A 57,671-nucleotide genomic window follows, 5' to 3' on the forward strand; every position below is an offset into this window, starting at 1 on the left:
GGTATGGGCGAGTTACGCGTGTAACACGGAGAAATGGGCTGACAAGCCCGGTAAGGCGGTGCGCACGGGACGTTTCGCGAGAATATAGCGCCGAACGCCACGATATTTTCAACTTGCCGCGCGGTTGCTGCAAGTTGATCGGAGCTTCCTTAGCTGCTGATGAATTTTCTATAGATTTCGGTGATGACGACAGCATCCTTGCTGCACTAGGACTGAGCAATGAACCTGAAATATTTGACGGAGGATTTGACGTCCTGCCGAAGTGGGTAGCGATGATCCAACCGCATTTCAATCATCAGATAGACACTAACCTTTTCGACTATCAAATATCTTTTCGGTACCGCAATCACTGGTGATTTACGAATTGGGAACGAAGCCCTCCCCGCGAATAAAAAGCGCAACGTCAAAAAATTCATGTGAGATCAGTATGGGTTTTAAATTGAAGTTGCACTGGTTCAGCAAAACTACCGAGTTATGTGAAGAAGAAATTTACTCACAGGACTTCGGGGACGACGGTGCAATCATCGAATCGTTGGGCCTGTTGCCTGAAAACACAGTCAATCAAGGGGTTTTCAATGTACTGCCTGAGTGGGTAGCACTCATTCAACCTTACTTTAACCACACCATTGATCTGAGCGCTTACGACTATCAATTGGGATTCGCCTACAGGGATCAATGGTGAAAACCGGATGGAAGGGAACCTCGTACACATGGTCATGGGCGTTCGGCGTGGTGAAGACTTCCCATGCTTTGAAACAACGCTCCCTACTATGACAAACGATCTTATGCCGATGATGGGTTAGCAAAACAACAATGATCGCGTCTTTGACTATCGACTCACCGAGCAACACATCTGCGATATCGAGCAAGCCTGCTCAACAAGGCTACCCAGAGATCTGGAGCTTTTTTTAACCAGCTTCGCTTGAGCTGAATGAACCTAATAGAAAGAAAATCCCCCATGCGCCGAATTGCATTCTCAAACAAAAAAGTCCGCAACATCCCACGCCGCCTCCGCGCTCTTGCTGCCTGGGCGGCCAGCTATGAAGGTTACTTTCCGGACGAGCTTCCCGTGGAACAAGGCTACGCAAACCGAAAAATTCCGGTCCTGGAAACCTTGGTTGAAGGGAAACAAACCACCTTCGCCATTCAAAAGGAATGCGCGCAACAACTCATCAATGCAGCCCATCACCTGCTTCAGGCCAGACCCGAAGACACCATCAACTGCCGAATCGTCGCGTCAATCCTCACGCCCGACATGTTCTCCAGCGGAATTTGCATTTACACCGACATGAGCCGTTATCGCGGTCATGTATTGCCATTCGACTACGAGCATTTCTGCCAGACCCGGATCACCGACAAAAGCCTCGCCGCCGAATGGGGTTTAATCGTCCCTGCTGGAATGAATGAAGTGGGGTTCCACTTTGTTCACGAGGATGAAGACGGGCAAAAATTTGAATCCGAGCATTGGTACTTCGGAGAAGTCGATGAAGCGGATGATGGCTCCGAGAACGAGCGCTGGAGATACAAAACCTTTAAATCCTTCCGCACTGAAAACCCTGAACTCTTCGGCTAGGACATTTCATTTTTAGGCGAATACCAGGTCGCCATCGCGGGCAGCCTTGCTCCTACGAGAATGCTACAGCGATCGCAGGAGCATGGTTTGCCCGCAATCCCCTTCCGCCGCTCAACAAAACCTCATAAAAACAAAAATCCGCCCCCCACTCTTGTGCGCGCCCCCTCCTGCCGACAAGCTATGACCCATACGCTTAACTGTTCGACGGAAAAGGCTACTCCACATGCGCATTCTCATCACCGGCGGTGCCGGCTTCATCGGCTCGGCGCTGGTTCGCCACCTGATCCGCCACACTGAACATGAAGTGCTCAATCTGGACAAGCTGACCTACGCCGGCAACCTCGAGTCGTTGAGCAGCATCGCCACCAACACCCGTTATGAGTTCGTGCAGGCCGATATCGTTGATCAGGCCACTGTCAGCGCGATACTGGCGCGGTTCCAGCCGCAGGCGATCATGCACCTGGCGGCCGAGTCCCATGTCGACCGCTCCATCGACGGCCCATCGGACTTCATCCAGACCAACATTGTCGGCACCTACAGCCTGCTGGAAGCCACCCGTGCCTACTGGAACAGCCTGGCCGAGCCTGAGAAAAGCGCCTTTCGCTTTCACCACATTTCGACCGACGAGGTGTATGGCGACCTGCATGGCGTCGACGACCTGTTCACCGAAACCACACCCTATGCGCCGAGCTCGCCGTACTCCGCCAGCAAGGCAGCGTCCGACCATCTGGTCCGCGCCTGGCAGCGTACCTACGGTTTGCCGGTGCTACTGACCAACTGCTCGAACAATTACGGTCCGTTCCACTTCCCCGAGAAACTCATTCCACTGGTGATCCTCAACGCTCTCGCCGGGAAGCCTCTGCCGGTGTACGGCAATGGCCTGCAAGTGCGTGACTGGCTGTTCGTCGAGGATCATGCTCGCGCACTGCTCACCGTGGTGACCAACGGGGTAGTCGGTGAGACCTACAACATCGGCGGCCACAACGAACAGAAGAACATCGACGTGGTCCGCAGCATCTGCAATCTGCTGGAAGAGTTGGCGCCACAAAAACCTGAAGGCGTCGCGCACTTCGCCGACCTGATCACGTTCGTCACAGACCGTCCCGGCCATGACCAGCGCTACGCCATCGATGCCAGCAAAATCGAACGCGAGCTGGGCTGGGCACCCGAAGAAACTTTCGCCAGTGGCCTGCGTAAAACCGTGCAGTGGTACCTCGATAACCTAGACTGGTGCCAACGAGTCCAAGACGGTAGTTATCAAGGTGAACGCCTGGGCAACAGCGACTTCAAAGACCTGATCGCCTGAACGCGGCATCTCTCGCGCCGACCGCTGCTTTGAGTAAGAATGTCGTCCATCACCACAAATTCACGATTGCTGGAGAAACCCCATGAATGTAGTCACCACCGACCTGCCCGGTGTTCTGATCATCGAACCGAAGGTATTTGGTGACGAGCGCGGCTTCTTTTACGAAAGCTTCAACGCCAAGGCTTTCGAAGCCGCGACTGGTCTGAATACAACATTCGTACAGGACAACCATTCCCGCTCGCAAAAAGGTGTGTTGCGTGGCTTGCATTACCAACTGGAAAATACCCAGGGAAAGCTGGTCCGTGTCATTGCCGGTGAAGTGCTCGACGTAGCAGTGGATATCCGTCGCAGTTCGCCTCACTTTGGACAGTCAGTCGCCGTACGCCTGTCGGCTGAAAACAACCGTCAACTCTGGGTACCGGAAGGTTTCGCCCACGGTTTTGTAGTGCTGAGTGACTACGCCGAGTTCCTCTACAAGACCACCGACTACTACACCCCATCGGCCGAGCGCTGCATTCGCTGGGATGACCCGGCATTGGGTATCGACTGGCAACTCAGCGAAACACCGCAGCTGTCGGCCAAGGATCAGGCTGGCAAACTGCTCAAGGATGCCGACGTTTTCGCCTGAGCCAATCAGCGGCTGATGCCTCGCGTTGCGCGAGTGTCTTGCCGAACAAGCCTAGGCATAATGCGCCTGTACCTTCAGGCGCCCGATGCTTATGACTCCACCACTCCCCCGCAGACCCCGCTGGCGTAGCCTGGCGCTGCTCGCTCTGTGCCTGGCGCCGTTGTTGTGGCCACTGCAGCACCTGGCCGAGCGTTATTACCGCAGCGAGCTGGTCGGGCAAAACCGCCAGACGCTGGACCTCTACGTCGCCAACCTGCTGGGGACGCTGCACCGCTATGAAGTCTTGCCGCAGATCCTCGGTGATCTGCCGGCCCTGCGTGCCGTTCTTGCCGCACCACATGAGCCGCTGGCCACCGACAACGCCAATCGCCTGCTCAAGGACATCCGCGCCCAGACTGGCGCCGAAGTCATGTACCTGATGGACACTCACGGCAAGACCCTGGCAGCCTCCAACTGGGACAAGCACGACAGTTTTGTCGGGCGTAACTTTGCCTTCCGGCCGTATTTCAGCGAAGCCATGCAAGGCCGCCTCGGGCGCTTTTTCGGCCTAGGCACGACGTCGGCCAAACGCGGTTATTTCTTTGCAGGCGCCGTACGCGATGGCGAGCAGATCATCGGTGTGCTGGTGGTCAAGGTCGACCTCGACCACACCGAAAGCCTCTGGGGCAAAACCCCGGAACAACTGCTGCTGACCGATCACAACGGGGTGGTCATCATCACTTCACGCCCGGAATGGCGCTTCAGGGCGACCCGACCGCTGACTGACGAAGAACGCCAGGCCATCACCGCCGTCCAGCCCTACCCGACCCGTAATCCGCAACCGCTGAACCTTAATCCAGACGCCTGGCTGATCCAGACCCAGCAGATCGAAGAGACCGGCTGGAGCGTCAGTATCCTCGCACCCAGAACCCTGATCGACCGCCCGGTGCGCACGGTGGTAGCCATCGGCGGGGCGACGCTGCTGGTATTGATGTTGCTGCTGGGGCTGATGATGCAACGCCGTCGACACTACTTGCAGCGCATCGCGTTCGAGGCCAAGACCCGTCGTGAACTGGAAGCACGCGTCGCCGAAAGAACCAGCGACCTCGAAGGACTCAACCGCCGGCTCAAACAGGAAGTGCTGGAACGCGAACAGGCGCAACAGGAGCTGGTGCGCGCCCAGGATGATCTGGTCCAGGCCGGCAAACTCTCGGCACTCGGCACCATGTCGGCAAGCATCAGCCACGAGCTCAATCAACCGCTGGCAGCCATTCGCAGCTACGCGGAAAATGCCGAAGTGCTGCTCGACCACCAGCGCACCGACGACGCCCGCGGCAACCTGAAACTGATCAGCGAGCTGACTGGGCGCATGGCCTCGATCATCGCCCACCTGCGCGCCTTCGCCCGCCGCGACCGTCACGCCCCGGAAAGCGTTGCGTTGCAACCGGCGCTGGACGATGCACTGGCGTTGCTGGCCAAGCGCAGGCGGGCAATGGAAGTCGAACTGATCCGTGACCTGCCGGCGGCCACGCTGTGGGTCGAGGCCGGCGAAACCCGTCTGCGCCAGGTACTCGGTAACCTGTTGGCCAACGCCCTCGATGCCCTGACCGAAAAAGGCCCGCCCCGTAAACTCTGGTTGAGTGCCGAATCCACCGCCGACGGCGTCAACCTGTACATTCGCGATAACGGCCCGGGGTTCTGCATGGAGGCCCTCGGTCGCGCCGGTGAACCGTTCTACACCACCAAGACCCGCACTCAGGGCCTTGGGCTGGGGTTGGCCATTTGCGACACGTTGATGCGCGCCTTCGGCGGTGAACTGTCGTTCGCCAACCACAAGGAAGGCGGCGCCCTGATCACCCTGCGGCTGCGGGCGGGCGCACCCGGTGTAAGTCTGCAACCGTCCGAGGACCGCAGTGAATGAGCAACCTCATAGACAACCGTATCCAGGTCGTGCTGATCGACGATGATCCGCATCTGCGTCAGGCCCTGAGCCAGACGCTGGATCTCGCCGGTCTGAAAATCCTCCCATTGGCCGAAGCCAAGGGCCTGGCTTCGCGCCTTGAACGTGACTGGCCGGGCGTGGTGGTCAGTGACATTCGCATGCCGGGCATGGACGGTCTCGAACTGTTGAGCGAATTGCACGCCCAGGACCCGGAGCTGCCGGTGTTGCTGATCACCGGCCACGGCGATGTCCCCCTGGCGGTGCAGGCAATGCGCGCTGGCGCTTATGACTTCCTCGAAAAACCGTTCGCCAGTGACGCATTGCTCGACAGCGTGCGCCGTGCCTTGGCCCTGCGCCAACTGGTGCTGGACAACCGCAGCCTGCGGTTGGCCTTGAGCGATCGCAATGAACTGAGCACGCGCCTGGTCGGGCAATCGGCGCCAATGCAGCGCCTGCGCGAACAGATCGGCGCATTGGCACCGACCAAGGCCGACGTGCTGATCCTCGGTGAAACCGGTGCCGGCAAGGAGGTAGTGGCCCGTGCCCTGCACGACCTGTCGAATCGCCGTAATGGCCCGTTCGTAGCAATCAATGCCGGGGCACTGGCCGAATCGGTGGTCGAAAGCGAGCTGTTCGGCCACGAACCCGGCGCCTTCACTGGCGCGCAAAAGCGCCGTATCGGCAAATTCGAATTCGCCAACGGCGGCACGCTGTTCCTCGATGAAATCGAAAGCATGAGCCTGGACGTGCAGGTGAAACTGCTGCGTTTGCTACAAGAGCGGGTGGTCGAGCGTTTGGGTGGCAATCAGCTGATCCCGCTGGATATCCGGATCATCGCCGCGACCAAGGAAGACCTGCGCCAATCAGCGGATCAAGGGCGTTTTCGTGCGGACTTGTACTACCGCCTGAACGTCGCACCCCTGCGCATTCCACCACTGCGCGAACGGGGCGAAGACGCGCTGATGCTGTTCCAGCATTTCGCCAACGAAGCCAGTGAGCGCCATGGCTTGCCACCCCACGAACTGCAACCCGGACAACGAGCCCTGCTGTTGCGCCATACCTGGCCCGGCAACGTCCGTGAACTGCAAAACGCCGCCGAGCGTTTCGCCCTGGGCCTGGAACTGGCGCTGGATAACGGTGCTCCGGACGGCAGTGCTGCGCCGCACAGCGCAGTGCTCGGCGGTAATCTGAGCGAGCAGGTGGAAAGCTTTGAAAAGAACCTGATCGCCGCGGAACTGGCGCGCTCTCACAGCTCACTGCGCAGTGTCGCCGAAGCGCTGGGTATTCCACGCAAAACCCTGCATGACAAACTGCGCAAACATGGCTTGAACTTCGCCGATGGTGCTGGCGCCAACAGCAATGCCGACGAGCTTGATTGAGCCACGCCGACTAACCTTCACCCAAACATCCCACACTGCGAGGCCCGCGCATGAACCGCGACAGTCGTCACCTGGAATCCGTCCTCCATCGCGACATTCCCCTCACACGGGATATGGGCCTCAAGGTGCTCGACTGGCAATCACAACAACTGCGCTTGCAGTTACCGCTGGCGGCCAATTTCAATCACAAAAGCACCATGTTCGGCGGCAGCCTGTATTGCGGCGCGGTGTTGGCAGGTTGGGGCTGGCTGCATTTGCGCCTGCGCGAAGAAGGCATCGAGGACGGGCACATCGTGATTCAGGAAGGCCGGATCAGCTATCCGCTGCCGGTCACCCGTGACGGCATCGCAATCTGCGCTGCACCAAGTGCAGCGGTGTGGAAGAAGTTTTTGGCGATGTACCAACGCTATGGCCGGGCACGGTTGACGTTGCATACGCGGGTCGTCAACGTCGATAGCGATGAGGATGCGGTGACGTTTACCGGGCAGTATGTGTTGCATCGGTAAGGTTGGTAGTGAACTGAAGGGCCACCCCTCACCCTAACCCTCTCCCGGGGGGAGAGGAACTGACCGAGCTGTTTGGACGAATTACTGCAACCTGAAATATCGAGTCGAGCTCAGGATTTGAGAAGCCCCCGATCGGCTCCCTTTCCCCTCTCCCCCGTGGGGAGAGGGGTGGATTTTGGATCTGACCAGTTAAGTCTGAGCCAACGCCAGCAGCTTCTCGCGCCACGCGGCTTTGGCCGGCAACGCCAGGAAGAAACTGTTCAGCAACGACGCTCGCGCCGGATAACTGAACGGCTCACCGCTCAATTCCAGCACCTCGCCACCCGCCCCTTCGAGCACGCCTTGCGCGGCAGCCGTGTCCCACTGAGAGGTCGGTGCCAGCCGTGGATAACAATCCGCCGCGCCCTCCGCCAGCAGGCAAAACTTCAGCGAACTGCCGATATTGGCCAGTTGCAGCTCACCCAGACTGGCACTCAAGCCAGCGAGCAAGCGCTCCTGCTCAGGGCTTGAATGTCGACGGCTGGCAACCACGGTGAACGCTTCGCCAGCAGGCGGTACGTCACGGACCTGAATCGGCAGCGGCGCGGCATCCTTGTCGGCACGCCAGGCCCCGAGCCCGGCGCCACCGAAGTAGCAGCGGCCGTTGGTCGGCATCGACACTACGCCAAACACTACGCGCCCCTGTTCGATCAGCGCGATGTTGACAGTGAATTCTTCACTGCCGGAAATGAACTCCTTGGTGCCATCCAGCGGGTCGACCAACCACCAGCGCTGCCAACCGGCGCGCACCGATTGCGCAATGTTGGCGTCTTCTTCCGAGAGCACCGGGATGCTCGGATCAAGCGCTGTCAGCCCTGCCAGAATCAGATGATGGGCGGCGAGATCGGCGGCGGTGACCGGAGAATCGTCAGCCTTGGCAGTCACCGCCGTACCGGTGCGCCAGAATGGCAGAATGACCTCGCCGGCCTTCAACGCCAACTCGACCACGGGGGCCAGCAAAGGATGAACCTGGGGGAAATCACTCACGGTTGAAACACTCCACGCTGGGTCAATAGATCACGGGCCAGGTATAACGCCGCCAAGGCGCGGCCTTCGGTGAATTGCGGGTTCTGCGCCAGCGCCGCGAGCTCTCGCAGATTGACCCGGTCCACGCGCATCGGCTCCGGCTCATCACCTTCAAGGCTTTCTTCGTACAAATCAGTCGCCAACACCACCTGAATCTTCTGGCTCATGTAACCGGGCGACAGCGACAGCTCGGTCAGATGCTCCAGTTGCCGGGCGCCAAAACCGGCCTCTTCCTTGAGCTCACGCTCGGCCGCTGCCAACACATCCTCGCCAGGTTCGATCAAGCCCTTGGGCAGCGACAGTTCATAGGCATCAGTTCCGCCGCAGTATTCCTCAACCAGCACCGCGTGGTCGGAATCGAGCATCGCCACGATCATCACTGCGCCATACCCGGCGCCCTTGCCGACCAATCGCTCATAAGTGCGCTCGACGCCATTGGAAAAGCGCAGCTGCACCTCTTCAACGCAGAACAAGCGGGTGGTGGCGACGATCTCGCGGGCTAATACTTCGGGTTTCTGGCGCATGGCGGCTCCTTGGCGTGAACGCGGTACTATAACGCGGCTTTCTTGATTGTTTATGTCGGATATCTTTTTACCGCTGAAGGAGTTTTCAATGCCATCACTGCCCTGGCGCGACATTGATACCGTTCTGCTGGACATGGACGGCACGCTGCTGGACCTGCACTACGACAACCATTTCTGGATGGAACACCTGCCCAGGCGTTATGCCGAACTGCATGGTGTCAGTCGGGCCATGGCCGAGCTTGAATTGCAGCCGTTGTTCGAGCGTAACGCCGGTCAGTTGCAGTGGTACTGCCTGGACTTCTGGAGCGCTGAGCTGAAACTGCCGGTGCGCGAGTTGAAGCTCGAGACCGCCCATCTGATCGCATTGCGGCCGGACGCCGATACCTTTCTGGCAGCGATCAAACAGGCCGGAAAGCGCGTGATATTGATCACCAATGCCCACCGTGACTCATTGTCGCTGAAGCTGGAAAGAGTCGAACTGGCGCCCTACTTCGAGCGGTTGATCAGCTCCCACGATTACGGTTTCGCCAAGGAAAACCCGCAATTCTGGGATGCCTTGCGTGCAGACATCGACTTCGACCCACACCGCAGCCTGTTTATCGACGATACGTTGCCGATCCTGCGCAGTGCTCGGGATTTTGGGGTGGCGCATCTGTTGGCCGTGAGCCAGCCGGACAGCCGAAAAGAACCGAAAGACACCGCGGAATTCACAGCGGTTAGAGACTATCGCGAGCTCATAGCAGGGCTCTGAGATCGAGTCGCCTGCTCGCGATAGCGGTCTCAACCCACCAATGACTCAAGTTCGGCACAAGCGCTAGAATCACGCCCTTTGCCTGCGCCATGGAGCGACGATGGACATCAAACAGTTGAAATTCCTCATCGCCCTCGACGAAACCCGGCACTTCGGCCAGGCCGCTGCGCGCTGCCACATCACTCAGCCCACCCTGTCGATGCGCTTGCGCAGCCTTGAAGAAGAACTCGATCTGCCGTTGGTCAATCGTGGCCAGCGCTTCGAAGGTTTCACCGCACCGGGCGAACGGGTGCTGGCCTGGGCGCGCACCGTGCTGGCCGCCTGTGACGGTTTGCAGGCCGAGGCCGCAGCCTGTCGCGGCAACCTGGTCGGCACCTTGCGCCTGGGCGTAGTGCCGCTGTCGAGTTTTGATCCGCTGCCACTGATGCAAAAACTGCACGCCGAACACCCGAACCTGCGCTTCGAACTCTCGGCCTTGAGCTCCGAGCAGATCCTCGAACACTTGGGTAACAATCGCCTGGACCTCGGCGTGTCGTATCTCGAGCGCCTCGACAGCGAGCGCTTCGACTCACTGGCCTTCAGCGAAACCCACATGGGCCTGCTCTACGACCAGCGCTTTTTCAGCTTCGGTGAAAAGCCCTTGAGCTGGGAGGCACTGATCGAGCTGCCCTTGGGCATGCTCACTAGCGGCATGCACTTTCGCCAGTCCATCGACCACAACTTCCACAGCCGCGGTCTCAGCCCGCAGCCGTTGTTACAAACCGACGCGGTGCATCAATTGTTGCAAGCTGTGCACGGTGGCTTGTGTTGCGCAGTGATGCCACTGCAAGGCGGGCTCGAAACACTGACCGAGCATTTGCGCCTGCAACCGATTGAAAATGCGCAAACCCTTGGCCGACTGGGGCTGATCATGCGCCGCGGTGCACCGCGCTCGGCACTGGCTGAAGCGTGTTTTGCGCACTATCAACAATCACTGACGAACTCTTGATCGACGCCATCTATCGGTAGATCAGTAATAGCGATTAGACGTGACACATTGACGCGCCTAGGCTTAAGGCTGGATAAACCGCAGGTATTGCCCCATGAAAGCCAAGCGTCCGGTTTGCGGGGCGCCCGCCGTCGAAATGCCCACGCCAGCCGCCAGTCAGAACTATCAGTATTGCAACCTCGACCACAGCGAATCAGCCAGCACCGCGCTCGCTGAGGAAGTGGCGTTGGCAATCGCCTACAACGGCATCAGCCAGGCGGTGATGCTGGTGACACCAAGTGACCTGGAAGACTTCATCGTCGGTTTCAGCCTGGGCAGCGGGATCATCAGTGACGTGTCCGACCTCTATGACCTGCAACTCAGCGGGTCCGGTTCGGCACAGTACGCGCAGGTCAGCATTTCCAGCCGCGCGTTCTGGAACCTCAAGCAGCAACGTCGGCAACTGGCCGGTACCAGCGGTTGTGGACTCTGTGGCGTCGAAGCGGTGGAGCAAGCCTTGCCGCAACTCGACATATTGCCCGGCGCACCTTTGCCTCCCGCACAATGGCTTGAAGGCCTGCGTCAGCGCATCGGTGCATTCCAGCCATTGGGCCAATACAGCGGCGCAGTTCACGCCGCTGTGTTCATGAACAACCAGGGCGAATTGCTGCTGGGCCGTGAAGACATCGGCCGGCACAACGCGCTCGACAAGCTGATTGGTGCGCTGATCCGCCAGGACATCCCGATGGCGGGTGGACTGGTGATAGTCACCAGCCGTTGCAGCCTCGAACTGATCCAGAAAGTGTTGCGCGCCGGCATCCAGACACTGGTCAGCCTGTCGTCGCCCACCGGCCTGGCCGTGCAATGGGCACGCCGGCACAACCTCAATCTTATCCACCTGCCGCAAAAAAGTGCGCCGAGGGTCTATAGCCCTGCGACGGAGAACCAAGTGTGAGTCAACATCGTCAAGCCGACCAGAAACCCGTCCCCCGCTACAAGCCCTACAAAGGCCCAGCCGGAGGCTGGGGCGCGCTGATCAGCGTCGCCCAGGCCTGGTTGACCAGCGATAACGCGCTGAAAAACCTCCGCATAATGCTCAAGACCAACCAGAACGGCGGCTTCGACTGCCCCGGTTGCGCCTGGGGCGATTCTCCGGAAAAGGGCATGGTGATGTTCTGCGAGAACGGCGCCAAAGCGGTCAACTGGGAAGCCACCAAGCGCCGGGTCGATGCCGCGTTCTTCGCCAAGCACAGCGTCAGCTCGTTGCTGGAGCAGAGCGACTACTGGCTCGAGTATCAAGGCCGGCTGACCGAGCCGATGAGCTACGACGCCGAAACCGACCGTTACACCCCCATCAGTTGGGAAGCCGCCTTCGCACTGATCGGTAAACACCTGCAGAACCTGTCGAGTCCGAATCAGGCCGAGTTCTACACTTCAGGCCGCGCCAGCAACGAAGCGGCGTATCTCTATCAACTGTTCGTCCGCGCTTTCGGCACCAACAACTTCCCTGACTGCTCGAACATGTGCCACGAGGCCAGCGGTGTGGCCATGGCGCAGAGTGTCGGTGTCGGCAAAGGCACGGTGACCTTCGACGACTTCGAACACGCGGACGCGATTTTCGTCTGGGGCCAGAACCCCGGCACCAACCATCCACGGATGCTCGAACCCCTGCGCGAAGCAGTAAAGCGCGGCGCTCAGGTGGTGTGCATCAACCCGCTCAAAGAGCGTGGCCTGGAGCGTTTCCAGCACCCGCAGCACCCGATCGAAATGCTCACCAACGGTGACAAGCCGACCAACACCGCATACTTCCGCCCAGCGTTGGGCGGCGACATGGCGCTGCTGCGCGGCATGGCCAAGTTCCTGCTGCAATGGGAACGCGAGGCGCAACAGACCGACGCGCCCTCGTTGTTCGACCACGACTTCCTCAACGAACACACCGCCAGCGTGCTCGACTACCTGGGCGAGATCGACGACACCTCGTGGGAGCAGATTGTCGAGCAGTCCGGGCTGACCCTGGAAGAGATCGAGCAAGCGGCGCGCATGTACGCCAAAGGCAAGAATGTGATCATGTGCTGGGCCATGGGCATTACCCAGCACCGGCACTCGGTGGCGACCATCCAGGAAATCGCCAACCTGATGCTGCTGCGCGGCAACATCGGTCGGCCGGGCGCGGGCCTGTGCCCGGTGCGCGGGCACAGCAACGTGCAAGGCGACCGGACCATGGGCATCAACGAACGCCCGCCGGCGTTCTTCCTCGATGCACTGGAGCGCCGCTTCCGGTTCAAGGTGCCGCGCGAGAACGGTCACAACGTGGTCGAGGCCATCCACGCGATGCTCGACGGTCGTTCGAAAGTCTTCATCGGCCTGGGCGGCAACTTTGCCCAGGCCACGCCGGACAGCCCACGAACCTTCCAGGCCCTGAGCAATTGCGACCTCACCGTGCAAATCAGCACCAAACTCAACCGCAGCCATCTGGCGCACGGTAAAGAAGCGTTGATCCTGCCGTGCCTGGGCCGCACCGACATCGACTTGCAAACCGAAGGGGCACAAGCGGTGACGGTCGAAGATTCGTTCAGCATGGTTCACGCCTCCAACGGCCAACTGCAGCCGCTGTCGAAGCAGATGCGTTCGGAGCCGTCGATCATCGCCGGCATCGCTGCCGCGACCTTGGGCGCCGCGCCTGTCGACTGGAATTGGCTGGTGGCCGATTACCGCCGTATCCGCGAACTGATTGCCGACACTATTCCGGGCTTCAAGGACTTCAACCAGAAGCTCGAGAACCCGGGCGGTTTCTACCTGGGCAACAGCGCACGTGTCCGGCGCTGGAACACTTCGTCGGGTCGCGCCAATTTCCGGCCGAACATCCTGCCGGCCGATCTGGTACACGAGCGCACCCGCGCCACCGGGCAGTTGCCGGACCTGATCATGCAGTCGATGCGCTCTCATGATCAGTACAACACCACCATTTACGGTCTCGACGACCGTTATCGCGGGGTCAAGGGTCAGCGTAACGTGCTGTTCGTCAACGAAGCCGACATCATTCGCCTGGGTTTCAAACCGGGGCAGAAAGCCGATATCGTGTCGATCTGGGATGATGGCCGTGAGCGGCGCGTCAAAGGCTTCACCTTGCTGGCGTTCGATATTCCCGCCGGACAAGCCGCCGCCTACTACCCGGAAGTGAACCCGTTGGTGCCGCTGGAAAGCATCGGTGACGGCAGCCACACGCCGACCTCGAAGTTCGTGGCGATCTGCTTGGAAGCAGCGAGCGAGACCGGGTTGATCATGGCGAAGTCTGCCTGACACACCGCCATCGCGAGCAAGCTCGCTCCCACCGTTGAAACTCAATGAACGCAGATGTTGTGTTCGACGAAGGCTCATTGTGGGAGCGAGCCTGCTCGCGATGGCGTCCGCAGGCAAACACTGTTCCGTACTTTCCAAACGCCCACAAAAAAGGCCGCTTTTGTATCAAAGCGGCCTGTCGCAAGTAGCTAAAGACCTGCGAAAATCCATTAAGTTCCGTCTATAAAACAATAACTTAGCAAATTGTGCACAAGTCGTGTTACTCGTCGGATTTCGATTGTAACTAACACGACACAGCCTCAGGATCGCGCCGTCATCCCTTTGAGGCTCCTCTCATGAAGTTCTCCTCGATTCTCTTGTTGTCCCTTGGCCTGATCAGTGGCGCCGCGTCTGCTGGTGGCACCGCCGAGGCAGGTGTTGGCGGCGCATTGGGCGGGGTACTTGGCTCAGTGGTTGGTCAATCGCTGGGTGGCAGCACCGGTTCGACCATTGGTGCAGCCCTGGGCGGCGCCGGTGGTAGTGCGGTAGGTGCCAACAGACATAGCCGTGGCGAAGCGGCCATCGGTGGTGCGCTCGGCGCAGCCGGCGGTAACGTGGTCGGCCGCAGCATGGGCGGCACCACAGGCAGCCTGATCGGCGCAGCCGCCGGCGGTGGCGTGGGCGGTGCGCTGGGTAACCATATGGGCAACACCAGCTATGACGAAGACCGTGGCGGTCGTGACCGTGGTGGCCGCCGTTACTACCGCGATGATGATGACCACCGCGGTCGCGGCCATGCTTACGGCCATCGCAAGCATCACCACCGGTACTATCGCGACTGATACTCGAGTAGTGTCACGCAACGGATTCAAAAAAATCGCAGCCCTCGGGCTGCGATTTTTCGTTTCACACCAGCAACTGCTCCAATGCCCCGCGTAACCCGGCAGGAATCGCCACCGGCTGATTCGAGGTGCGATTCACAAACACATGCACAAAGCGCCCTGCCGCGCAGGCGTCCGCTTCCCCGGCCTTGAACACCGCCAGTTCGTATTGCACCGAACTGCTGCCCAACTTGCCCACCCGCAAACCGATTTCAATGCGCTCGGGAAAAGCGATCGAGGCGAAGTAATCGCACGCCGAACTCACCACAAACCCCACCACTTCACCGTCATGAATATCCAGACCACCGACTTCGATCAAGTAGGTATTCACCGCCGTATCGAAGAAGCTGTAATAGGTCACGTTATTCACATGGCCATAGACATCGTTGTCGTGCCAGCGGGTGATGATCGGCTGGAAGTGACGGTAGTCGGAGCGCTGGGGTATCGGGTTGGACATCAGTGTCGGTTCCTGGAATTGAATAGCCAGTCTAAGGCGAAAACCGCCCGGCCCGCCCCTACATGAGTGACAGTTCAGTCAGATTCGCCCCGGCCCACTCGCGTACCTCGGCATATGGATAATCCTCCAGCGCTGCAAACCCTGGAATCGCTCGCGCCTTGAGCTTGGTAAACAGCGGCACGCTGATGCCGCACAAGAACCGGGTCAGCCGTTCCGCACCCGGCACATGGCCGCTGTACGCTTCGTGCCTGTGGATAAAGTCGCCACACAGCGACTCGAAGTTTTTATCCACAAGCGCCGGCAACTCAGGCGGCTCCGGCAGACGGGCAACCTGCCCATGACATACCGAACAATGCCCGCACTGCTGCGGTGCATTTTCGTCGCCGAAGTACTGCGCCAATCGATAACCCAGGCAGTGCTCGGTGGCGAACAGATCGAGCATCGCGTGGATACGCGCGATTTCGGTACGTTCATGTTGCGTGAAATAGCCATGCAACTCGGCACTCAACGCCTGGGCATCGAAGTCCGTCAGCAGCAGGCTGTAGACCTCGGTCATCTGCTTGCTTTCCAGCTCGACCCAGCCCTTCTCCTGAAAGTAATCCAGTGCCTTGACCACCCGGCTGCGCTCGGCCCGATGCTGTTGGTACAGCGCCTCGAAATTCACCGTGGCCCAGGTTCGCGCACGGCTGGAGGTCTGGATGATCGCCGCGACGAAGTCCCGTCGCTCGCCCTCGAAACGCGCCAGCAAGGCGTCGGGCTCCAGCAGGAACTTGAAACGGTACTCGGCAAAGTAGGCGTAACGCGGGGCGATCAAACCTTTGAGTTCAAGCTGCACCAGCAAGGTCTTGAGCGGCAGTTGGCGAATATTGCTCTGGTCGGTCAGCGGCCCCAGCAAAAACTCCCATTGCCCATCCGGCGTAGCGGCTTGCAGTTCGTCGAGCACACAACGGATGCCATCCAGCTCCGGCGTGTCGCCGTACACAAAGTTTTCCAACACATTGAGGCTGTCGCGGTTGGCCAGCACCAGGCAGTCGGAAGGCTGCCCGTCGCGGCCGGCGCGGCCGATTTCCTGACTGTAGTTTTCGATGGATTTCGGCAGGTCGAAATGCACCACGTTGCGGATATCGCTCTTGTCGATGCCCATGCCGAACGCGATGGTAGCGACGATGCAATTGGACTGCCCGCCCATGAACCGACGCTGAATGGCTTCCCGTTGTTCGTGGGGCAAACCGGCGTGATAGGCCTCGGCCTGAAGACCGCTTTGGCTCAGGTGCTGGGCAATCTGTTCGGCGGTTTTCTGCAAGGTTACGTAGACGATGCTCGGCTGCCCGGCACGCTGGCCCATCCACTCCACCAGACGCCGGCGCTTGTCCTGACCACGCACCGGTTCAACCAGCAAATTCAGGTTGGGGCGATAGAAACCGGTGGTCACCACATCGTTCGCCGCAATGGCGAATTTCGCCTGCATGTCGGCGATCACTTTGGGCGTGGCAGTGGCTGTCAGCAGCAAGGTTTGCGGGATATTGAACTGGCGCTGGTAGTCCGGCAGTTTCAAATAGTCGGGCCTGAAGTTGTGGCCCCACTCGGAGATACAGTGCGCCTCGTCCACCACCAGCAACGAGATCGGCACTTGCTGCAAAAAGTTGCGAAAGCGCTCGTTCTTCAAGCGCTCCACGGAAATCATCAGGATCTTCAATTCGCCGGAACGCGCCCGCGCCATCACCTCGTTGGCGTCATCGCGGCTCTGCGCCGAATCGATACTCGCCGCGGCAATCCCGTGGCGCTGCAAGAACGCCAATTGGTCCTGCATCAACGCCAGCAACGGCGACACCACCAGCGTCAGGTGCGGCAGCAACAAGGCCGGCAACTGATAGCACAAGGACTTGCCGGAGCCGGTCGGAAAAATCGCCGCCGCCGAGCGCCCGGCCAACACCGCACTGACCGCCGCCTCCTGGCCGGGCCGAAACTGTGGATAACCAAAGACCTGTTCGAGGGTGTTGTGCATAAGCTGTCACTCCGTTGACTGCTGCCATGCCGAAAGCCTAGCCGGCCAAAGCAGCGAGTCGAGAAAAGGTCGGGCGCAAAAGAGATACGGAATGATACAGGGAGGGCGTGTCGCAAGAGCACCGATCGTTCCGCGCCGGGCGTGGAACGATCGTAAACGAAAGACTAGGGCCTAGTGCTGCGCCCGACAGTCGACCCACTTCACACCGTTGCGCTGGTTCGCTGCAATCAACGCGGGGACGGCTTTCGGTGCCTTGTCGTGGATGTCATGGAACAGGATGATCCCGCGGCGCCACAGCAGCATCAGGGTCTGTACACGCTGGGTCGCGGCGTCTGCGTTGATCTGTTTGCTCCAGTCCTGGGAGTCGATGCCCCAAAGCATCACTTTCAGCCCCTGAGCCTTGAAGAACCCGGCGCTATCGCTGCGACGCTGGCCGTACGGTGGGCGAAACAACGACTGATAGTCATCCGGAACCGTACCGCGCACCAGCGTCACCGAACGGTTGATCGACGACTGCCACTCGCTCCAGGCGCTGTGGGATTTATGCTCCCAACCATGCAGGGCAACGCACTGGCCTCGGTACAACTCGCGCATTTTGTCTGGTGAAGATTTACGCAAGCGCGCCTGAAAGGGCTCGCCAAGCACAAAGAATACGCCGTGCAAATCATTGGCCCGCAACACATTGGCCACGGTATCGGTTTGCTTGTCGATACCACTCGGGCCATCGTCGAACGTCAGCAGAAACTGTCGGTCGGCCAGCTCATCGCCGGTCAGTTCAGCGCTGTCGAAGCGCTCGATCTCGCTGCTGATCCTCGGGAACAACGCGGCCAGGCGCAGCTGCTCGTTCAAATACTGCTCGTGAAACACCCGACTGCCCGCAGCCCATGCAACATAGGCCGGGCCGACTTGACCGGCGAATCCGGCCGCCTGCTGACGCAAATCGTCGAGGCCACGCACCTGTGGACAAAACAGCTCGGCTGCGCAGTTCTGGCTGGCACTGCGGAAGTTGCTCAACAGCCGGTCCCAGAAACGCTGACGCACCTGCTCCACGGATTTGAACTCGACTTGCTTCACACCCAAACGCTGCTTGAGGGCGTTTTCGTCCAGTGCTTCGCTGGCCAGCAACGCCTTGCCGAACATCAGCATTTCGGCGCGCGAGGCCGTATCGAAACCCGCTTCAGTGACCAGCGAACCTGGCCAACCGCCGCGATCAATGGTTGCGAATACCGCCGCACCCACCGCGTGCGCGGTGTTTGCCCACAGGCAACCGAGCAGTAAAAACGTAAAAGCCCGCAACCGCATACCCAGCTCCTTAAATGCACAACGCGCCGATAGCGGCGCGTTGTGGGGTCAACTCAACGCAAACCGATCAGCGGTTTTGCACGCGCTCGATCGCCTTGTCATACACCGGGTTGGCTTTTTGCTGCTTGGCCAACTGGTAATGACGCAATGCGTCAGGGAACTGATTCGCCGCTTCATAGATACGGGCGATGTTGTAGTAGGAACTGGCGCGAACAGTGGCAGCCGAATTGCCGCTGGCCAGAGCGATAGCCTTGCGGTTGGCCCAGATCGACTCGGCAGTGTTGCCGGCCTTCTGATACGCCAGCCCCAGGTTGCTGTAGGCCTGACCGAAACCGTTGTTCAGCTCGATGGCCTGACGATAGAAGTCGATCGCCTGCGGCAGGTCGCCGGCGTGGTAGGCCGCTTCGCCTTTCTGGTTCAGGTTTTTCGCATCCGACAGTGCCGAAGTACTGACCGCCACGGCGGTAACGGCCACGCTGTCATCGAGCAATGGGGAAACTTCGTTCAATACATTCTTGGCATCGACTTGCGAGCCGGTGAAGTTGTTGATGTCCTGGAAATCGCCGCTGCCGGTCATGCGGAATACGGTCCACAGGTTGCCACTGCGGTTTTGCGGCACGTAGTAAGTGCGTACCAGCGACTGGCCCATGTACACGAACACTTTGGCCTGGCTGTTGGAGAGCGCACGCGAGTTCGGATTGCCGCTGTTACTGAAGTCATGCACCGCGTAGACGTAGCTCTCGCCGTAGTGCTTTTTCTCCAGGGTGATGGTTTCCGGGCCATAGCTATCGGTGTCATCGACATCCAGGTTGGCATCGTCGCCACGCTGACTGCCGAAGTAGATGTTGTTGCCAGGGAAGATCATGTGCGAGTCGAGGTCCCGCGGGGTCGCGCCCCAGGTCAGTACCACACGCAGGCCGTCGAGGTTGGTCATCACCGGGCTGATGGCATAGGTCATGCCCTTGCACGGGCACTTGACCACCAGGTTGGAATAACCCGGCTTCTTGATGATCAGCAGGTTGCTGGCGTCATCGGCAAAATCGGCGGTCAGGCTGACCTGGCCCTGAGCATTGGTACGCCCCACCACGTTCTGTGCGCCGTTGCGTTGCAACAGCACTTCAGCGTCGGCGATCTTCTGATCCTTGACCACCGCACTCAACACCTCGATCGGCAGTTGTTCAGCCTGCACCGAGCCAAACGCGGCCCACAGCGACAAAATCGAAGCCATACGGTGCAATCGCATACCTAATTCCCTTTAAGTGTTTAAACAGACGTTTAGAAACGTCCTACGGATTCTGGCGCGCACCATACCGAAATTTGCTGCGTTTCGCCTGACAATCGCGTAGGAAAATTGAGCTCTAGGGGATTCGCTGAAAAAAACCTCGGGCAGTGCGTAGTCCTGCGCCGTGCGATGGACGCAGAGCGTCACCGGATGCGTTACCACGCGGAGCGTGGGAACGATCAAGGGTGTTGTGCATAACCTGTCACTCCGTTGACTGCTGCCATGCCGAAAGCCTAGCCGGAGAATGCAGCGAGTCGAGACAAGGTCGTGGGTAAAACGCGACAGATTGATACAACCGGAACTACAAATCAGCTCACCGGAGAACGATTTCATCGGTAAGGTTTGCGCTCACATAAAGCGTCTTCCGACTGAAAACACTACCGTCCGCGAGCACCTCATCATGGCAGGAAGCCTGATGTGCGCGAACGCCATACATGAAGGACCACACCATGCATAAAACACATCTCCCACCGCGTTTTTCGCGCTGGTCGCGTACAACCCTGATGACCCTGCCTCTGCTGTTGACCGGATGCCTTACGGTGCCTGAAAAGCCCGGTGTCGAACCGGCAGTCCAGGCCTTCGAGACAGCGGAATACCACGCCCAAAAAGGACTGGCGATCATCAAGGCATCAGCACTCTACGCCCGCGGTGGTAGCGGTCAGGGCGTAAGCGTCGCGTTGGTCGATTCGGGTCTGAATGCCGACTTACCCGAGTTTTCGGGACGTATCAGCGATCCAGGGTACGACTACGTTACCAACAGCCCCGGCACCTTTGACAGACTCGGCCATGGAACACAGATGGCCGGCATCCTCGCCGCCAACAAAGACGATCAGGGCATGCACGGCGTTGCTTTCAATGCTCAACTGATCCCTCTGCGCTTTGGTGATGACGATGAGCCGTTCTTTTTTGACAGCGAAATCGCCCAGTCATGGAAGTATGCGTTCGACAAAGGTGCACGCATTTTCAACAACTCCTGGGCCAATGCCATCCCGGCCACCGAGATAACCGAATCCCGTTACAACCAGGTCATGCCCGAGTCCCTTGTAGTAGCGCGACAGTTGATCAATGACGGCGCAGTTTTCGTCTTTCCGACGGGTAATGAATTGAAACGCGAACCCCTCGCTGAAGCGGGCCTGCCATTGGCGGTTCCTGAACTGGAGAAAGGCTGGATTGCTGTCGTCGCCCTGAAACAGGATGGTACGGCCATCAACGCCAAATCCAATTACTGTGGCGTAGCCGGCCGCTGGTGCATTGCCGTACCCGGTGGAGACTCCGGTGCCGACGCGGGTCTGCAAACAACCCTCAAGTCCGGTGGTTATGGTCAAACAGCCGGAACCTCACCTGCTGTGGCCATGGTCAGCGGCGCACTGGCAGCCCTGCAAAGCCGCTACCCCCACATGAGCCCACAACAACTTCGCGAACGCCTGTTAGACAGCGCAAACCGAACCGGCATCTACGCGAACAGTGAGGCTTATGGTCGGGGCCTGCTGGACCTCGAAGCCGCCTCGCGTCCGGCACCAGATGCCTTGGTCAAGTAAGTCAGTCATTGCAGTGTCGATGCACAGCAGCCATCGAGACGATCGCTGCTGTGTTCAGTTTCCCGAGCATTATTTCCACTCGCCAGCACTCACTACGCAATCGACTGCGTTTCAACTTACGAAATGCCCTACGCAGTCTGGCACACGCGCTACTGCGGTTCTGTCCGCAACGCCTGACAACCGCGTAGGAAATTCGACCTCTAGGGGAATCGCTGAAAAAAACCTCGGGCAGTGCGTAGTCCCGAGCCTTGCGGGCAAGTAAACCCCCTACAAAACCTGTCCATTTGGGCTGTCTTGCGAGACTTCGGAGTGCGGTTCTATAGTTTGCGGCGTGGCTAAACCCCGTGTGTCGGCCTGCAGGAGCGACGTCGCGACTTCCTACTGGACACGTTCAATGAACCCGCACGATCCGTCTAACAACCGCTATCGCCCACTCAAAACCAGCTACAGCGAAACCCCGGTGCTGGTCATCGACACCGAGGCCAACCCCCACGCCATCCTGGACGCCGCCCGACAACGCATCCGCGCCTCCAGCGACCTGCTCGAAACGCTTTATTGCCTGTGCTTCAAGCAAGCGGATGTGAAAGACATTCCAAATATCGTCAATGCGCTTTATCTGCTGACTCAGGATGGGAGTGAATTGCTAGAGGTGGCTCGGCAGCGGATGCCAAGAAAGCACGACTGAATGCCCCCGCGAATAATACGTACACCTGAGCAAGGCTTGCCCGCGATGAACGATAACGCGGTCTGCCTGAATAATCGCCGTATTGGATCCGACATAAAATCTGTACGCAATGGCCTAACCAATCTTCATCCCCGCCCTACAACCTCATGCTCCTTGTCGGCTATCGCCAGCTGGCACACCACACCTATAGTCGTTAGCGTCGCTGCAAAATCAGCGACCGGGTTTGGTCACCCGGACGAGAGGCACACATACCCCTTAAATAGAGGCGCTCCTCAATGACCACATTAAATCCGTTTGCAGAGCGTTACCGTTCGTTGAAAACCAACTTCACCGACTCCCCGGTTCTGATCATCGACACAGAAGCCAACCCGCAAGACATCCTAGAAGCCGCCCTTCAGCGCATCCAAGCCTCCAGCGACCTGCTCGAAACCCTGCACTGCCAATGCTTCAAACACGGCGACGTCAAAGACATCCCCCACATCACCCACGCCCTGTATCTGCTGACTCAAGACGGCCGCGACCTGCTCCAGGTCGCCCAGCAACGCATGCTGAACTGGAAAGCGCCGGCCTGAAGTCCGAGTGAACAGATCGTTCTCACGTTCTGCGTGAGAACGGTCAAACGCAAAGCGTTGAAAGCCATCATCGAACACTGGAGATAACCATGAGCACGTTCTTTGATGAGCTGATGGAAAGCGTGCAACAGATGGACGAGATCGTACGGTGTGAACGCCTGCCTTCCCACGAATTCCATGTTGACGCGTTGCAAATCAAAGAAACTCGTAAGCGTGGGAACGATCAACCGCGTAGCAAGGGCCTTCCACCCAAACCCTGCGCCCCATAACATTCCTGCATGCCTCAACCGGACTGTTAGCCATGAACCTCGCCCCCAACTTCCCCAACGACAACGCCATGCAGTTACTCATGCAGCTGCTGCACGAAGAACTCGGCCTGCCCGAACGCAAAACCATCAGCCTCAACACCTCGATCAATTTCGACCTCGGCTGCAACGGCTCAGACGCTCGGCACCTGATGGAAGCCCTGGAAGAACAGTTCGCTATCGACTTCGTCGACTACGACGCCTATCGCTACTTTCAGCCTGAAGGCTTTGACGTATTTCTCAAGCGCCGGGCCAAGGGTCGTGGCGAGAAAGTGCCATTGACCATCGGCATGCTTTATCAGGCCATCAAGGCGCAACGATGGGATACGCAGGAACTGGAAGGCAAGCCGAACACATAAGTGCCATTATTCTGGCCGTTTAGTGCCTTTTCAGCTGGAATATTGGTAGTTCTACCTCCGCTGGCCTGAATTGCGCTCACGAAAAAGCCGCCCTAAGGGCGGCTTTCTCTTACCTCAAACCACTACCGATACTTACAACTTCGGCCCAGCAGCCTTGATCGCGTCGCTCACTTCGAACTTCTTGAAGTTCTCGATGAACAGACCGRCCAACGCCTTGGCAGCCTCATCGTAAGCAGCCTTGTCAGCCCAGGTGTTGCGTGGGTTCAACAGGCCGGTTTCAACGCCCGGCACAGCCAATGGCACGTCGAGGTTGATGGTGTCGAGGTGTTCGGTGGCTGCACCGATCAACGCGCCGCTCTGGATCGCTGCGATTACCGCACGGGTGGTCGGGATGTTGAAGCGTTTGCCGACGCCGTAACCGCCGCCGGTCCAGCCGGTGTTGACCAGGTAGACCTTGGAGCCGAAGCCGCGGATGCGCTTGATCAGCAGCTCTGCGTATTCGCCAGCCGGACGCGGGAAGAACGGTGCGCCGAAGCAGGTGGAGAAGGTCGACTTGATGCCGCTACCCGAACCCATTTCGGTCGAGCCCACCAGTGCGGTGTAGCCAGACAGGAAGTGGTAGGCCGCTTGTTCTTCATTGAGGATCGACACTGGCGGCAGTACGCCGGTCAGGTCGCAGGTCAGGAAGATCACTGCGTTTGGCTCGCCGCCCAGGTTCTTCTCGGAACGCTTGGCAACGTGCTCCAGCGGGTAGGCGGCGCGGCTGTTCTGGGTCAGGCTGACATCGGTGTAGTCGGCGTGCTTGGCGTCGTCGATCACGACGTTTTCCAGGACGGCGCCGTGCTTGATGGCTTTCCAGATAACCGGTTCGTTCTTCTCGGACAGGTCGATGCACTTGGCATAGCAACCGCCTTCGATGTTGAACACCACGCCCTCGCCCCAGCCGTGTTCGTCGTCACCGATCAGGTAACGGCTTTCGTCGGCGGACAGGGTGGTCTTGCCGGTGCCGGACAGACCGAAGAACAGGGTCACGTCGCCCTCTTCGCCGATGTTGGCGGCGCAGTGCATTGGCAGCACGTCGGCGGCCGGCAGCAGGAAGTTCTGCACCGAGAACATGGCTTTCTTCATTTCACCGGCGTAACGCATGCCGGCGAGCAGCACTTTCTTCTGCGCGAAGTTGATGATCACGCAGCCGTCGGAGTTGGTGCCGTCACGCTCTGGCACGCACTCGAAGTTGGCGACGTTCAGAACTTGCCACTCTTCACGACCGGCCGGGTTGTACTGGGCCGGATTGATGAACAGGCAACGACCGAACAGATTCTGCCAGGCAGTCTGGGTGGTCATTTTCACGGCCAGATAATGCTCTTCAGCCGAACCTACGTGCACGTGGGAAACGAAATGCTCTTGCGCGTTGTTGAACGCCTCAACGCGGTCCCACAGGGCATCGAACTTGTCGGCCGGGAACTTGCGGTTGATCGGGCCCCAGGCGATAGCGGCCTGAGTGGTTGGCTCTTCAACGATGAAACGGTCGACTGGCGAACGACCAGTACGGTGACCGGTGCGAACCACCAGCGCGCCAGTGTCGGCAAGCTCGCCTTCACCGCGCTTCAGGGCTTCTTGAACCAGATCATCAACACTCAGATCGGTGTACACGGCGTTATTGGCTTGCGTCATGAGGTTCCCCGTCGGCCAGTGGCCGAGTGCTCCAAACGTTTTGTAGTAGAAAGTTGTGCACTACTACCGCGAAAAAAGTGGGCCGGATTATGCCAGAAAAGCCCAAAAATAGTAGGGCCCTCCCGTCAGGACGGCGTTATTCCGGCGTTTACTAGTGAATTTACCTGCGCTGAAGCGTTTTAGTGACGGGTATCTGACGGCGTATCGACACCTGCTCCGGCGAACAATTGGGTGATATCGGCCGCATCGAACAGGTAGCGCTGGTTGCAGAACTGGCAGTCGATTTCGATGTGGCCACCGTGTTCGACGACCAGTGCCTGAGCATCTTCCTGGCCCAGGCTGGACAGCGCATTAGCCGAACGCTCACGCGAGCAACTGCAATGGAAGCGTAGTTTCTGCACATCAAACAGGCGCACCTGCTCTTCGTGGTAGAGACGATGCAAGATGGTTTCGTTGTCCAGGCTCAGCAATTCATCGGCGGTCAGGGTGCTGCCCAGCGCGGTGATGTGCTGCCAGCTGGCGGCGCGGTCTTCTTCGTCTTTCAGGCGGTCGGCCGGCAGTTGTTGCAGCAGCAGACCACGGGCGCGACGGCCATCGGCGTGCAGCCAGAAGCGGGTGCCGACTTGCTGCGACATGACGAAATAGTTGGTGAAGCAGTCGGCCAGGGTCGCGCCGTCGAGGTCGACGATGCCCTGGTAACGCTGGCCCTGGATCGGGTCGACGGTGAGCGCCAGCACGCCGTCGGGCATCATGTCGGCCAGGGTCGCGTCGGCGGCGATCAGTTCTGCGTCGTAACGGGCCAGACCACGGATTTCACGCTCGCTGGAGCACTCGATCATCAACAGCGACACCGGGCCTTCGGAACGCGCCTGCAGGATCAGCAAGCCATCGAACTTCAAGGTGCCGACCAGCAGCGCCGCAGCCGCCATCAGTTCGCCAAGCAGTTGCGCGACCGGTTCCGGATAGGTGTGTTTGGCGAGGACTTCGGCATAGCTACGCTCCAACGCCACCAGCTCGCCGCGGGTGTCGCTGTCATCGAAGATGAAGCGTTGGGTGTAGTCGGTATCCGGTAGATCAGTCATAGGTCTGGGTATCTGAAGTGAAGACTAAAGGATGACAAGGGCTGAGAGTCGCGCCTTGCGCACCGTTCCGGTGCATTAATGTTGGCCATGGCAGGCATTTTATGAACAATCCGGGTTTGTTCCAAGCAAGGTCGAACCGCGGCGTAGTGATGCTGGGTAGTTTAGTCCCGTTAGCGGCCAAACCTTATTCGTTGCTGCTGCCATGAAACTTGAACAGGTCCCGACGCTGTTTCTTGCTCGGCTTGCCGTCGGTGCTGACGCCCAACGCACCGGCCTTGCGCTGGGCTGCGGCGTTTTCGCGTTTGGCGATGCTGGCGTCGGTCTCAACGTACAACGTCTGGGCCTCAGGGGCACCACGACGGACGATCGAGAGTGCCTGGACCACCACGGTGCGCTCATCGAAACCGGCGCGAATCTGAAATTCGTCACCAATCCTCGGTTCCTTGCCCGGCTTGCAGCGCTCCCCCCGGCAATGCACCTTGCCACTCTCAATGGCGGCCTTGGCCAGCGCACGGGTTTTGTAGAAGCGCGCCGCCCACAACCACTTATCGAGACGGACTTTGTCGTCCTCTTCGTTTTTTTGTGCCATGGGTTTTCCTCATTCTGAAATATTTCTGAACTGTACTACCGTTTCTGTCGTGCCATGAATTTCACCGGTTCAGCATACAATGCGCGACGCTTTCGAGCCTCGCTCGGCAGCCGAGAATCCGGGCCGTAGATATCTGTCGCCTTTTAACCTTTATTCTGCGTGAATACCGCAAATTCGGCCGCTTTGCGGTGCGAACGGTTCCTCACCGGTTGAGCACATTTGAAGACATTTGACCATTTGACCGTTGTGGGTCTGCGCGAATGGGTGGCGCTCCCTGATTTGGGAGTCGCGGGCCTGCGGGCGAAGATCGACACTGGCGCCAGCACCTCCAGCCTGCATGCCACCGAAATCGAGCCGTTCGAGCGCGACGGGGAAACGTGGGTGCGTTTCAACGCGCACCTGGGCACGGTGGTGCAGTTGCGTCACCGCCGCTGCGAAGCGCCGCTGGTGACGATGAAAACCATTAAAAGCTCCAACGGCCAAGCACAGGTGCGTTACGTGATCAGTACCACCCTGGCGCTCGGCGATCGGGTGTGGCGAGTAGAGTTCACCCTCGCCTGCCGCAAGTCCATGCGTTATCGCCTGTTGCTCGGTTCCAAAGCCCTGATCGACGGCCAGTTGGTGGTCAATCCAGGCATTAAATACGTTCAAGACAAGCCGGTGTTCCCGGTGTCCACTACCTCTTCCACAGGTGTTGCATGAAGATCGCTGTGCTGTCGCGGAACCCGCGTCTGTATTCCACTCGTCGTTTGGTTGAAGCCGGCACCGAACGCGGCCATGAGATGGTGGTGATCGATACCCTGCGCGCCTATATGAACATTGCCAGTCATAAGCCGCAGATCCACTACCGCGGCAAGCCGCTGGAAGGCTTTGATGCTGTGATCCCGCGGATCGGCGCCTCGGTAACTTTTTACGGCTGCGCGGTATTGCGCCAGTTCGAAATGATGGGCGTGTTCCCGCTCAACGAGTCGGTGGCCATCGCCCGCTCGCGGGACAAACTGCGCTCGCTGCAATTGCTTTCACGTCGCGGGATCGGTTTGCCGGTCACCGGTTTTGCTCACTCGCCGGACGACATTCCCGACCTGATCGAAATGGTCAACGGCGCACCGCTGGTGATCAAGGTGCTGGAAGGCACTCAGGGCATCGGTGTGGTGATGTGTGAAACGGCGACGGCGGCGGAGTCGGTGATCGAGGCGTTCATGGGCCTCAAGCAGAACATCATGGTTCAGGAATACATCAAGGAAGCCGGCGGTGCGGACATTCGCTGCTTCGTGGTCGGCGACAAGGTGATCGCCGCGATGAAGCGTCAGGCCAAGCCCGGCGAGTTCCGCTCCAACCTGCACCGTGGCGGCAGCGCCAGCCTGATCAAGATCACCCCGGAGGAGCGCATGACCGCGCTGCGTGCGGCCAAGGTCATGGGTTTGAGCGTGGCGGGCGTGGATATCCTGCGCTCCAACCACGGGCCGCTGGTGATGGAGGTGAACTCGTCGCCAGGGCTGGAAGGGATCGAAACCACCACCAGCAAGGACGTGGCAGGGATCATCATTCAGCACATCGAGAAGAACGGCGGGCCGAATATGACGCGGACCAAAGGAAAAGGTTAACGCTCAGCCCGTCCCATCGTGGCGAGGGAGCTTGCTCCCGCTGGAGACCGAAGGACTCCCAAATGCAGCGGTTGTGCTGGATCAGATTAAACACAATTGCTGGTTTTGCGGTTGCTGCGCAACCGAGCGGGAGCAAGCTCCCTCGCCACAAGGATCGCAACCAGCCGTTAGACAGCATCCCTCGGCAACATCAACCCCAACGGCAACCGTACCCGCGCTTCCAGGCCGCCACCCGAACGATTACGCAGTTCAACATTGCCGCCATGCATCGAAGCAATCCGCTTGACGATAGCCAGCCCCAACCCGGTGCCCTTGCCACCCCGCGCACGGTCGCCGCGGGTGAAGGGGTTGAAGATCGCTTCCAGCTCTGACGGATCGATCCCGGCACCACGGTCCATGACGCTCAGCACCACGTAAGGCGCGCTGACGTCGCCCGAGACATACGCCGCCACTTCAACGCCGCTGCCAGCGTGATGCAAGGCGTTGCCGATCAGGTTGTTCAGGAGGCGTTTCATCGACACCCGGCGCAACGGGAACGGCTGAATCGGCTCCAGGCGCAAGCGCACCCGCTCCTCGTTCTGGTTGTAAGGCGCCGCCACTTCGCGCACCAGATCACTCAGGTCGACCTCTTCGACCGACTCGTCCCGACCATCGCGAATGAATGCCAGGAACTGGTCGAGAATCGCGTCCATGTCTTCGATGTCACGCACCATGTCGTCGCTCAGGTCGCTGTGGTTGCCCATCAGCTCCAGCGACAGGCGCAAGCGGGTCAACGGCGTGCGCAGGTCGTGTGAAACGCCGGCGAGCATCAACTCACGTTCGCGGCCGGCCTGTTCAACGTCTTCTGCCATCTGGTTGAACGCTCGATAGACCTCGGTCATTTCACTCGGCGTATCGCTGATCGGCAGACGCACGCTGCGCCCCTGCCCCAGTTGCCGGGCGGCATCGACCAGCCGTTTGAGCGGCTGGTTGAGCTGGCTGACGAAAATCCACGCCGATGCGGTGGATAACAAGCCGATGGCGAGAAACCAGCCGAGTACGTTCCAGATTTTCTGGCCACGCAACGGATGCGGGTACAGCGGTACTTTCAACCAGCCGTCACCCAGGCTCGGGGCCCGAACCCAAAGCGCCGGCGGTGCATGCATGCGCAATCGCACTTCGGTGTCGGCACCCAGTTCGGCCTGCATCTGGCGTTGGTATATTTCGCTGTAGGGCCAATGCTGTTCACCCTCGGGAACACCGGCGCCCACCACACGAATCAGTGTCGCGGCATCGGCAATCTTCGCCCGGTTTTCTTCGTCTGCGGCCCAGTAGGCACGCAAGGTCAGCGCGACACCGTGACTGTATTGGCGGTCCACCAGCACGTCCTCGTTCATCAACAGATAAACCAGGGTCAGCGCCTTGGAAAACAGCACGACGATCAGCACCAGCCAGAGGGTGCGAGAGAAGAAACTTTGGGGGAACCACACGGGGGTTTTCATAGACAACCGCTACATACTTTGCAGGAGCGAGCCAAGCTCGCAGAATTGCGGATCGCGAATCAACCGGGTGACACGTTACCCGGCTGACCCGCTCCTACAAATCACCGATCACTTGGTCGCGGTGCCGTCCGGAACGAACACGTAACCCACGCCCCAGACCGTTTGAATGTAGCGTGGTTTCGACGGATCAGGCTCGATCATCCGGCGCAGGCGGGAGATCTGGACGTCGATGGAACGCTCCAGGGCATCCCATTCGCGGCCACGGGCCAGATTCATCAGCTTGTCGCGGGTCAACGGTTGACGTGCATTCATCACCAACGCCTTGAGCACTGCGAATTCACCGGTGGTGAGCATGTGTACTTCGTCGCCGCGCTTGAGTTCGCGAGTCGCCAGCGACAATTCGTAATCACCGAAGGTCACGCTTTCGTCTTCGCTGCCCGGTGCGCCCGGTACAGGAGCCGACTGGCGCCGCAGGACCGCTTTGACACGCGCCATCAGCTCGTCCGGGTTGAACGGCTTGGCCAGGTAATCGTCGGCGCCCAGTTCCAGGCCTTTGATACGGCTCAGCTCATCGCCCTTGGCGGTGAGCATGATGATCGGAATCTGATTGTTTGCGCCACGCAAACGGCGGCAGGCGGTCAGGCCGTCTTCGCCGGGCAACATCAGGTCGAGGACGACCAGGTTGAACACTTCACGCGCCAGCAGGCGATCCATCTGTTCGGTGTTCGGTACGGCGCGGGCACGATAGCCCTTGCTGACGAAAAAACGTTCCAGCAGGCTGCTGAGCCCCGGATCGTCGTCAACGATAAGAATTTTTTCGCCTTCAGCAGTTTGTGCAGTGCTGCTCATTGGATGCTCCTTTGATCTCGGCGCGCATTATGGCGTAGCTGCCGTTATACGCACCGTGTGCATTGTTAGCAGATTTTTCCTATGTCGCCAGCGACATGGCCTTTATGCCTACAGCCCGCGATGCCCCCATCGGGCAGAACGGCGGTTATAATGCGCGGCCTTTTGTGTCGGGCAACGTCTGATCGTTACTGCCGGTGGCGGCTTTTTATTTTTCATCGCCCGGCAGTAATTGTTCGATTCCACGGGTCAATGGGATGCCTTTTGATCCAGGTAGCGGCGCTGGCCAGGCCGCTCAACCAGACTCGCCGGGCCTTATTCCCAGCGCCCGCGAGCCTGCTTTCACAATTTGTCAGGTGGTTTTATGGACAGCATCAACAGCCGCATCGCCGAGGAACTCGGTGTACGCCCACAACAGGTCGAAGCGGCCGTCGCGCTACTCGATGAAGGCTCCACGGTGCCCTTCATCGCCCGCTACCGGAAAGAAGTGACCGGCAGCCTCGATGACACGCAATTACGTCATCTGGAAGAGCGTCTGCGCTACCTGCGAGAACTCGACGAACGGCGCATCAGCATCCTTGCCAGCATCGAAGAGCAAGGCAAGCTGACCCCGCAACTCGAGCGCGATATCAAACTCGCCGACACCAAGACCCGCCTCGAAGACTTGTACCTGCCGTACAAGCAAAAACGCCGCACCAAGGGCCAGATCGCCCTGGAAGCCGGCCTTGGCGAACTGGCCGACGGCCTGTTCAACGACCCGAACCTGACGCCAGACACCGAAGCCGCACGCTTCGTCAACGCCGAAAAAGGCGTGGCGGACGTGAAGGCGGCCCTCGAAGGCGCCAAGTACATCCTCATGGAACGCTTCGCCGAAGACGCCAACCTGCTCGACAAGTTGCGCAGTTACCTGAAGCAGGAAGCCACCCTCAGTGCCCGCGTGATCGCCGGCAAGGAAGAAGAGGGCGCCAAGTTCCGCGACTATTTCGAACACGACGAACCGCTGAAAAGCATGCCATCGCACCGCGCCCTGGCGATTTTCCGTGGCCGCAACGAAGGCATCCTCAGCTCCGCGCTGAAAGTCGGTGACGAGCTGCCGGGCACCATGCACCCGTGCGAGGGCATGATCGGTCAGCAATTCGGCATCGCCAACCAGAACCGCCCGGCCGACAAATGGCTCGGTGAAGTGGTGCGCTGGACCTGGAAGGTCAAGCTCTACACCCACCTGGAAACCGACCTGCTCGGCGAGCTGCGTGACGGCGCCGAAACCGAGGCGATCAACGTGTTCGCACACAACCTGCACGACTTGCTGCTGGCCGCGCCCGCCGGCCCACGTGCCACGCTGGGCCTGGACCCGGGCCTGCGCACCGGCTGCAAGGTGGCGGTGGTCGACGCCACCGGCAAGCTGCTGGATCACGCCACGGTTTACCCGCACGTGCCGCACAACAAGTGGGACCAGACCATCGCCGTACTCGCCGCCCTGTGCGCCAAGCACTCGGTGGACCTGATCGCCATCGGCAACGGCACTGCCAGCCGTGAAACCGACAAGCTCGCCGCGGACCTGATCAAAAAATACCCGGCGATGAAAATGACCAAGGTCATGGTCTCCGAAGCCGGCGCTTCGGTGTACTCGGCCTCGGAACTGGCCTCCAAGGAATTCCCGGACCTCGACGTGTCGATCCGTGGCGCGGTGTCGATTGCCCGTCGCTTGCAGGACCCGCTGGCCGAGCTGGTGAAGATCGATCCGAAATCCATCGGTGTCGGCCAGTACCAGCACGACGTGTCGCAACTGAAACTGGCGCGTGGCCTGGACGCGGTGGTCGAAGACTGCGTGAACGCCGTTGGCGTCGACGTGAACACCGCCTCCGTCGCGCTGCTGGCCCGTATCTCCGGCCTCAACGCGACCCTGGCGCAGAACATCGTGACCCACCGCGATGAAAACGGTGCGTTCAAGACCCGCGCTGCCTTGAAGAAAGTCGCCCGTCTCGGCGAAAAGACCTTCGAACAGGCCGCCGGCTTCCTGCGCGTGATGAACGGCGACAACCCGCTGGATTCTTCCGCCGTTCACCCGGAAGCCTACCCGTTGGTGCAACGCATCGCCGCTGAAACCGACCGCGACATCCGCTCGCTGATCGGCGACGCCGCTTTCCTCAAGCGTCTGGACCCGAAGAAGTACACCGACGAAACTTTCGGTCTGCCAACGGTCACCGACATCCTGCAAGAACTGGAAAAGCCGGGCCGCGACCCGCGTCCGGAGTTCAAGACCGCCGAGTTCCAGGAAGGCGTCGAAGACCTCAAGGACTTGCAGCTGGGGATGATCCTCGAAGGTGTGGTGACCAACGTGACCAACTTCGGTGCCTTCGTCGATATCGGCGTGCATCAGGACGGTTTGGTGCATATCTCCGCACTTTCGGAGAAATTCATCAAGGATCCGCGTGAAGCGGTAAAAGCCGGTGACGTGGTCAAGGTCAAGGTCATGGAAGTCGACATCCCGCGCAAACGCGTTGGCCTGTCGATGCGCATGAGCGACACCCCGGGCGAGAAGATCGACGGCGCTCGTGGCGCGCGTCCAGGTTCGGCGCCGCGTCAGTCTTCGAGCCCTGCACCGCGTAAAGAAACCACGGCAGCCGCGCCGAGCAACAACGCCATGGCGTCGCTGTTTGCCAACGCCAAGCAGTTGAAGAAACGCTGATGGAAATCCCTGCGGGGTTGACCGAAAGCGCTTTTTTCAAACTGCTGGGTTGCCGTTTGCACAGTCTTGAGGTCGGGGTGGCGCAAGTCGCCCTGGCGCTTGAGCCGCAGCTGCGCAATCGCGGCGGCAAGCTGCACGGCGGGGCGTTGTTCAGTCTGGTGGACATTGCCATGGGGCTGGCCTGTTCCAGTTCCCATGGTTTTGACCAGCAGAGCGCGACCATCGAGTGCAAGATCAACTACATCCGCGCCGTGGCTGAAGGCGAGGTGATGTGCACGGCGCGGGTGATCCACCCGGGCCGGCGCACGCTGGTGGTCGAAGCCGATGTGATGCAAGGCGACAAACTGGTCGCAAAAGCACAAGGCACGTTCGCTGTCCTGTAGATGCGCGTCATCAATTTGAGTTAATTTCGGCGCTGCGAAAGCTGCGCCGACGTTTCCTGTGGGAGCGAGCCTGCTCGCGAAGGCGGTGTGTCAGGCGACTTCAATGTTGACTGACATTTCTTCTTCGCGAGCAGGCTCGCTCCCACAGGGATTGCGGCGATTAATTCCTGACTGACTGGCAGCAGGCCTGTGCAGCCCGATAATGAGGCGAAAACGCCAGTTTTAACTTCACCCTTGTAGACCGTCCTGCCCACCCCCATATTGGGGCGACTGACGCGTGAAGGAATCCAACTTGAGCGAACTTCTCAACCGCCGCCTGGCTCTGCTCGGCGAGCGCGCTAACCTCTCTCTGCTCGAACAGTGTCTTCACGGCATCGAACGTGAATGCCTGCGCGTGACGGGCGAAGGTCGCCTGGCGCAAACGCCGCACCCTGAAAGCCTGGGTTCCGCGCTGACCAACGAACAGATCACCACCGACTATTCCGAGTCGCTGCTGGAGTTCATCACGCCTGCCCTGGCGGACCCTGCGGATACGCTGGCGAGCCTGGACAAGATTCACCGTTTTGCCTACAGCAAGCTCGGCAACGAGTACCTGTGGAGTCCGTCGATGCCGTGCCCATTGCCGGCCGAGGAAGATATCCCGATCGCCTACTACGGCACCTCCAACATCGGTCAGCTCAAGTACGTCTACCGCAAGGGCCTGGCCCTGCGCTACGGCAAGACCATGCAGTGCATCGCCGGGATTCACTACAACTTTTCCCTGCCGGAAAAGCTCTGGCCGCTGCTCAAGGAGGCTGAGGGCTTTGTCGGCACCGACCGCGACTATCAGTCGTCGGCCTACATTGCGCTGATCCGCAACTTCCGCCGCTACAGCTGGCTGCTGATGTACCTGTTCGGCTCTTCGCCAGCGCTGGACGCCGGCTTCCTGCGCGGTCGCTCCCATCAATTGGAGCAATTCGACGCCGAAACCCTGTACCTGCCGTATGCCACCAGCCTGCGCATGAGCGACCTGGGTTACCAGAGCAACGCGCAATCCGGGCTGACGCCGTGCTACAACGACCTGAACAGCTACACCGACAGCCTGCGCAAAGCAGTGGCCACGCCATACCCGCCGTACGTCGAAATCGGCACGCACCAGGACGGTGAGTGGGTTCAGCTCAACACCAACATCCTGCAGATCGAAAACGAGTACTACTCCAACATCCGCCCGAAACGCGTGACCTACACCGGCGAACGGCCGATCCAGGCGCTGATGGCCCGTGGCATTCAGTACGTTGAAGTGCGCTTGCTGGACATCAACCCGTTCATGCCAATGGGCATCGACCTGCCAGAGGCACGTTTCCTCGACGCGTTCCTGCTGTATTGCGCGCTGAACGACAGCCCGTTGCTGACCGCCACCACCTGCGGCAACGCCACCTCGAACTTCCTCAGCGTGGTCAAGGAAGGTCGCCGTCCGGGCCTGCAACTGCAACGCGATGGCCAGTCGGTGGACATGAAAGCGTGGGCCTTGGAGCTGCTGGAAAAAATCGCCCCGCTGGCCACGCTGCTCGACCAGAGCCACGGTGGCGACGCCCACAGCAAAGCCCTAGACGCGCAACTGGCGAAGATCCGCGACCCTTCCCTGACCCCTTCCGCGCAGGTGCTGGCAGCGATGACCGAGCACAAGGAAAGCTTCGCCCAGTTCTCCCTGCGTCAGAGCCAGGCGCACGCCGAGTTCTTCCGCAGCGAGCCGCTGCCTGCCGAAGAGCAGGCGCGCTTTGAAGAACTGGCGCGCTCGTCACTGGCCCAGCAAACCGAGTTGGAGCAGAACGAAGTCGGCGATTTCGACGTGTTTGTCGGGTCGTATCAGGCGAGCATTCTGGCGATCAGTAACTAGATATACACCTCTGTGGCGAGGGAGCTTGCTCCCGCTGGAGTCCGAAGGACTCCCAATTCCAGCGATAGTGTTTTACCCGATAAAACCCGTCGCTGATTTTGCGTCTGCTTCGCAGACGAGCGGGAGCAAGCTCCCTCGCCACAATGCTGCACACAGGTCACTGTCAGGGTTTTCCGCTCATAAGCTCATGCTAAAAAGTTATTTATTTTCTGATTCTTAGATCATTTAGTCTCATCACACGCCGAAGCCCCGGCCGCCTGATGAGGACTTTCATGATGAAACTGCACTTCCCCCTTCGCCTCCTGGCGGCCGCGTCCCTGGCTGCAGCGAGCTTTTTCGCTCAGGCGGCAGACGTCACCGTCGCCTACCAGACCACCGTCGACCCCGCCAAAGTCGCCCAGGCTGACGGCAGTTACGAAACCGCCACCCACGCCAAAATCGACTGGCGCAAGTTCGACAACGGTGCCGACATCATCGCCGCCATCGCCTCGGGTGATGTGCAGATCGGCTACCTCGGCTCCAGCCCGCTGACCGCTGCAATCACCCGCAAGGTTCCGGTCGAAACCTTCCTCATCGCCACCCAGATCGGTGCCGCCGAAGCACTGGTGGCCCGCGATGGTTCCGGGATCAAGACCCCGCAGGACCTGATCGGCAAGAAAATCGCCGTGCCATTCGTTTCCACCGGTCACTACAGCCTGCTGGCCGCGCTCAAGCACTGGAACATCGACCCATCAAAAGTCCAGATCCTCAACCTCGCGCCGCCGGCAATCATTGCCGCATGGAAACGCGGTGACATCGACGCCACCTACGTGTGGGACCCGGCACTGGGCGTTGCCAAGGAAAACGGCAAGGTGCTGATCACTTCCGGCGAACTGGCCAAGTTCGGCGCGCCGACCTTCGATGCCTGGATCGTGCGCAAGGATTTCGCCGAGAAGCACCCGGAAATCGTCAGTGCCTTCGCCAAAGTCACCCTCGACGCCTATGCCCACTACCGCAAGGACCCGCAAGCCTGGCTGGCGGATAAGGGCAACGTCGACAAACTGGTAAAACTCTCCGGCGCCAAGGCCAGCGACATCCCGTTGCTGCTGCAAGGCAACGTCTACCCGCTGGCGGCTGATCAGGTGATCACCCTCGGCGCGCCGACCACCAAGGCCATCACCGACACCGCGGCGTTCCTCAAGGAGCAAGGCAAGGTCGAGGCCGTGCTGCCGGACTACGCCCCTTACGTCAGCGCCAAGTACATCACTAACTGATCGGGAGTTGACCGCGATGGCCTTGCTTCAGCTGGAGCGCATCAGCGCACAGTACCCCGGTAGCCCGGAACCGGTGCTGGCGGATATTTCCTTAAACCTTGGGCCCCAGCAATTGCTGGTCGCCCTCGGGCCGTCCGGCAGCGGCAAGACCTCGCTGTTGAACCTGATTGCCGGGTTTGTCGAACCCAGCGCCGGACGCATCACCCTCGACGGCGTGCCGGTCAAAGGTCCGGGCGCCGAGCGTGGCGTGGTGTTCCAGGACGACGCGCTGCTGCCCTGGCAGGACGTGTTGGCCAACGTCGGTTTCGGTCTGGAACTGGCCGGCGTGCCGCGTGATAAACGCGAAGTCCGCGCCCGGGAAATGCTCGCGCTGGTCGACCTCGCAGGCTTTGACGATCGCCGCATCTGGCAGCTCTCGGGCGGCCAGAAGCAGCGTGTCGGTTTGGCCCGCGCCCTCGCTGCCGACCCGCGCGTGTTGTTGATGGACGAACCCTTCGGCGCCCTCGACGCGTTCACCCGCGAACAGATGCAGGAACTGTTGCTGCAAGTCTGGCGACGCACCGCCAAACCGGTGTTCCTGATTACCCATGACATTGAAGAAGCAGTGTTCCTGGCCACGGATCTGATTCTGTTGGCCCCCACCCCCGGGCAAATCGTCGAGCGCTTGTCGCTGGATTTCGGTCAGCGTTACGCCGCTGGCGAATCAGCTCGGGCGATCAAATCCGACCCACGTTTTATCGAAACCCGCGAACACGTACTCGCCCGTGTGTTCTCCCAGCGGCAGGAGCGCGCATGAGCAGTTATGAAATCCCGGCCACGACGGTAAACCCCGCCAGTCCATCGACGCTGATTCCGCTGCGTCGTAGCCTCGACACACGCTGGATCAGCGTACTGACGCTGATCGCTTTGCTCGCGGTTTGGTGGGCTGTTACCGCCAGTGGCCTGATCGAGCCATTGTTCCTGCCACCGCCATCGGCCGTCCTGCAAAAAGGCTGGTTGCTGGCGACCACGGGTTATATGGACTCGACCCTCTGGCAGCATTTGGGCGCAAGCCTCAGCCGGATTGGCCTGGGCCTGGGCTTTGCAGTCCTGACCGCCGTGCCGGTCGGCATCGCCATCGGTCACAACCGCATCGCACGCGGCGTTCTCGATCCGCTGATCGAGTTCTACCGGCCGGTACCACCGTTGGCCTACCTGCCGTTGATCGTGATCTGGTGCGGCATCGGTGAGCTGTCCAAGGTGTTGCTGATCTATCTGGCGATCTTCGCCCCGATCGCCATCGCCACCGCGACTGGCGTACGCACCGTCGACCCGGCCAAGTTGCGCGCGGCGCAGTCGTTAGGCGCGACCCGGGCCCAACTGATTCGCCATGTGATTTTGCCGAGCGCGTTGCCGGACATTCTGACCGGCGTGCGCATTGGATTGGGCGTGGGTTGGTCGACGCTGGTGGCTGCCGAACTGATCGCCGCCACCAGCGGCCTGGGCTTCATGGTGCAGTCGGCCGCGCAATTTCTGGTCACCGATGTGGTGGTGCTGGGGATTCTGGTGATCGCGCTGATCGCCTTCGCCATGGAAATGGGCCTGCGAGCGCTACAACGCAAACTGGTGCCGTGGCATGGTCAGGCGCACTAATTATTCATGTGGGAGCGACGGTGCGGCGATCCGACCTGCTCGCGATAGCGGTGGGTCAGTCAACATTGATGTTGAATGTAATTCCGTCATCGCGAGCAGGCTCGCTCCCACAATCGGCACCCCGGATTGAAGAGAAAGCCATGAGCAGCCTGACCATCACCCCACTCAGCACCGCGCTCGGTGCGCAGATCAGCGGCGTCGATATCTCCCAGCCGCTGAACCTCGAACAGCGCGACGCGATCGAGCAGGCACTGCTCAAGCACCAAGTGCTGTTCTTCCGCGAGCAGCCGATCAACCCACAGCAGCAAGCACGCTTTGCGGCGAATTTCGGCGACCTGCACATTCACCCGATCTACCCGAATGTGCCGGAACAGCCAGAAGTGTTGATCCTCGACACCGCCGAAACCGACGTACGCGACAACGCCGTGTGGCACACCGACGTGACTTTCCTGCCGACCCCGGCCCTTGGCGCGGTGCTCAGCGCCAAGCTGTTGCCGGAGTTTGGGGGCGACACGCTGTGGGCCAGCGGTATCGCGGCGTACGAAGCCCTGTCGACGCCTCTGCAAAACCTGCTGCAAGGCCTGACCGCGACTCACGATTTCGTCAAATCCTTCCCGCTGGAACGCTTTGGGACTACGCCTGAAGCACTGGCTCAGTGGGAAGAAGCGCGCAAGAAAAACCCTCCACTGTCACATCCGGTGATCCGCACGCACCCGGTCAGCGGGCGCAAGTCGTTGTTCGTCAATGAAGGCTTCACCACGAAGATCAATGAGCTCTCGGAAACAGAAAGCGAAGCGATTCTGAAGCTGCTGTTCGCCCATGCTACGCGGCCGGAATTTACCATTCGCTGGCGTTGGCAGGAGAATGACGTGGCGTTCTGGGATAACCGCGTGACCCAGCATTTTGCGGTGGACGATTACCGGCCAGCACGGCGGGTGATGCACCGGGCGACGGTATTGGGGGATGTGCCGTTTTTCCGCTGAGCCACTGACTTCTTTACTGCTTTTTATGGCCCCATCGCGAGCAGGCTCGCTCCCACATTGGATTTGGGTTGACCACAAATCTGTGGCCGACCGAAAACCCTGTGGGAGCGAGCTTGCTCGCGAAAGCAATCCGACAGACACCAAAAGATCCAGCGCCGAACACTTACTCCGCCGTCGAAGGCTTCTCCCACAAATTGATCCCGCCTTCCTGGGCAAACCGGTCAATCTCTGCCAGTTCTTCAACGCTGAAGCTCAAGTTCTTCAACGCCCCGACGTTCTCGATAATCTGCTCCGGGCGGCTGGCGCCGATCAGCGCCGAGGTCACTCGGGGGTCACGCAGTGTCCAGGCCAGGGCCATTTGCGCCAGGCTTTGGCCACGGCGTTTGGCGATTTCGTTGAGGGCGCGCACCAGGGCGATGTTGGCATCGGACAGGTGTGACGCTTGCAACGAGTCACCGCCCGGACGATTGACCCGTGCATCTTTCGGTACGCCGTTGAGGTACTTGTCGGTCAACAGCCCCTGAGCCAACGGCGTGAACGCAATCACGCCCGCGCCGAGTTCATCGGTGGCGTCCAGCAGGTCTTTTTCCACCCAGCGGTTGAGCAGGTTATAAGCCGGCTGGTGGATCAACAGCGGGACTTTCCACTCTTTCAGCAGTGCAGCCATTTCGCGGGTTTTCGCCCCGGAATACGACGAGATACCTATGTACAGCGCCTTACCCTGCTGCACGGCAGTCGCCAATGCGCCAGCGGTTTCTTCCAGCGGAGTGTCCGGATCGAAGCGGTGGGAGTAGAAAATATCCACGTAGTCGACGCCCAGGCGTTGCAGGCTCTGGTCGAGGCTGGCCAGCACGTATTTACGCGAGCCGCCACCCTGACCGTAAGGACCCGGCCACATGTCCCAACCGGCCTTGCTGGAGATGATCAGCTCGTCGCGGTACTGCTTGAAGTCTTCGCGCATCAAACGGCCGAAATTGATCTCGGCACTGCCGTACGGCGGGCCGTAATTGTTAGCCAGGTCGAAGTGGTTGATGCCCAGGTCGAAGGCGGTACGCAGCAAGGATCGCTGGGTATCGATCGGTGTGCTGTCGCCGAAGTTGTGCCACAAGCCCAGCGACAGTGCCGGCAGCACCAGCCCACTGCGCCCGACGCGGCGGTAAGGAATGGAGTCGTAACGATCAGCAGCAGCGGTGTAAGTCATCGAACCCTCTCTTGTTGTGAGCGACGAGGTCGTCAGCGTTGCCCAGCATACGCTCAGGCAACGCATTCAAAACGGGGAGTTCGACTAAATGCTGAAACGTTTCAAATCATTCTTGATTCTGGCCCTTATGCCGACAGTTCGCGCAGGGCCGCCGCTGCCAGAAACCCGGATCTTGAGTTGTACCGTTGATCGCGTCTGACCGTCTGATCAATGCGCTCCAGCAACTGCTCTGGCAGCGTTGCATTGAAACGCACGGACTTGCCGAAATACGGCGTCACGTCAAACTCGACCACTGCCCAAACACCTCCCGCGTAATCCGGGTTTTCGAAGTGCTCGTCGATCTCACGCACCTGCGGCAACGGATCGCCATCAGCGACCAGTCCTTCGTAATGCAACGCCAGCGCTTCTTTAACGTTTTCGAGCGCCTGCGCCACCGTTCCACCTGCTGAGAAACAACCCGTAACGTCGGGGATGATCACGCCGTAATCTGAGTCGGCATCCTTGTGCAGTACGACTGGGAATTTCATGGGGATAGGCCCTTCCAATCCGCCCCCATTGGGGCGTTGATCGATATTCTCCAGGCTCATTTCAAGCCCGCCTGTTTCAAAATGCTGTTGATTGTTCCCTTTGGAAGATCCGCGTCAGGGTGCTTGATCGTGACCCTCCCCGGTTTGCACGAATGTTTGTATTGATAGTGGCTGCCTTTGACTGCTACCAAATACCAACCGTCGTCTTCGATCATCCTGATCATTTCCCGACTCCGCATCACCTTCGCCCTTTGTCGTCAGCATTTGCTGCGACTTTACCCGGCAAACGGACACTCCAATACACACCATACACACTCGGTTAAATATTAGCCCATCGCAAACACGTATTTTTCTAACCAGACGACTGGCTAACCCGCCCGTGCCAACACCTGCGCCGCTCAATCCACAAATACCCGAACTGGTAGCGACATGTGTCGGTTGTGCAGGAAGCTCACCGACACTGGGGGGTGTACGACGGTGGACGGGTTTAAGCGCCATTGTGCTGAACGACGCCTATGCTCGGTATGACAAATACCGACTCAGGAGCACACTTCATGCACACCACGATCATCATCACCTTCGGCCTGGTCTTGCTGGCGCTGATGCTGTTCATCGGTGAGAAGCTCGGCTTCAGCCGCCAGACCCTGACTTACAGTTTCGTCGTCCTTTGGCTGGCGCTGACGGTGATCAACGGCGCTATCGGCATGATCACCGCCGGGCAACCGCTGACCTCTGAATTGATGGTGGGCTTCATGGTGTTCAGCGTACCGGTGGCCGCTCTGGTGTTGTTCATGACCTTGAACATCGCCTGAGCACCACCGGCCTCGATCAGCGCACCAGATGCAGGAACTGCATGTGTCGCTCGTACTGATCGAGGATGTCGTTGATGATTTGCTCCTTGGTGTAGCCCACCAGATCGTAATCCTGACTGCCTTCGCTCAGGTGCACTTCAGCCCGGTAGTAGCGACGGTTGTTGAGCTCTTTTGAGCCCATCCCGCCACGGGCGAAGGACGGCGTGAAGTAACCGCGCATTTGCGCCTGGTAGATGAACGGAGGCTGATCGCCGTGGCCGATTTCCAGGCTGACGTTGTCACTGGCCGGGTCCGGTTGAGTGACCACGTTCAAGCCCTTTTCAGCGAACACCGCCGTCACTTCTTCAATCGCCGGACGCACCGTCGTGTCGAGGAAACGGTACACCTCGTCACGCGACGGGAAGTGCACAGCCTGACTCAGACGCTGACGCCAGCCACCCTTACCGCGCCGTGACGACGCCGAGACCGGCGCCAACGAATGCAGCTGGGCAATCTGCTTCTGCGACTCGAGGTAGAACGCCTTGTGCAGCCCCCACATCATCAGCAACAGAATCAGCGAGAACGGCAACGAGGTCAGTACCACCGCTGACTTCAACGAGTCGATGCTGCCGGCAAACAACAATGCACTGGTGACCAGCGCGGTCATCGCGCCCCAGAACACCCGCAACCATTTCGGCCCGTCTTCATCGGCGTTACCGCCCTTGGCCGACAGCGTCGAGAGCACCACGGTGCCGGAGTCGGCCGAGGTGACGAAGAACACGAAGCTGATGAACACCGTAACGGTGATCACCGTTTTACTCCATGGGTAGGTTTCCAGCAGCAAGTAGAGGGTCATCGACGGGTTCTCGATGGCCGACAGGCCAAGGGCACTCATGCCGTGGTTGAGTACCTGGTCGATGGCGCTGTTACCGAAGATCGACATCCACGCCAGGGTGAAGCCGAGCGGAATCAACAGCACGCCGAAGACGAATTCACGGATGGTCCGACCACGGGAAATACGTGCGATGAACAGGCCCACGAACGGCGACCACGCGATCCACCAGGCCCAGTAGAACACCGTCCAGCCGCCCAGCCAGTCGCTGGGTTTGTCGTAGGCGTAAAGGTCGAAACTCTTCATCGGCAAGGCGCCGAGGTAGTCGCCAAGGTTCTGGATCAGGGTATTGAGCAGGTGCTGGGTAGGGCCGGCGAACAACACGAACAGCAACAGCGCACAGGCCAGCAGCATGTTGATGTCGGACATCACCCGCACGCCTTTATCGACGCCAGCGACGGCAACGATGATCGCCGCGCCCATCATCAGCGTGATCAGGCCGACCTGAATCCACTGGGTGTGGGCAATGCCGAACAAGTAGTCGAGGCCGGAGTTGAGGTGCAACACGCCGAAGCCCATGTCTGCGCCCAGACCGAACACCGTGGCAATGATGCCGAAGCCATCCACCGCGTAACCGATCGGGCCGTTGATGCGTTTGCCGATCAGTGGATAAAGCGCCGAGCGCAAGGCCAGCGGCAGGTTATGCCGATAGGCGAAATAGGCCAGCGCCATGCCGACAAACGCGAACACGCCCCAGCCGTGCAAACCCCAATGCAGAAACAGCACCTGCATCGCCTGGCGTGCTGCATCGGCCGTGCCGGGCTCGCCCTGGGGTGGTTGCAGCATATGCGTCAGCGGTTCGGAGACGCAGAAGAAAAACAGCGTGATGCTGATCCCGGCGGCAAACAGCATGCCGGCCCAGGACAGGTAACTGAATTCGGGCTCGTCGTGGTCGGCACCGAGCTTGATCTTGCCGTAGCCAGACAAGGCGGTGACCACCACGAAGACCAGATACAGGGTCATTGCCAGCATGTAGTACCAGCCGACCGTATTGGCCGCCCAGTTTTGCGCCGCCAGCAACCAGGCGCCGGACTCTTGCGGGAAGGCGATGACCACCAGGCCGAACAGTAAAATGAAGGTCGCCGCGAAGTAGAACACCGGCGGATTCATGCGGATCTGGCCGCTTGGAGGGGTGAACGATGCACTCATGAAACGTGCACCTCGAGGGGGTAAAACGTGGCTGTCAATAACGGACTCAGCAAAGGCTAGCCTCCTGTTGTGAGCGGGCAGCGAACCACCGGTTTAACTTGAATGAACGTTCAAGTTAAACACGGATAGGCTGTGAGGACTAATCGCAAGGCTCGGCGGTACGTTTCGTACGCTAGCTTAGGGAAGGGTATGACGCGGGGTTTGGAGGATTCGTTCAGTGGGAAATTGGCTGAATGCCAGTATCTCGGCTCGGCTTGAAACCATTCGCGAGCAAGCCCGCTCCCACAGGGTTCGTGTCGTTCACAATTTTGTGGGCTGACACAGATTCAATGTGGGAGCGAGCCTGCTCGCGATAGCGGAAGACCTGGCGGTGAAAGCCTCAGGGCTTACTTCTGCGTCCCGTCATCATGCTGCAAGTTCGCCTGGGTCAAATTGCAACCGGCCGGTACGCTGCGGGTCAGCCAGACGTTGCCGCCGATGGTCGAGCCCTTGCCGATGGTGATCCGTCCAAGGATGGTCGCGCCGGCATAGATCACCACATCGTCTTCAACGATCGGGTGGCGCGGATGGCCCTTCTGCAACTGACCGTCTTCGTCGGCCGGGAAGCGTTTGGCGCCGAGGGTCACGGCCTGGTAGATGCGTACCCGCTCGCCGATGATCGCGGTTTCGCCGATCACCACGCCTGTGCCGTGGTCGATGAAGAAACTGCGGCCGATCTGCGCGCCCGGGTGAATGTCGATGCCGGTCGCCGAGTGCGCGATTTCCGCACTGATCCGCGCCAGCAATGGCAGTCCGGCGCGGTACAAATGGTGGGCCAGACGATGGTGAATCACCGCCAGAATCCCCGGATAGCACAGCAGCACTTCATCGACACTGCGTGCGGCCGGGTCGCCGTGATACGCCGCCAGCACATCGGAATCCAACAGGCTGCGCAGCCCCGGCAAGGCCAGGGCGAAATCCTGGATCAGGCTGATCGCCCGCGCCTCGACTTCGGTATCGACCTGGGCGCTTTGCCGTGCGACATAGCGCAGCTCCAGCCGCGCCTGAGCCAGCAGCGCATTCAGCGCCACATCCAGCGTATGCCCGACGTAGAAGTCTTCACTCTCCTCGCGCAGATCCACCGGGCCCAGGCGCATCGGGAACAACGCACCACACAGTGCTTCGAGAATCTCCGCCATCGCCGCGCGCGATGGCAGCTCACGCCCGCCCTGCTCGCCGCTGATACGACCGTTCTGCGCCCGCCACTGGTCGCGGGCGGTGCGCAGTTGGCTGACGATGGTCTGTAATTGCCAATGGCTGGAACGCTGGCTCACGGTAAAACTCCTCACCTGCGGCGGCCGGACAGTAAGGCCGCCTGAACGGCGTTCACTTTACGGTATGCGCTCAAAACGGAATTAAGAACGAATTGTGCTGTTCTCAGCACTTTTTGGCATAAGCGACATTGTCGGTTGCCCGAGCAAATCGGCCTGCCTATAGTCCAGTCATCTCCCACAACCCGTGCGGCCCCATGATCAAACAACAGCTGGCTCGTTTTAATCGCCTGGACCTTCTTGCCAATGCTACCGCGCTGGAAAAACTCGAACGCTTGTCGGCCTGGCTAGGGCGTGATGTCTACGTCAAACGTGACGACCTGACACCGCTGGCCATGGGCGGCAACAAGCTGCGCAAACTCGAATACCTCGCCGCCGACGCGCTCGCGCAAGGTGCCGATACGCTGATCACCGCTGGCGCCATCCAGTCCAACCATGTGCGTCAGACAGCAGCGCTTGCCGCCAAACTGGGCCTGGGCTGCGTCGCCTTGCTGGAAAATCCGATCGGTACTGATGACGCTAACTACCTGGGCAACGGCAATCGCCTGCTGCTGGACTTGTTCGATGCCAAGGTCGAGCTGGTCGAGAACCTCGATAACGCCGACCAACAGTTGCAGGCACTGGCCGAGCGTCTGCGCAGTAACGGCAAAAAACCTTATCTGGTGCCGATTGGCGGCTCCAACGCCTTGGGCGCGCTGGGCTATGTACGAGCCGGACTGGAGCTGGCCGGGCAAATCGAGGACAGCGGCCTGCAATTCGCCGCCGTGGTGCTGGCTTCGGGCAGCGCCGGGACTCATAGCGGTCTGGCGTTGGCGCTGAGCGAAGTACTGCCGGACTTGCCGGTGATCGGCGTCACCGTTTCGCGCAGCGACGAAGACCAGCGGCCGAAGGTCCAGGGCCTGGCCGAGCGCACCGCCGAACTGCTGGGTGTGAGCCTGCCGGCGAGCTTCAAGGTTCAATTGTGGGACGAGTATTTCGCTCCGCGTTACGGCGAGCCGAACGCCGGCACCCTGGCGGCCGTCAAGTTGCTGGCCAGCCAGGAAGGGCTGTTGCTCGACCCGGTCTACACTGGCAAGGCCATGGCCGGTTTGCTCGACGGTATCGGCCGGCAGCGCTTCAATGACGGCCCGATCATCTTCCTGCACACGGGCGGCGCGCCGGCGTTGTTTGCCTATAACTCGGCGTTTTGAGCCTGCCGGAAAAAGATCTTCTGTGGTGAGGGAGCAAGCTCCCTCACCAAAGGAATTACACGAAGCCTTTTATATTCCAACAAAGAATAACAAACTGAATTTATATTATTTTCACATCTAAAAGCCTCGTCATATAGTCGCGCCGCAGGCGCAATTGCTGCGAGACGCATACGCTGCTTTTAGGGCACGATGTTGCAGCCGTTCAATTCCCGGTTTTGCCTGCTTCTCCAAAAAACGTCTTCATAAAAAACACAGGGGCTTGTCATGAATTTCTCCGCGTTTCGTCGAAATCTGCTGGTGGGCTCGTTGGGCCTGGTACTCGGTGCTGGCCTGTTGGGGCAAGCGGTGGCCGGTGAGCAGCTGCAAAAAATCAAGGAGGCCGGCGTGATCAACGTCGGTCTGGAAGGCACTTATCCACCGTTCAGTTTCGTCGATGCCGACGGCAAACTGGCCGGCTTCGAAGTGGAGTTCTCCGAAGCCCTGGCCAAAGAGCTGGGCGTGAAGGTCAAACTGCAACCGACCAAATGGGACGGCATCCTCGCGGCGCTGGAATCCAAGCGTCTGGACGCAGTGATCAACCAGGTGACCATCTCCGAAGAGCGCAAGAAGAAGTATGACTTCTCCGAGCCTTACACCGTTTCCGGGATTCAGGCACTGGTGCTGACGAAGAAGGTTGCGGCGCTGAACATCAAGACCGCCGCCGACCTGACTGGCAAGAAAGTCGGTGTAGGCCTGGGCACCAACTACGAGCAGTGGGTAAAAGCCAATGTGCCAGGTGCTGAAGTCCGCACCTACGAAGACGATCCGACCAAGTTCCAGGACCTGCGCGTTGGCCGCACCGACGTCATTCTGATCGACCGCCTCGCCGCGCTGGAATACGCCAGGAAGGCCAAGGACACCACCGCCGCCGGCGAACCGTTCTCCCGTCAGGAATCCGGCATTGCCCTGCGCAAAGGCGAGCCTGAGCTGCTGGCTGCGGTGAACAAGGCCATCGACAAGCTGCGTGCCGACGGTACGCTGAAAAAGCTTTCGGAAAAATACTTCAGCGCTGACGTCACCCAATAATGGAAGAAGCTTTCCAACTCGCGCTGGACTCCGCGCCCTTTCTGCTCAAGGGCGCGTATTTCACGGTCATCCTCAGCCTGGGCGGGATGTTCTTTGGTCTGTTGCTGGGGTTTAGCCTGGCCTTGATGCGCTTGTCGCGCTTCAAGCTGGTGAGCTGGATCGCCCGCATCTACGTGTCGTTCTTTCGCGGCACGCCGTTGCTGGTGCAACTGTTCGTGATCTATTACGGCTTGCCGCAATTGGGCATCGAACTTGATCCGCTGCCGGCCGCCTTGATCGGCTTCTCGCTGAACATGGCCGCCTATGCCTGCGAAATCCTTCGTGCCGCGATCAGCTCCATCGAGCGCGGACAGTGGGAAGCCGCTGCCAGTATCGGCATGACCCGTGCGCAAACCCTGCGCCGGGCCATCCTGCCGCAAGCTGCGCGAACGGCGTTGCCGCCACTGGGCAACAGCTTCATTTCGCTGGTCAAGGACACCGCGCTGGCGGCGACCATTCAGGTGCCGGAGCTGTTCCGTCAGGCACAGCTGATCACCGCCCGTACCTTTGAAATTTTCACCATGTATCTTGCCGCCGCACTGATCTACTGGGTGCTTGCAACGGTGCTCTCGCACCTGCAAAACCAGTTGGAAGAGCGGGTCAATCGGCACGACCAGGAGTCCTGACCCCATGATTGTCGTGGAAAAACTGACAAAGCAGTTCAAGGGTCAAGTGGTGCTCAACGGCATCGATCTGAAGGTTGAAGAAGGCGAGGTGGTCGCGATCATCGGCCCTAGCGGCTCGGGCAAGACCACCTTCCTGCGTTGCCTGAACTTTCTTGAAGAACCCACCAGCGGCCGGATCAAGGTCGGCGACATCGAGATCGATGGCAGCCGCCCGCTGAACCAGCAGCAGAGCCTGGTGCGCCGCTTGCGCCAGCACGTCGGTTTCGTGTTTCAGAACTTCAATCTGTTCCCCCATCGCACGGCCCTGGAAAACGTCATCGAAGGCCCTTTGGTGGTGAAGAAAATGCCAAGGGACCAAGCGTTGGCGCTGGGTCGAAAACTGCTGGCCAAGGTCGGCCTGGCAGGCAAGGAAGACGCCTATCCGCGCAGGCTGTCCGGTGGGCAGCAACAGCGCGTGGCAATCGCCCGGGCGCTGGCCATGGAGCCGGAAGTGATTCTCTTCGACGAGCCAACCTCGGCGCTCGATCCGGAACTGGTCGGCGAAGTGCTGGCGGCCATTCGCAGCCTGGCCGAAGAAAAACGCACCATGGTCATCGTGACCCACGAAATGAGTTTTGCTCGTGATGTGGCGAACCGGGTGGTGTTTTTCGACAAGGGCGTCATCGTCGAACAAGGTGAAGCAAAGGCATTGTTTGCCCATCCGAAAGAAGAACGAACCCGGCAATTCCTCAATAAGTTCCTCAACTCCTGAAGTTGATAATCACCTTCAGAAACGTATTAACCACTGTCAACTTCCACGGACGGAAGTGACATTTATCGCACAACTTTACCTGCCGCCCCCGCCTTCCGCCGACTTCCATAATTAATTAATCACCCCAGTCTAAAGCGGTATATAGATACCTCCTGCAACATCCTCCCGCCACGTAACCTCCACCACACTCAGATTGATCCAGTGCCGAAAAACACCGGAAACACTGGCTCACAAATCGAGCGCACCCAGGAAAAAGCCGAACAGCATGTCCATCGATCGCTAACTATAGGTAGGAAATATCTGAATAGCCTGGCATTCCCATGTTCTTAACTTGCGTCTATTGACACTCCGTCGACCACTCCCTTATCTAGGCGCTAACAGGCATTTCACAGTATTTGAATATAACTACCCTAACGCCTTCGACACTTCCGAAATGGACTTCGCTGCGATGTTTCAAGGAGAACACACATGACTTGTATGTCGAACAAAGTTGAACTGGCGGCTCCCGGCCTGATGCAGTCACCCGGTTCTGCCATCAACATCACTTCCGCTGCTTACCTGCTGATCGAAATAGCGCCTTATGCCGGCATGGACGAAGGTGATCTGATCGAGCTGTTCTGGGACAACTGCTATGTAGCCTCAAGGGTGCTCAACCGCGCAGATGTCGGTCAGCCGCTCAGCCTGCGGGTTCCCGAGAGTTTTATCCGCAATGGCAGCTCGCGTATCCACTACCGGCTCATGCAAGTCGGGCAAGGCCCGGCGCTGTCTGCGACGAAACGGGTCCAGGTCAAACTCGACTGCCCGGGTGGTCAGCCACACACCCTGTGCGCAGATGAAAACCAGCGCCTGGAACCATTGGGTATTCCCGAGATGATTCGCCGTCACGGGGTCAATCCGAACCAGATCAAACGCGGCGTGCCACTGATCATCGAACCTTATCTGAACATGGCGGCTGATGATGAAATCACCCTGCGCTGGGGCGATGTGCGCATGGACCTGCCCAGGATCAAACCCGACGAAGTCGGCCACCCGATCAACGTCTGGGTGCCGCCCTCAGTGATTCTTGAGGCCGGTGAAGATAACCGGCTGGAAGTCACCTACTGCATTCTTGATCGAGCAGGCAATAACTCACGCTGGGCGCCAGCGCGCACCTTGAAAGTCGGCTGCGCCAATCCTTGCCTGAAGGTACCGCTCGAATAGCTGCCGCAGGCCGCTCCCCGCAACAGATGAGATCCCTGTAGCAGCTGGCGAAGCCTGCGTTCGGCTGCGTAGCAGTCGTAAATCCTGAAACCGCATTTAATCTGAATAAGTGCTGCGTCCGATTTTGCGACTGCTGCGCAGCCGAACGCAGGCTTCGCCAGCTGCTACAGGGTTGCGTTACATCCGCCCATGCGAACAACCACAGGGGCTGATGACACCCTTCTATGCATATTCCTAAAAGTTAGTTTATTAATTTTTAATACGCTATTAGGGTATATAAACCGGACCACCGGACATTCTTGATTTTGATTTCGCCGCACGCTGCGGCTTATCCATGAGAGGTGAGGTAGGTATGGTCAGGAACATAATCACCCCGGTGCACATCGCCAGGGCATTGCGTGCAGCCAAGGAGCGGCGCTGATGTCTAATCTGGCAGATGCAAACGTTCAGAGTGATCTGGACATTCCCCCGCTGTTGTTGCCCGCGCAGGTCTTGCGCAACGACGCACAAGCCCTCGAAGCAGCCCGTGAACTCGCTCAGGTCGCCCGCTTGCAAGCCGCGCGACGCGATCAACAGCGCAAGTTGCCCTGGGCGGAAATCGAACAGTTCACCCGCAGTGGCCTGGGCAGTATTGCCATTGGCAAAGCGTTCGGCGGCCCCGAGGTTTCATTCGTCACCATCGCCGAAGTCTTCGCGATCATTTCCGCGGCCGACCCGGCACTCGGGCAAATCCCGCAGAACCACTTCGGCATTCTCAACCTGCTCCAGCACACCGCCAACGAACGGCAGAAAAAGCAGCTGTTCCAGAGCGTGCTCGACGGTTGGCGAATCGGCAATGCGGGCCCGGAACGCGGCACCAAAAACACCTTGGAGCTCAAGGCCCGCATCACCGCCGACGGTGATGGCTACGTCATCAATGGCCAGAAGTTTTACTCCACAGGCGCACTGTTCGCGCACTGGGTCGCGATCAAGGCACTCAACGACGACGGCAAGCAAGTCATCGCCTTCGTCCGTCGCGGCACTCCGGGGCTGCGCATCGTCGATGACTGGTCAGGCTTCGGCCAGCGCACCACGGCCAGCGGCACCGTGCTGCTGAACAATGTGCGGGTCGATGCCGATCTGGTGGTGGAAAACTGGCGGATCAATGACAGCCCGAACATCCAGGGCGCCGTGTCACAGCTGATTCAAGCTGCCATCGACGCCGGCATTGCGCGCGGCGCCATCGATGACGCCATCAGCTTCGTTCGCGAACGCGCACGGCCGTGGATCGACGCCAACGTCGAACGCGCCAGCGATGACCTCTACGTGATTGCCGACATCGGCAAACTGAAAATCGACCTGCACGCCGCCGAAGCGCTGCTGCGCAAAGCCGGGAATGTGCTCGATCAAGTCAGCGCCGCGCCGGTCACCGCCGAGTCCGCCGCACGCGCCTCGATTGCCGTCGCCGAAGCCAAGGTGCTGACCACCGAGATCTCGCTGCTGGCCAGCGAAAAGCTCTTCGAACTGGCCGGCAGCCGCGCCACCCTCGCCGAGYTCAACCTCGACCGCCACTGGCGCAACGCGCGCGTGCACACCCTGCACGATCCGGTGCGCTGGAAGTACCACGCCGTGGGCACTTATCACCTGAACGGCACAAAACCAGCCCGCCATTCCTGGATCTGAACGACCAGAACACTTTTGACCAGATCTCTGGAGAAACACATGACTCTTTCTCACCCCGTCGCGGTCATCACCAGCGATGAGCAAGCCCTTGTCGTCGCCAGCGATCTGGCCGAAGACTTCAAACGCGACAGCGCCCTGCGCGACCGTGAGCGACGCCTGCCCTACCCCGAACTGGAAGTCTTTTCGCGCTCCGGCCTGTGGGGCATCAGCGTGCCCAGGGAATACGGCGGCGCCGGCGTTTCCAACGTCACCCTGGCCAAAATCATCGCGCTGATCGCCCAGGCCGACGGTTCACTGGGGCAGATCCCGCAGAACCATTTTTATGCCCTCGAAGTGCTGCGCGTGAACGGTACGCCCGAGCAGAAAAAACGCCTGTACGCCGAAGTCCTCGCCGGTCAGCGCTTCGGCAATGCACTGGCCGAACTAGGGACCAAAACCGCTCTCCACCGGGTCACCAGCCTGACTCCCGATGGCAACGGTTTTCGCATCAACGGCCGCAAGTTCTACGCCACCGGAGCGATCTACGCACAACGGATTCCGACCACGGTGGTCGATGAAAACGGCGTCCAGCAACTGGCCTTCGTCCCGCGTGACAGCCAGGGCCTGACGGTCATCGATGACTGGAGCGGCTTCGGCCAGCGCACCACCGGCAGCGGTTCGGTGGTGTTCGAAGACGTCTACGTCTCGGCAAACGACGTGATCCCGTTTCAAAGCGCCTTCGAACGTCCAACCCCGGTCGGCCCACTGGCACAGATTCTCCACGCGGCCATCGACACCGGTATTGCTCGCGCCGCCTATGAAGACGCGCTGCATTTCGTACGGAGCAAAACCCGCCCGTGGATCGACTCGGGCAATGACAACGCCACTGAAGACCCGCTGACAATCAAAAGCTTTGGCCACCTGAGCATTCGCCTGCACGCGACGGAAGCACTGCTGGAACGCGCGGGAGAATTCCTCGACCGCGCCCAGGCCGACACCAACGCCGAAACGATCGCGGCGGCCTCGATTGCCGTGGCCGAAGCGCGCGCCATCAGCACCGAGATCTCCCTGGCAGCCGGCAGCACGCTGTTCGAACTGTCCGGCAGCCAGGCCACCCTGGCCGAGCACGGGCTGGATCGTCACTGGCGCAACGCCCGCGTGCACACCCTGCACGACCCGGTGCGCTGGAAGTACCACGCGATTGGCAACTACTACCTCAACGATGAAAACCCGCCGCTGCGAGGGACTATTTGATGCCCTCGCCTCCGACAAAGAAAAAAAAGATCCTGCTCAATGCCTTCAACATGAACTGCATCGGGCACATCAACCATGGCCTGTGGACTCATCCTCGGGACAACTCGACCCAGTACAAGACAATCGAGTACTGGACCGAACTCGCGCAATTGCTGGAGCGTGGACTATTCGACGGGCTGTTCATCGCCGACATCGTCGGGGTGTACGACGTCTATCAGCACTCGGTCGATGTGCCGCTCAAGGAGTCGATCCAGTTGCCGGTCAACGACCCGCTGCTGCTGGTGTCGGCCATGGCTGCGGTGACCAGGAACCTCGGCTTCGGCCTGACCGCCAACCTCACCTATGAGCCGCCGTACCTGTTCGCCCGGCGTATGTCGACCCTCGATCACCTGAGCCGTGGCCGGGTCGGCTGGAACATCGTCACCGGCTATCTCGACAGCGCCGCCAAGGCCATGGGCCTGAGCGAACAGGTCGAGCATGACCGACGTTACGACCAGGCCGATGAGTACCTTGAGGTGCTGTACAAACTCTGGGAAGGCAGTTGGGAAAACGATGCGGTGATCAACGACCGCGAGCAGCGGGTCTATGCCCAACCGGGCAAAGTCCACAAGGTGGAACACCACGGCGAGTTCTATCAGGTCGAGGGTTATCATCTCTGCGAGCCCTCGCCGCAGCGCACGCCGGTGCTGTTTCAGGCCGGCAGTTCGGATCGTGGCCTGGTGTTCGCCGGGCAACACGCCGAGTGCGTGTTCATCAGCGGCCAGAACAAGGCCACGACCAAGGTGCAGGTGGACAAGGTCCGCGCCAGCGCCGCCGCTGCCGGGCGCAACCCCGAGGACATCAAGGTCTTCATGGGGCTGAACGTAATCGTCGGTGCAACCGAGGAGCTGGCCTGGGCCAAGCACGCCGAGTACCTGAGCTACGCCAGCGCCGAAGCCGGTGTGGCGCATTTCTCGGCGTCCACCGGGATCGACTTTTCCGAATACGAACTCGATGAACCCATCCAGTACGTGAAAAACAACGCTATCCAGTCCGCCACCAAAAACCTGCAAAACAACGACTGGACCCGACGCAAGTTGCTTGAGCAACACGCCTTGGGCGGCCGCTACATCACCGTGGTCGGCTCGCCTGCACAGGTCGCCGATGAACTGGAATCCTGGATCGCGGAAACCGGCCTGGACGGCTTCAACCTGACCCGCATCGTCACCCCGGAAAGCTATGTCGATTTCATCGACCTGGTGATTCCCGAGCTGCAACACCGCGGGTCGTACAAGACCGCTTATGACGAAGGCACCTTGCGCGAAAAGCTGTTTCACGCAGAGGCGTATTTGCCCAAGCAACACACTGGCTCTGCGTTCCGACGCTAAAAGCATCGCGAGCAGGCTCGCCCCCACAGGGGAACGCATTCCAACCGTGGGAGCGAGCCTGCTCGCGATGAGGCCCGACCAGACACCCCACATTTCATGCACTGACTGGAATAACCATCATGACCAAGAAGCTCTTAAAACACCCAGTCAAAGCACTGGCCCTGGCCCTCGGCCTCTTCAGCTCCATGACTTTCGCCGCCGACGCACCGCTGAAAATCGGCACCACCGCCGCCTTCGCCATCCCGCTGGAGGCGGCAGTCGAAGAAGCCGGCAAACAAGGCCTGAAGGTCGAGCTGGTGGAGTTCAGCGACTGGATCGCACCGAACGTCAGCCTGGCCTCGGGTGACATCGATGTGAACTACTTCCAGCACATTCCGTTCCTGGAAAACGCCAAGGCCGCCGCCGGTTTTGATCTGGTGCCGTTTGCACCGGGGATCATCAACAATGTCGGCCTGTACTCGAAGAAATACAAAAGCTTCGACGAGCTTCCCGAGGGCGCCAGCGTGGCCATCGCCAACGATCCGATCAACAGCGGGCGCGGTTTGCAACTATTGGCCAAGGCCGGGTTGATCAGCCTCAAACCGGGGGTGGGCTACAAGGCGACCGAAGACGACATCGTCACCAACCCGAAAAAGCTGAAGATCCTTCAGGTTGAAGCCGTGCAACTGGTGCGTGCGTATGACGACGCCGATCTGGTGCAGGGCTACCCGGCCTACATTCGTCTGGCCAAGACCTTCGACGCCGGCTCGGCGCTGCTGTTCGACGGCCTCGACCACAAGGAATACGTGATCCAGTTCGTGATCCAGCCAAAAAGCAAAACCGACCCGCGCCTGATCAGGTTCGTCGACATCTACCAGCATTCGCCGGTGGTTCGCGCCGCCCTGGATAAAGCCCACGGCAAGCTCTACCAAGCTGGCTGGGAAGGCTGACCATGAATGCCGCCAACGCCCAACTTCGACTGCAAATCCAGCCGTCCAGCAGTGCAGAACAAACCGAGCTGCACCCTGAACTCAACCGCGCCCATGTGCGATTTATCAGCGTGGGTAAAACCTACAACGGCCAGCAAGGCCCGGTCGCTGCGCTGCACGGCATTGACCTGGCGATCCAGCGCGGTGAAGTGTTCGGCATCATCGGCCGCAGCGGTGCCGGCAAGTCCTCGCTGATCCGCACCATCAACCGCCTCGAACAACCGAGCACCGGTCGGGTGCTGATCGATCAGGTGGACATCGGCGAGTTCGATGAAGACCGTCTGGTGGCGCTGCGGCGGCGGATCGGCATGATCTTCCAGCACTTCAACCTGATGTCGGCCAAAACCGTGTGGCAGAACGTAGAGCTGCCGCTCAAGGTCGCCGGCGTGCCGAAAGCCGAGCGTGAACAGAAGGTCCGTGAGCTGCTGGAACTGGTCGGCCTGCAAGGCAAACACCAGGCCTATCCAGCGCAGCTTTCGGGCGGGCAAAAACAGCGTGTCGGCATCGCCCGGGCGCTGGTGCATGACCCGGCGATTCTGCTCTGCGACGAGGCCACCTCGGCCCTCGACCCGGAAACCACGCAATCGATCCTCAGCCTGCTGCGCGAGATCAATCAGCGCCTCGGGCTGACGATCATTCTGATCACCCACGAAATGGCGGTAATTCGCGATATCTGTGATCGGGTGGTGGTACTCGAGCACGGACGAATCGTCGAGCAAGGACCGGTCTGGGAAGTGTTTGGCAACCCGCAGCACGAGGTCAGCAAAACCCTGCTGGCGCCTCTGCAACACGGCTTGCCGGAAGAACTGCGAAGCCGCTTGCAGGCGCAACCGCACTCGTCGGAATCCGCGGTAGTGCTGCGTTTGCAGTTCACCGGCAACAGCACTGATGAGCCCGACCTGGCGGCGCTGTTCAGTGCGCTCGGCGGTCGCGTGCGCTTGCTGCAAGGTGGCGTCGAACGGATTCAGGGTCACGCCCTTGGTCAATTGTTGTTGGCAGTAACCGGTTCGTCCCTGGACGCCGAAGAGTTGCGCCAGCGCGCCCGTCACTGGGCGCAACAGGTGGAGGTGCTGGGTTATGTGGTTTGATCGATTGTTGCAGGGCGTTATCGACACCTTTCTGATGGTCGGCGTGTCATCGTTGATCGCGCTGTTGGCGGGTATTCCGCTGGCGGTAATTCTGGTCACCAGCGCCAAGGGCGGCATCTATGAAGCGCCTGCGCTGAACCGTGCGCTGGGGGCCTTCGTCAATCTGTTCCGCTCGGTCCCGTTCCTGATTCTGATGGTCGCACTGATCCCCTTCACCCGCTTGATCGTCGGTACTACTTACGGCGTCTGGGCCGCCGTGGTGCCGCTGACCATCGCCGCCACACCATTCTTTGCGCGCATCGCCGAAGTCAGCTTGCGCGAGGTCGACCACGGGCTGATCGAAGCCGCCCAGGCCATGGGCTGCCGACGCTGGCATATCGTCTGGCATGTGTTGTTGCCTGAGGCGCTGCCGGGAATCGTCGGGGGGTTCACCATCACGTTGGTCACGATGATCAACTCGTCGGCCATGGCCGGAGCGATTGGTGCCGGCGGCTTGGGGGATATTGCGTACCGCTACGGGTATCAGCGGTTTGATAGCCAGATCATGCTGACGGTGATTGTATTGCTGGTGGTGTTGGTGGCGGTGATTCAGTTGGGTGGGGATCGGTTGGTGCGGGTTTTGAATAAGCGCTGAACGATCATCGGCATGGGAACGATCTTCCTCAAGGGGTATATTCGGCGAACTCACCCTTTGCCTGCGCAGCCGCCATGAAACACACCCCCGACGACCTCAAACAGATCACCGCGACCACTCTGGGCCATTACGACCAGGTGGCCGAAAGTTTCCGTGAAGGCACACGCGACCACGATGTCAGCCAGAACATCGACGCGCTGTTGCGGCACATACAGGGCTCGGCGCCGTTCACCCTGCTCGATTTCGGCTGTGGCCCCGGCCGCGACCTGCAAACGTTTACCCGCATGGGCCACATCGCCATCGGCCTCGATGGTTCGGAACGTTTTGCGCAGATGGCCCGTGAGGACAGCGGCTGCGAAGTCTGGCAACAAGACTTTCTGAAACTCGATCTACCTGCCGAACGCTTCGACGGGATCTTCGCCAACGCGGTGCTGTTTCATGTTCCTGTTCAGGAATTGCCTCGGGTGCTGAAGCAGTTGCACGGAGCGTTGAAGCCGGGCGGTGTGTTGTTCAGTTCGAATCCGCGCGGGGATAACCGCGAGGGCTGGAATGGCCCGCGCTTTGGGGCGTATCACGATCTTGCGGCGTGGCAGAAGTTGCT

Annotated in this window: 55 protein-coding genes and 1 pseudogene (1 of these 56 running past the window's edge); 40 read left to right on the forward strand and 16 right to left on the reverse strand. The window is 59.8% G+C overall.

The features are described from left to right. The 8 genes from AC1DIH_RS17480 to AC1DIH_RS17515 form a co-directional block, all read left to right on the forward strand. Positions 1-356, forward strand: a 356-nt coding sequence (locus tag AC1DIH_RS17480) for a colicin E3-like toxin immunity protein (protein WP_477772632.1), incomplete at its 5' end; no start/stop codon positions are given. Positions 357-427: 71 nt separating this feature from the next. Continuing rightward, the gene (locus AC1DIH_RS17485; RefSeq protein ID WP_477772633.1) at positions 428-682 is read left to right on the forward strand and encodes a colicin E3-like toxin immunity protein; all 255 of its coding nucleotides are present in this window, start codon (positions 428-430) and stop codon (positions 680-682) included. 276 nt (positions 683-958) lie between these two features. After that, positions 959-1,573 (forward strand): DUF3916 domain-containing protein, encoded by a 615-nt coding sequence (locus tag AC1DIH_RS17490; protein WP_477772634.1) that lies wholly within the window; start codon positions 959-961, stop codon positions 1,571-1,573. A gap of 223 nt (positions 1,574-1,796) precedes the next feature. Beyond that, on the forward strand, positions 1,797-2,879 hold the full coding sequence (gene rfbB, locus AC1DIH_RS17495; protein ID WP_477772635.1) for a dTDP-glucose 4,6-dehydratase: 1,083 nt from the start codon (positions 1,797-1,799) through the stop codon (positions 2,877-2,879). An 82-nt stretch (positions 2,880-2,961) separates the two neighbouring features. Then, complete coding sequence (gene rfbC / locus AC1DIH_RS17500) at positions 2,962-3,507, forward strand: dTDP-4-dehydrorhamnose 3,5-epimerase (RefSeq protein WP_477772636.1); 546 nt, start codon at positions 2,962-2,964, stop codon at positions 3,505-3,507. 91 nt (positions 3,508-3,598) lie between these two features. Then, complete coding sequence (locus AC1DIH_RS17505; protein ID WP_477772637.1) at positions 3,599-5,407, forward strand: sensor histidine kinase; 1,809 nt, start codon at positions 3,599-3,601, stop codon at positions 5,405-5,407. Continuing rightward, a complete protein-coding gene (locus AC1DIH_RS17510) occupies positions 5,404-6,807 on the forward strand; it encodes a sigma-54-dependent transcriptional regulator (RefSeq protein WP_477772638.1) in 1,404 nt (467 codons plus the stop codon). Before AC1DIH_RS17505 ends, AC1DIH_RS17510 begins: the two co-directional genes overlap by 4 nt. A gap of 50 nt (positions 6,808-6,857) precedes the next feature. Then, positions 6,858-7,313, forward strand: coding sequence for a thioesterase domain-containing protein (locus AC1DIH_RS17515; RefSeq protein ID WP_477772639.1), 456 nt, complete (start codon positions 6,858-6,860; stop codon positions 7,311-7,313). Positions 7,314-7,502: 189 nt separating this feature from the next. Here AC1DIH_RS17515 and cysQ read toward each other — a convergent pair whose 3' ends face one another. Then, positions 7,503-8,339 carry a 3'(2'),5'-bisphosphate nucleotidase CysQ gene (gene cysQ, locus AC1DIH_RS17520; RefSeq protein WP_477772640.1) on the reverse strand — a complete coding sequence of 279 codons (837 nt, stop codon included), beginning with the start codon at positions 8,337-8,339 and terminating at the stop codon, positions 7,503-7,505. Then, the gene (gene nudE / locus AC1DIH_RS17525; protein ID WP_054595115.1) at positions 8,336-8,902 is read right to left on the reverse strand and encodes an ADP compounds hydrolase NudE; all 567 of its coding nucleotides are present in this window, start codon (positions 8,900-8,902) and stop codon (positions 8,336-8,338) included. Before nudE ends, cysQ begins: the two co-directional genes overlap by 4 nt. Positions 8,903-8,990: 88 nt before the next feature. Between nudE and yrfG the strand changes: the two genes are divergently transcribed. The 5 genes from yrfG (at position 8,991) to AC1DIH_RS17550 (ending at position 14,741) form a co-directional block, all read left to right on the forward strand. Beyond that, the gene (yrfG, locus tag AC1DIH_RS17530; RefSeq protein WP_477772641.1) at positions 8,991-9,653 is read left to right on the forward strand and encodes a GMP/IMP nucleotidase; all 663 of its coding nucleotides are present in this window, start codon (positions 8,991-8,993) and stop codon (positions 9,651-9,653) included. A 100-nt stretch (positions 9,654-9,753) separates the two neighbouring features. Further along, positions 9,754-10,641, forward strand: coding sequence for a LysR family transcriptional regulator (locus AC1DIH_RS17535; protein ID WP_477772642.1), 888 nt, complete (start codon positions 9,754-9,756; stop codon positions 10,639-10,641). 94 nt (positions 10,642-10,735) lie between these two features. Then, positions 10,736-11,575, forward strand: a complete 840-nt coding sequence (fdhD, locus tag AC1DIH_RS17540; RefSeq protein ID WP_477772643.1) for a formate dehydrogenase accessory sulfurtransferase FdhD — start codon at positions 10,736-10,738, stop codon at positions 11,573-11,575. Further along, positions 11,572-13,920, forward strand: coding sequence for an FdhF/YdeP family oxidoreductase (locus AC1DIH_RS17545; RefSeq protein ID WP_477772644.1), 2,349 nt, complete (start codon positions 11,572-11,574; stop codon positions 13,918-13,920). The genes fdhD and AC1DIH_RS17545 overlap by 4 nt, the downstream gene beginning before the upstream one ends. Before the next feature lie 335 nt (positions 13,921-14,255). Beyond that, positions 14,256-14,741 carry a glycine zipper domain-containing protein gene (locus AC1DIH_RS17550; RefSeq protein ID WP_477772645.1) on the forward strand — a complete coding sequence of 162 codons (486 nt, stop codon included), beginning with the start codon at positions 14,256-14,258 and terminating at the stop codon, positions 14,739-14,741. Positions 14,742-14,805: 64 nt separating this feature from the next. Here the strand turns inward: AC1DIH_RS17550 and AC1DIH_RS17555 are convergent, their stop codons facing one another. From AC1DIH_RS17555 to AC1DIH_RS17570, 4 genes are all read right to left on the reverse strand, one after another. Next, positions 14,806-15,237, reverse strand: a complete 432-nt coding sequence (locus AC1DIH_RS17555; protein ID WP_477772646.1) for an acyl-CoA thioesterase — start codon at positions 15,235-15,237, stop codon at positions 14,806-14,808. Between the two features lie 58 nt (positions 15,238-15,295). Continuing rightward, positions 15,296-17,242 (reverse strand): RecQ family ATP-dependent DNA helicase, encoded by a 1,947-nt coding sequence (locus tag AC1DIH_RS17560; RefSeq protein ID WP_477772647.1) that lies wholly within the window; start codon positions 17,240-17,242, stop codon positions 15,296-15,298. Between the two features lie 171 nt (positions 17,243-17,413). Beyond that, positions 17,414-18,544 (reverse strand): polysaccharide deacetylase family protein, encoded by a 1,131-nt coding sequence (locus AC1DIH_RS17565; protein WP_477772648.1) that lies wholly within the window; start codon positions 18,542-18,544, stop codon positions 17,414-17,416. A gap of 67 nt (positions 18,545-18,611) precedes the next feature. Continuing rightward, complete coding sequence (locus AC1DIH_RS17570; protein WP_477772649.1) at positions 18,612-19,787, reverse strand: tetratricopeptide repeat protein; 1,176 nt, start codon at positions 19,785-19,787, stop codon at positions 18,612-18,614. A gap of 542 nt (positions 19,788-20,329) precedes the next feature. On the opposite strand from AC1DIH_RS17570, the gene AC1DIH_RS17575 reads away from it, so the two are divergent. The 5 genes and pseudogenes from AC1DIH_RS17575 to AC1DIH_RS17595 all read left to right on the forward strand — a co-directional run bounded on the left by AC1DIH_RS17575 (position 20,330) and on the right by AC1DIH_RS17595 (position 23,285). Further along, positions 20,330-21,364 (forward strand): S8 family peptidase, encoded by a 1,035-nt coding sequence (locus tag AC1DIH_RS17575; protein WP_477772734.1) that lies wholly within the window; start codon positions 20,330-20,332, stop codon positions 21,362-21,364. A gap of 394 nt (positions 21,365-21,758) precedes the next feature. Beyond that, positions 21,759-22,049, forward strand: coding sequence for a hypothetical protein (locus AC1DIH_RS17580; protein ID WP_477772650.1), 291 nt, complete (start codon positions 21,759-21,761; stop codon positions 22,047-22,049). A 275-nt stretch (positions 22,050-22,324) separates the two neighbouring features. Further along, entirely contained in the window at positions 22,325-22,621 is a 297-nt protein-coding gene (locus AC1DIH_RS17585; RefSeq protein ID WP_477772651.1) for a hypothetical protein, read from the forward strand. A gap of 89 nt (positions 22,622-22,710) precedes the next feature. Further along, positions 22,711-22,833 (forward strand): annotated as a pseudogene (locus AC1DIH_RS17590) (transcriptional regulator); the annotation flags it as partial. An 89-nt stretch (positions 22,834-22,922) separates the two neighbouring features. Beyond that, positions 22,923-23,285 (forward strand): DUF1493 family protein, encoded by a 363-nt coding sequence (locus AC1DIH_RS17595; RefSeq protein ID WP_477772652.1) that lies wholly within the window; start codon positions 22,923-22,925, stop codon positions 23,283-23,285. A 132-nt stretch (positions 23,286-23,417) separates the two neighbouring features. Here the strand turns inward: AC1DIH_RS17595 and AC1DIH_RS17600 are convergent, their stop codons facing one another. The 3 genes from AC1DIH_RS17600 to AC1DIH_RS17610 all read right to left on the reverse strand — a co-directional run bounded on the left by AC1DIH_RS17600 (position 23,418) and on the right by AC1DIH_RS17610 (position 26,630). Continuing rightward, entirely contained in the window at positions 23,418-24,959 is a 1,542-nt protein-coding gene (locus AC1DIH_RS17600) for a phosphoenolpyruvate carboxykinase (RefSeq protein WP_477772653.1), read from the reverse strand. A gap of 179 nt (positions 24,960-25,138) precedes the next feature. Beyond that, a complete protein-coding gene (hslO, locus tag AC1DIH_RS17605) occupies positions 25,139-26,041 on the reverse strand; it encodes an Hsp33 family molecular chaperone HslO (RefSeq protein WP_477772654.1) in 903 nt (300 codons plus the stop codon). A 184-nt stretch (positions 26,042-26,225) separates the two neighbouring features. Continuing rightward, positions 26,226-26,630, reverse strand: coding sequence for an RNA-binding S4 domain-containing protein (locus AC1DIH_RS17610; protein WP_477772655.1), 405 nt, complete (start codon positions 26,628-26,630; stop codon positions 26,226-26,228). 219 nt (positions 26,631-26,849) lie between these two features. Between AC1DIH_RS17610 and rimB the strand changes: the two genes are divergently transcribed. After that, positions 26,850-27,332, forward strand: coding sequence for a retropepsin-like aspartic endopeptidase RimB (gene rimB / locus AC1DIH_RS17615; protein WP_054595098.1), 483 nt, complete (start codon positions 26,850-26,852; stop codon positions 27,330-27,332). Further along, positions 27,329-28,234, forward strand: a complete 906-nt coding sequence (rimK, locus tag AC1DIH_RS17620) for a 30S ribosomal protein S6--L-glutamate ligase (protein ID WP_054595097.1) — start codon at positions 27,329-27,331, stop codon at positions 28,232-28,234. The genes rimB and rimK overlap by 4 nt, the downstream gene beginning before the upstream one ends. A 167-nt stretch (positions 28,235-28,401) precedes the next feature. On the opposite strand, the gene AC1DIH_RS17625 is transcribed toward rimK, so the two are convergent. Together AC1DIH_RS17625 and ompR are read right to left on the reverse strand one after the other, a co-directional pair. Continuing rightward, positions 28,402-29,715, reverse strand: a complete 1,314-nt coding sequence (locus AC1DIH_RS17625) for an ATP-binding protein (protein ID WP_054595096.1) — start codon at positions 29,713-29,715, stop codon at positions 28,402-28,404. Between the two features lie 108 nt (positions 29,716-29,823). Continuing rightward, positions 29,824-30,564, reverse strand: a complete 741-nt coding sequence (gene ompR, locus AC1DIH_RS17630; protein ID WP_054595095.1) for an osmolarity response regulator transcription factor OmpR — start codon at positions 30,562-30,564, stop codon at positions 29,824-29,826. Between the two features lie 361 nt (positions 30,565-30,925). Here ompR and AC1DIH_RS17635 point away from each other — a divergent pair, with 361 nt between their 5' ends. From AC1DIH_RS17635 to tauD, 7 genes are all read left to right on the forward strand, one after another. Beyond that, positions 30,926-33,250: a Tex family protein gene (locus AC1DIH_RS17635; RefSeq protein WP_477772656.1), complete on the forward strand. Its 2,325-nt coding sequence runs from the start codon at positions 30,926-30,928 to the stop codon at positions 33,248-33,250. Next, positions 33,250-33,633, forward strand: coding sequence for a PaaI family thioesterase (locus AC1DIH_RS17640; protein WP_054595093.1), 384 nt, complete (start codon positions 33,250-33,252; stop codon positions 33,631-33,633). The genes AC1DIH_RS17635 and AC1DIH_RS17640 overlap by 1 nt, the downstream gene beginning before the upstream one ends. Positions 33,634-33,925: 292 nt before the next feature. Continuing rightward, complete coding sequence (gene gshA, locus AC1DIH_RS17645; protein ID WP_477772657.1) at positions 33,926-35,509, forward strand: glutamate--cysteine ligase; 1,584 nt, start codon at positions 33,926-33,928, stop codon at positions 35,507-35,509. A 275-nt stretch (positions 35,510-35,784) separates the two neighbouring features. After that, positions 35,785-36,762 (forward strand): taurine ABC transporter substrate-binding protein, encoded by a 978-nt coding sequence (gene tauA / locus AC1DIH_RS17650; RefSeq protein WP_429539539.1) that lies wholly within the window; start codon positions 35,785-35,787, stop codon positions 36,760-36,762. Positions 36,763-36,778: 16 nt separating this feature from the next. Next, the gene (gene tauB, locus AC1DIH_RS17655; RefSeq protein ID WP_477772658.1) at positions 36,779-37,558 is read left to right on the forward strand and encodes a taurine ABC transporter ATP-binding subunit; all 780 of its coding nucleotides are present in this window, start codon (positions 36,779-36,781) and stop codon (positions 37,556-37,558) included. Beyond that, positions 37,555-38,394, forward strand: coding sequence for a taurine ABC transporter permease TauC (tauC, locus tag AC1DIH_RS17660; RefSeq protein ID WP_477772659.1), 840 nt, complete (start codon positions 37,555-37,557; stop codon positions 38,392-38,394). Before tauB ends, tauC begins: the two co-directional genes overlap by 4 nt. Before the next feature lie 140 nt (positions 38,395-38,534). Further along, on the forward strand, positions 38,535-39,377 hold the full coding sequence (gene tauD, locus AC1DIH_RS17665; protein WP_477772660.1) for a taurine dioxygenase: 843 nt from the start codon (positions 38,535-38,537) through the stop codon (positions 39,375-39,377). A 163-nt stretch (positions 39,378-39,540) separates the two neighbouring features. Here tauD and mgrA read toward each other — a convergent pair whose 3' ends face one another. From mgrA to AC1DIH_RS17680, 3 genes are all read right to left on the reverse strand, one after another. Further along, positions 39,541-40,578 carry an L-glyceraldehyde 3-phosphate reductase gene (mgrA, locus tag AC1DIH_RS17670; protein ID WP_477772661.1) on the reverse strand — a complete coding sequence of 346 codons (1,038 nt, stop codon included), beginning with the start codon at positions 40,576-40,578 and terminating at the stop codon, positions 39,541-39,543. A 125-nt stretch (positions 40,579-40,703) separates the two neighbouring features. Beyond that, entirely contained in the window at positions 40,704-41,105 is a 402-nt protein-coding gene (locus AC1DIH_RS17675; RefSeq protein WP_477772735.1) for a type II toxin-antitoxin system HicB family antitoxin, read from the reverse strand. Between the two features lie 56 nt (positions 41,106-41,161). Further along, positions 41,162-41,344 (reverse strand): type II toxin-antitoxin system HicA family toxin, encoded by a 183-nt coding sequence (locus tag AC1DIH_RS17680; protein ID WP_216742781.1) that lies wholly within the window; start codon positions 41,342-41,344, stop codon positions 41,162-41,164. 315 nt (positions 41,345-41,659) lie between these two features. Between AC1DIH_RS17680 and AC1DIH_RS17685 the strand changes: the two genes are divergently transcribed. Next, positions 41,660-41,917: a hypothetical protein gene (locus AC1DIH_RS17685; RefSeq protein WP_103318279.1), complete on the forward strand. Its 258-nt coding sequence runs from the start codon at positions 41,660-41,662 to the stop codon at positions 41,915-41,917. 16 nt (positions 41,918-41,933) lie between these two features. Here the strand turns inward: AC1DIH_RS17685 and betT are convergent, their stop codons facing one another. Together betT and epsC are read right to left on the reverse strand one after the other, a co-directional pair. After that, complete coding sequence (gene betT / locus AC1DIH_RS17690; RefSeq protein WP_477772736.1) at positions 41,934-43,898, reverse strand: choline transporter BetT; 1,965 nt, start codon at positions 43,896-43,898, stop codon at positions 41,934-41,936. Between the two features lie 425 nt (positions 43,899-44,323). Continuing rightward, complete coding sequence (gene epsC / locus AC1DIH_RS17695; RefSeq protein ID WP_054595085.1) at positions 44,324-45,250, reverse strand: serine O-acetyltransferase EpsC; 927 nt, start codon at positions 45,248-45,250, stop codon at positions 44,324-44,326. A 194-nt stretch (positions 45,251-45,444) separates the two neighbouring features. On the opposite strand from epsC, the gene AC1DIH_RS17700 reads away from it, so the two are divergent. From AC1DIH_RS17700 to AC1DIH_RS17755, 12 genes are all read left to right on the forward strand, one after another. Then, entirely contained in the window at positions 45,445-46,437 is a 993-nt protein-coding gene (locus tag AC1DIH_RS17700) for a D-cysteine desulfhydrase (protein WP_477772662.1), read from the forward strand. 264 nt (positions 46,438-46,701) lie between these two features. Beyond that, a complete protein-coding gene (gene tcyJ / locus AC1DIH_RS17705) occupies positions 46,702-47,502 on the forward strand; it encodes a cystine ABC transporter substrate-binding protein (protein ID WP_477772663.1) in 801 nt (266 codons plus the stop codon). Further along, complete coding sequence (gene tcyL, locus AC1DIH_RS17710; protein ID WP_054595082.1) at positions 47,502-48,167, forward strand: cystine ABC transporter permease; 666 nt, start codon at positions 47,502-47,504, stop codon at positions 48,165-48,167. Before tcyJ ends, tcyL begins: the two co-directional genes overlap by 1 nt. A gap of 4 nt (positions 48,168-48,171) precedes the next feature. Continuing rightward, positions 48,172-48,918: an L-cystine ABC transporter ATP-binding protein TcyN gene (tcyN, locus tag AC1DIH_RS17715; protein ID WP_477772664.1), complete on the forward strand. Its 747-nt coding sequence runs from the start codon at positions 48,172-48,174 to the stop codon at positions 48,916-48,918. 468 nt (positions 48,919-49,386) lie between these two features. Next, the gene (locus AC1DIH_RS17720; RefSeq protein WP_477772665.1) at positions 49,387-50,118 is read left to right on the forward strand and encodes a hypothetical protein; all 732 of its coding nucleotides are present in this window, start codon (positions 49,387-49,389) and stop codon (positions 50,116-50,118) included. A 420-nt stretch (positions 50,119-50,538) separates the two neighbouring features. Next, positions 50,539-51,780, forward strand: coding sequence for an SfnB family sulfur acquisition oxidoreductase (locus AC1DIH_RS17725; RefSeq protein ID WP_477772666.1), 1,242 nt, complete (start codon positions 50,539-50,541; stop codon positions 51,778-51,780). Positions 51,781-51,819: 39 nt separating this feature from the next. Continuing rightward, on the forward strand, positions 51,820-53,013 hold the full coding sequence (locus tag AC1DIH_RS17730) for an SfnB family sulfur acquisition oxidoreductase (RefSeq protein ID WP_477772667.1): 1,194 nt from the start codon (positions 51,820-51,822) through the stop codon (positions 53,011-53,013). After that, a complete protein-coding gene (locus AC1DIH_RS17735) occupies positions 53,013-54,380 on the forward strand; it encodes an LLM class flavin-dependent oxidoreductase (RefSeq protein WP_477772668.1) in 1,368 nt (455 codons plus the stop codon). The genes AC1DIH_RS17730 and AC1DIH_RS17735 overlap by 1 nt, the downstream gene beginning before the upstream one ends. Positions 54,381-54,499: 119 nt before the next feature. Then, positions 54,500-55,309: a MetQ/NlpA family ABC transporter substrate-binding protein gene (locus AC1DIH_RS17740; RefSeq protein ID WP_477772669.1), complete on the forward strand. Its 810-nt coding sequence runs from the start codon at positions 54,500-54,502 to the stop codon at positions 55,307-55,309. 2 nt (positions 55,310-55,311) lie between these two features. Further along, positions 55,312-56,436, forward strand: a complete 1,125-nt coding sequence (locus AC1DIH_RS17745) for a methionine ABC transporter ATP-binding protein (RefSeq protein ID WP_477772670.1) — start codon at positions 55,312-55,314, stop codon at positions 56,434-56,436. After that, complete coding sequence (locus AC1DIH_RS17750; RefSeq protein ID WP_477772671.1) at positions 56,426-57,070, forward strand: methionine ABC transporter permease; 645 nt, start codon at positions 56,426-56,428, stop codon at positions 57,068-57,070. Before AC1DIH_RS17745 ends, AC1DIH_RS17750 begins: the two co-directional genes overlap by 11 nt. A gap of 74 nt (positions 57,071-57,144) precedes the next feature. After that, positions 57,145-57,671: the 5' portion of a class I SAM-dependent methyltransferase gene (locus tag AC1DIH_RS17755; protein WP_477772672.1), read on the forward strand. Its footprint extends 100 nt past the window's final position; only the first 527 of its 627 coding nucleotides appear in the window; its start codon is at positions 57,145-57,147; its stop codon lies beyond the right edge, outside the window.

It is taken from the genome of Pseudomonas sp. 05N36 (genome assembly GCF_056397385.1).

Coding starts and splice junctions, on each gene's coding strand:
- AC1DIH_RS17485 (WP_477772633.1), top strand. CDS start 428: ATGGGTTTTAAATTGAAGTTGCACTGGTTCAGCAAAACTACCGAGTTA.
- AC1DIH_RS17490 (WP_477772634.1), top strand. CDS start 959: ATGCGCCGAATTGCATTCTCAAACAAAAAAGTCCGCAACATCCCACGC.
- rfbB (WP_477772635.1), top strand. CDS start 1,797: ATGCGCATTCTCATCACCGGCGGTGCCGGCTTCATCGGCTCGGCGCTG.
- rfbC (WP_477772636.1), top strand. CDS start 2,962: ATGAATGTAGTCACCACCGACCTGCCCGGTGTTCTGATCATCGAACCG.
- AC1DIH_RS17505 (WP_477772637.1), top strand. CDS start 3,599: ATGACTCCACCACTCCCCCGCAGACCCCGCTGGCGTAGCCTGGCGCTG.
- AC1DIH_RS17510 (WP_477772638.1), top strand. CDS start 5,404: ATGAGCAACCTCATAGACAACCGTATCCAGGTCGTGCTGATCGACGAT.
- AC1DIH_RS17515 (WP_477772639.1), top strand. CDS start 6,858: ATGAACCGCGACAGTCGTCACCTGGAATCCGTCCTCCATCGCGACATT.
- nudE (WP_054595115.1), bottom strand. CDS start 8,902: ATGCGCCAGAAACCCGAAGTATTAGCCCGCGAGATCGTCGCCACCACC.
- yrfG (WP_477772641.1), top strand. CDS start 8,991: ATGCCATCACTGCCCTGGCGCGACATTGATACCGTTCTGCTGGACATG.
- AC1DIH_RS17535 (WP_477772642.1), top strand. CDS start 9,754: ATGGACATCAAACAGTTGAAATTCCTCATCGCCCTCGACGAAACCCGG.
- fdhD (WP_477772643.1), top strand. CDS start 10,736: ATGAAAGCCAAGCGTCCGGTTTGCGGGGCGCCCGCCGTCGAAATGCCC.
- AC1DIH_RS17550 (WP_477772645.1), top strand. CDS start 14,256: ATGAAGTTCTCCTCGATTCTCTTGTTGTCCCTTGGCCTGATCAGTGGC.
- AC1DIH_RS17555 (WP_477772646.1), bottom strand. CDS start 15,237: ATGTCCAACCCGATACCCCAGCGCTCCGACTACCGTCACTTCCAGCCG.
- AC1DIH_RS17560 (WP_477772647.1), bottom strand. CDS start 17,242: ATGCACAACACCCTCGAACAGGTCTTTGGTTATCCACAGTTTCGGCCC.
- AC1DIH_RS17565 (WP_477772648.1), bottom strand. CDS start 18,544: ATGCGGTTGCGGGCTTTTACGTTTTTACTGCTCGGTTGCCTGTGGGCA.
- AC1DIH_RS17570 (WP_477772649.1), bottom strand. CDS start 19,787: ATGCGATTGCACCGTATGGCTTCGATTTTGTCGCTGTGGGCCGCGTTT.
- AC1DIH_RS17575 (WP_477772734.1), top strand. CDS start 20,330: ATGACCCTGCCTCTGCTGTTGACCGGATGCCTTACGGTGCCTGAAAAG.
- AC1DIH_RS17580 (WP_477772650.1), top strand. CDS start 21,759: ATGAACCCGCACGATCCGTCTAACAACCGCTATCGCCCACTCAAAACC.
- AC1DIH_RS17585 (WP_477772651.1), top strand. CDS start 22,325: ATGACCACATTAAATCCGTTTGCAGAGCGTTACCGTTCGTTGAAAACC.
- AC1DIH_RS17595 (WP_477772652.1), top strand. CDS start 22,923: ATGAACCTCGCCCCCAACTTCCCCAACGACAACGCCATGCAGTTACTC.
- hslO (WP_477772654.1), bottom strand. CDS start 26,041: ATGACTGATCTACCGGATACCGACTACACCCAACGCTTCATCTTCGAT.
- AC1DIH_RS17610 (WP_477772655.1), bottom strand. CDS start 26,630: ATGGCACAAAAAAACGAAGAGGACGACAAAGTCCGTCTCGATAAGTGG.
- rimK (WP_054595097.1), top strand. CDS start 27,329: ATGAAGATCGCTGTGCTGTCGCGGAACCCGCGTCTGTATTCCACTCGT.
- AC1DIH_RS17625 (WP_054595096.1), bottom strand. CDS start 29,715: ATGAAAACCCCCGTGTGGTTCCCCCAAAGTTTCTTCTCTCGCACCCTC.
- ompR (WP_054595095.1), bottom strand. CDS start 30,564: ATGAGCAGCACTGCACAAACTGCTGAAGGCGAAAAAATTCTTATCGTT.
- AC1DIH_RS17635 (WP_477772656.1), top strand. CDS start 30,926: ATGGACAGCATCAACAGCCGCATCGCCGAGGAACTCGGTGTACGCCCA.
- AC1DIH_RS17640 (WP_054595093.1), top strand. CDS start 33,250: ATGGAAATCCCTGCGGGGTTGACCGAAAGCGCTTTTTTCAAACTGCTG.
- tauA (WP_429539539.1), top strand. CDS start 35,785: ATGAAACTGCACTTCCCCCTTCGCCTCCTGGCGGCCGCGTCCCTGGCT.
- tauB (WP_477772658.1), top strand. CDS start 36,779: ATGGCCTTGCTTCAGCTGGAGCGCATCAGCGCACAGTACCCCGGTAGC.
- tauC (WP_477772659.1), top strand. CDS start 37,555: ATGAGCAGTTATGAAATCCCGGCCACGACGGTAAACCCCGCCAGTCCA.
- tauD (WP_477772660.1), top strand. CDS start 38,535: ATGAGCAGCCTGACCATCACCCCACTCAGCACCGCGCTCGGTGCGCAG.
- mgrA (WP_477772661.1), bottom strand. CDS start 40,578: ATGACTTACACCGCTGCTGCTGATCGTTACGACTCCATTCCTTACCGC.
- AC1DIH_RS17675 (WP_477772735.1), bottom strand. CDS start 41,105: ATGAAATTCCCAGTCGTACTGCACAAGGATGCCGACTCAGATTACGGC.
- AC1DIH_RS17680 (WP_216742781.1), bottom strand. CDS start 41,344: ATGCGGAGTCGGGAAATGATCAGGATGATCGAAGACGACGGTTGGTAT.
- AC1DIH_RS17685 (WP_103318279.1), top strand. CDS start 41,660: ATGCACACCACGATCATCATCACCTTCGGCCTGGTCTTGCTGGCGCTG.
- betT (WP_477772736.1), bottom strand. CDS start 43,898: ATGAATCCGCCGGTGTTCTACTTCGCGGCGACCTTCATTTTACTGTTC.
- AC1DIH_RS17700 (WP_477772662.1), top strand. CDS start 45,445: ATGATCAAACAACAGCTGGCTCGTTTTAATCGCCTGGACCTTCTTGCC.
- tcyJ (WP_477772663.1), top strand. CDS start 46,702: ATGAATTTCTCCGCGTTTCGTCGAAATCTGCTGGTGGGCTCGTTGGGC.
- tcyL (WP_054595082.1), top strand. CDS start 47,502: ATGGAAGAAGCTTTCCAACTCGCGCTGGACTCCGCGCCCTTTCTGCTC.
- tcyN (WP_477772664.1), top strand. CDS start 48,172: ATGATTGTCGTGGAAAAACTGACAAAGCAGTTCAAGGGTCAAGTGGTG.
- AC1DIH_RS17720 (WP_477772665.1), top strand. CDS start 49,387: ATGACTTGTATGTCGAACAAAGTTGAACTGGCGGCTCCCGGCCTGATG.
- AC1DIH_RS17730 (WP_477772667.1), top strand. CDS start 51,820: ATGACTCTTTCTCACCCCGTCGCGGTCATCACCAGCGATGAGCAAGCC.
- AC1DIH_RS17735 (WP_477772668.1), top strand. CDS start 53,013: ATGCCCTCGCCTCCGACAAAGAAAAAAAAGATCCTGCTCAATGCCTTC.
- AC1DIH_RS17740 (WP_477772669.1), top strand. CDS start 54,500: ATGACCAAGAAGCTCTTAAAACACCCAGTCAAAGCACTGGCCCTGGCC.
- AC1DIH_RS17745 (WP_477772670.1), top strand. CDS start 55,312: ATGAATGCCGCCAACGCCCAACTTCGACTGCAAATCCAGCCGTCCAGC.
- AC1DIH_RS17750 (WP_477772671.1), top strand. CDS start 56,426: ATGTGGTTTGATCGATTGTTGCAGGGCGTTATCGACACCTTTCTGATG.